Source organism: Mesorhizobium sp. CO1-1-8 (genome assembly GCF_020164875.1).
Lineage (GTDB): Bacteria > Pseudomonadota > Alphaproteobacteria > Rhizobiales > Rhizobiaceae > Mesorhizobium.
Genome location: NZ_JAIUGZ010000001.1, coordinates 56,942 through 114,612, shown reverse-complemented (window position 1 = coordinate 114,612; position 57,671 = coordinate 56,942). Strand labels below are relative to the sequence as shown.

General features: G+C 60.9%; 48 protein-coding genes, 1 tRNA gene and 2 pseudogenes (2 of these 51 running past the window's edge). 26 read left to right on the top strand and 25 right to left on the bottom strand.

Translation table 11 applies throughout. The features are described from left to right. The 13 genes and pseudogenes from LB558_RS00515 to LB558_RS00455 form a co-directional block, all read right to left on the bottom strand. Window positions 1-1,165 carry the 5' portion of a carbohydrate kinase family protein gene (locus LB558_RS00515; RefSeq protein WP_224695621.1) on the bottom strand. The gene continues 17 nt to the left of window position 1, outside the view, so only the first 1,165 of its 1,182 coding nucleotides appear in the window; it begins with the start codon at window positions 1,163-1,165; its stop codon lies off the left edge, out of view. 253 nt (window positions 1,166-1,418) lie between these two features. Then, window positions 1,419-1,589, bottom strand: a pseudogene (locus LB558_RS00510) (JAB domain-containing protein); the annotation flags it as partial. Between the two features lie 479 nt (window positions 1,590-2,068). Then, the gene (locus LB558_RS00505; RefSeq protein ID WP_224695620.1) at window positions 2,069-2,665 is read right to left on the bottom strand and encodes a DUF2087 domain-containing protein; all 597 of its coding nucleotides are present in this window, start codon (window positions 2,663-2,665) and stop codon (window positions 2,069-2,071) included. Window positions 2,666-2,747: 82 nt separating this feature from the next. Continuing rightward, window positions 2,748-3,500: a thioesterase II family protein gene (locus LB558_RS00500; RefSeq protein WP_224695619.1), complete on the bottom strand. Its 753-nt coding sequence runs from the start codon at window positions 3,498-3,500 to the stop codon at window positions 2,748-2,750. Then, window positions 3,484-3,726 (bottom strand): hypothetical protein, encoded by a 243-nt coding sequence (locus LB558_RS00495; protein ID WP_224695618.1) that lies wholly within the window; start codon window positions 3,724-3,726, stop codon window positions 3,484-3,486. Before LB558_RS00495 ends, LB558_RS00500 begins: the two co-directional genes overlap by 17 nt. A 3-nt stretch (window positions 3,727-3,729) precedes the next feature. Continuing rightward, the gene (locus tag LB558_RS00490) at window positions 3,730-3,984 is read right to left on the bottom strand and encodes a phosphopantetheine-binding protein (protein ID WP_224695617.1); all 255 of its coding nucleotides are present in this window, start codon (window positions 3,982-3,984) and stop codon (window positions 3,730-3,732) included. 216 nt (window positions 3,985-4,200) lie between these two features. Beyond that, the gene (locus LB558_RS00485) at window positions 4,201-4,602 is read right to left on the bottom strand and encodes a hypothetical protein (RefSeq protein ID WP_224695616.1); all 402 of its coding nucleotides are present in this window, start codon (window positions 4,600-4,602) and stop codon (window positions 4,201-4,203) included. A gap of 434 nt (window positions 4,603-5,036) precedes the next feature. After that, window positions 5,037-6,317: a coproporphyrinogen-III oxidase family protein gene (locus LB558_RS00480; protein ID WP_224695615.1), complete on the bottom strand. Its 1,281-nt coding sequence runs from the start codon at window positions 6,315-6,317 to the stop codon at window positions 5,037-5,039. Between the two features lie 55 nt (window positions 6,318-6,372). Next, entirely contained in the window at window positions 6,373-8,433 is a 2,061-nt protein-coding gene (locus tag LB558_RS00475; RefSeq protein WP_224695614.1) for a RiPP maturation radical SAM C-methyltransferase, read from the bottom strand. Further along, complete coding sequence (locus LB558_RS00470; protein ID WP_224695613.1) at window positions 8,434-15,558, bottom strand: non-ribosomal peptide synthetase; 7,125 nt, start codon at window positions 15,556-15,558, stop codon at window positions 8,434-8,436. It lies immediately after the preceding gene. Between the two features lie 202 nt (window positions 15,559-15,760). Then, entirely contained in the window at window positions 15,761-17,512 is a 1,752-nt protein-coding gene (locus tag LB558_RS00465; protein ID WP_224695612.1) for a radical SAM protein, read from the bottom strand. A 17-nt stretch (window positions 17,513-17,529) separates the two neighbouring features. After that, window positions 17,530-18,699 (bottom strand): annotated as a pseudogene (locus tag LB558_RS00460) (condensation domain-containing protein); the annotation flags it as partial. Between the two features lie 35 nt (window positions 18,700-18,734). After that, the gene (locus LB558_RS00455) at window positions 18,735-20,030 is read right to left on the bottom strand and encodes an aspartate aminotransferase family protein (protein ID WP_224696204.1); all 1,296 of its coding nucleotides are present in this window, start codon (window positions 20,028-20,030) and stop codon (window positions 18,735-18,737) included. Window positions 20,031-20,704: 674 nt separating this feature from the next. Here LB558_RS00455 and LB558_RS00450 point away from each other — a divergent pair. The 4 genes from LB558_RS00450 (at window position 20,705) to LB558_RS00435 (ending at window position 25,914) form a co-directional block, all read left to right on the top strand. Next, on the top strand, window positions 20,705-21,823 hold the full coding sequence (locus tag LB558_RS00450; RefSeq protein ID WP_224695611.1) for a hypothetical protein: 1,119 nt from the start codon (window positions 20,705-20,707) through the stop codon (window positions 21,821-21,823). A 46-nt stretch (window positions 21,824-21,869) separates the two neighbouring features. Continuing rightward, a complete protein-coding gene (locus tag LB558_RS00445; protein WP_224695610.1) occupies window positions 21,870-23,171 on the top strand; it encodes an acyl-CoA reductase in 1,302 nt (433 codons plus the stop codon). Window positions 23,172-23,265: 94 nt separating this feature from the next. Further along, window positions 23,266-25,086, top strand: a complete 1,821-nt coding sequence (locus tag LB558_RS00440) for a non-ribosomal peptide synthetase (protein WP_224695609.1) — start codon at window positions 23,266-23,268, stop codon at window positions 25,084-25,086. 63 nt (window positions 25,087-25,149) lie between these two features. Then, entirely contained in the window at window positions 25,150-25,914 is a 765-nt protein-coding gene (locus LB558_RS00435; RefSeq protein ID WP_224695608.1) for a class I SAM-dependent methyltransferase, read from the top strand. Between the two features lie 47 nt (window positions 25,915-25,961). On the opposite strand, the gene LB558_RS00430 is transcribed toward LB558_RS00435, so the two are convergent. Next, window positions 25,962-26,966, bottom strand: a complete 1,005-nt coding sequence (locus LB558_RS00430) for an aspartyl/asparaginyl beta-hydroxylase domain-containing protein (RefSeq protein WP_224695607.1) — start codon at window positions 26,964-26,966, stop codon at window positions 25,962-25,964. 114 nt (window positions 26,967-27,080) lie between these two features. Between LB558_RS00430 and LB558_RS00425 the strand changes: the two genes are divergently transcribed. Together LB558_RS00425 and LB558_RS00420 are read left to right on the top strand one after the other, a co-directional pair. Continuing rightward, a complete protein-coding gene (locus LB558_RS00425; protein WP_224695606.1) occupies window positions 27,081-27,986 on the top strand; it encodes a 4'-phosphopantetheinyl transferase family protein in 906 nt (301 codons plus the stop codon). A gap of 263 nt (window positions 27,987-28,249) precedes the next feature. After that, window positions 28,250-28,909, top strand: a complete 660-nt coding sequence (locus LB558_RS00420; protein ID WP_224695605.1) for a glutathione S-transferase family protein — start codon at window positions 28,250-28,252, stop codon at window positions 28,907-28,909. A gap of 78 nt (window positions 28,910-28,987) precedes the next feature. Here LB558_RS00420 and LB558_RS00415 read toward each other — a convergent pair whose 3' ends face one another. From LB558_RS00415 to map, 3 genes are all read right to left on the bottom strand, one after another. After that, window positions 28,988-30,229, bottom strand: a complete 1,242-nt coding sequence (locus LB558_RS00415; protein WP_224695604.1) for a tyrosine-type recombinase/integrase — start codon at window positions 30,227-30,229, stop codon at window positions 28,988-28,990. A gap of 131 nt (window positions 30,230-30,360) precedes the next feature. Continuing rightward, on the bottom strand, window positions 30,361-31,020 hold the full coding sequence (locus LB558_RS00410) for a JAB domain-containing protein (protein WP_224695603.1): 660 nt from the start codon (window positions 31,018-31,020) through the stop codon (window positions 30,361-30,363). Window positions 31,021-31,451: 431 nt separating this feature from the next. After that, the gene (gene map / locus LB558_RS00405) at window positions 31,452-32,279 is read right to left on the bottom strand and encodes a type I methionyl aminopeptidase (protein WP_127259746.1); all 828 of its coding nucleotides are present in this window, start codon (window positions 32,277-32,279) and stop codon (window positions 31,452-31,454) included. Between the two features lie 519 nt (window positions 32,280-32,798). Here map and LB558_RS00400 point away from each other — a divergent pair. The 6 genes from LB558_RS00400 to LB558_RS00375 all read left to right on the top strand — a co-directional run bounded on the left by LB558_RS00400 (window position 32,799) and on the right by LB558_RS00375 (window position 36,549). Further along, window positions 32,799-33,095, top strand: coding sequence for a DUF982 domain-containing protein (locus tag LB558_RS00400; protein ID WP_224695602.1), 297 nt, complete (start codon window positions 32,799-32,801; stop codon window positions 33,093-33,095). A 215-nt stretch (window positions 33,096-33,310) separates the two neighbouring features. Next, entirely contained in the window at window positions 33,311-33,574 is a 264-nt protein-coding gene (locus LB558_RS00395) for a DUF6074 family protein (protein ID WP_224695601.1), read from the top strand. Window positions 33,575-33,888: 314 nt separating this feature from the next. Next, on the top strand, window positions 33,889-35,070 hold the full coding sequence (locus LB558_RS00390) for a pilus assembly protein TadG-related protein (RefSeq protein WP_412033425.1): 1,182 nt from the start codon (window positions 33,889-33,891) through the stop codon (window positions 35,068-35,070). Between the two features lie 19 nt (window positions 35,071-35,089). Then, window positions 35,090-35,515, top strand: a complete 426-nt coding sequence (locus LB558_RS00385) for a TadE/TadG family type IV pilus assembly protein (RefSeq protein ID WP_127259645.1) — start codon at window positions 35,090-35,092, stop codon at window positions 35,513-35,515. Further along, the gene (locus LB558_RS00380) at window positions 35,505-35,912 is read left to right on the top strand and encodes a TadE/TadG family type IV pilus assembly protein (RefSeq protein WP_127270088.1); all 408 of its coding nucleotides are present in this window, start codon (window positions 35,505-35,507) and stop codon (window positions 35,910-35,912) included. The genes LB558_RS00385 and LB558_RS00380 overlap by 11 nt, the downstream gene beginning before the upstream one ends. Before the next feature lie 355 nt (window positions 35,913-36,267). Further along, window positions 36,268-36,549 carry a hypothetical protein gene (locus tag LB558_RS00375; protein WP_224695599.1) on the top strand — a complete coding sequence of 94 codons (282 nt, stop codon included), beginning with the start codon at window positions 36,268-36,270 and terminating at the stop codon, window positions 36,547-36,549. Between the two features lie 348 nt (window positions 36,550-36,897). On the opposite strand, the gene LB558_RS00370 is transcribed toward LB558_RS00375, so the two are convergent. The 3 genes from LB558_RS00370 to phaC form a co-directional block, all read right to left on the bottom strand. Further along, window positions 36,898-36,972, bottom strand: a tRNA-Glu gene (locus LB558_RS00370). 243 nt (window positions 36,973-37,215) lie between these two features. Continuing rightward, window positions 37,216-38,469, bottom strand: a complete 1,254-nt coding sequence (locus LB558_RS00365; protein ID WP_224695598.1) for a YcbK family protein — start codon at window positions 38,467-38,469, stop codon at window positions 37,216-37,218. A gap of 215 nt (window positions 38,470-38,684) precedes the next feature. Then, window positions 38,685-40,520 (bottom strand): class I poly(R)-hydroxyalkanoic acid synthase, encoded by a 1,836-nt coding sequence (gene phaC, locus LB558_RS00360; protein ID WP_224695597.1) that lies wholly within the window; start codon window positions 40,518-40,520, stop codon window positions 38,685-38,687. A gap of 97 nt (window positions 40,521-40,617) precedes the next feature. Between phaC and LB558_RS00355 the strand changes: the two genes are divergently transcribed. The 8 genes from LB558_RS00355 to recJ all read left to right on the top strand — a co-directional run bounded on the left by LB558_RS00355 (window position 40,618) and on the right by recJ (window position 47,821). Then, window positions 40,618-41,010 carry a hypothetical protein gene (locus tag LB558_RS00355; protein ID WP_224695596.1) on the top strand — a complete coding sequence of 131 codons (393 nt, stop codon included), beginning with the start codon at window positions 40,618-40,620 and terminating at the stop codon, window positions 41,008-41,010. Window positions 41,011-41,054: 44 nt separating this feature from the next. Continuing rightward, on the top strand, window positions 41,055-42,272 hold the full coding sequence (locus tag LB558_RS00350; protein ID WP_224695595.1) for an LL-diaminopimelate aminotransferase: 1,218 nt from the start codon (window positions 41,055-41,057) through the stop codon (window positions 42,270-42,272). Between the two features lie 46 nt (window positions 42,273-42,318). Then, window positions 42,319-43,632 (top strand): homoserine dehydrogenase, encoded by a 1,314-nt coding sequence (locus LB558_RS00345; protein WP_224695594.1) that lies wholly within the window; start codon window positions 42,319-42,321, stop codon window positions 43,630-43,632. A 133-nt stretch (window positions 43,633-43,765) separates the two neighbouring features. Continuing rightward, window positions 43,766-44,122, top strand: coding sequence for a hypothetical protein (locus LB558_RS00340; RefSeq protein WP_224695593.1), 357 nt, complete (start codon window positions 43,766-43,768; stop codon window positions 44,120-44,122). Window positions 44,123-44,194: 72 nt separating this feature from the next. Then, the gene (locus LB558_RS00335) at window positions 44,195-44,362 is read left to right on the top strand and encodes a Thivi_2564 family membrane protein (protein WP_081738703.1); all 168 of its coding nucleotides are present in this window, start codon (window positions 44,195-44,197) and stop codon (window positions 44,360-44,362) included. A 203-nt stretch (window positions 44,363-44,565) separates the two neighbouring features. After that, window positions 44,566-45,549: a class II fructose-bisphosphatase gene (gene glpX / locus LB558_RS00330; protein WP_224695592.1), complete on the top strand. Its 984-nt coding sequence runs from the start codon at window positions 44,566-44,568 to the stop codon at window positions 45,547-45,549. A gap of 73 nt (window positions 45,550-45,622) precedes the next feature. Further along, window positions 45,623-45,856 carry a DUF6434 domain-containing protein gene (locus LB558_RS00325; protein WP_224695591.1) on the top strand — a complete coding sequence of 78 codons (234 nt, stop codon included), beginning with the start codon at window positions 45,623-45,625 and terminating at the stop codon, window positions 45,854-45,856. 180 nt (window positions 45,857-46,036) lie between these two features. After that, the gene (recJ, locus tag LB558_RS00320) at window positions 46,037-47,821 is read left to right on the top strand and encodes a single-stranded-DNA-specific exonuclease RecJ (RefSeq protein ID WP_224695590.1); all 1,785 of its coding nucleotides are present in this window, start codon (window positions 46,037-46,039) and stop codon (window positions 47,819-47,821) included. A gap of 7 nt (window positions 47,822-47,828) precedes the next feature. Here recJ and LB558_RS00315 read toward each other — a convergent pair whose 3' ends face one another. The 3 genes from LB558_RS00315 to folE form a co-directional block, all read right to left on the bottom strand. Continuing rightward, window positions 47,829-48,800: a patatin family protein gene (locus tag LB558_RS00315; RefSeq protein WP_224696203.1), complete on the bottom strand. Its 972-nt coding sequence runs from the start codon at window positions 48,798-48,800 to the stop codon at window positions 47,829-47,831. A gap of 84 nt (window positions 48,801-48,884) precedes the next feature. After that, the gene (hisI, locus tag LB558_RS00310) at window positions 48,885-49,346 is read right to left on the bottom strand and encodes a phosphoribosyl-AMP cyclohydrolase (RefSeq protein ID WP_224696202.1); all 462 of its coding nucleotides are present in this window, start codon (window positions 49,344-49,346) and stop codon (window positions 48,885-48,887) included. A 112-nt stretch (window positions 49,347-49,458) separates the two neighbouring features. Beyond that, window positions 49,459-50,094, bottom strand: coding sequence for a GTP cyclohydrolase I FolE (gene folE / locus LB558_RS00305; RefSeq protein WP_023810482.1), 636 nt, complete (start codon window positions 50,092-50,094; stop codon window positions 49,459-49,461). A gap of 240 nt (window positions 50,095-50,334) precedes the next feature. Here folE and LB558_RS00300 point away from each other — a divergent pair, with 240 nt between their 5' ends. Continuing rightward, a complete protein-coding gene (locus tag LB558_RS00300) occupies window positions 50,335-50,781 on the top strand; it encodes an iron-sulfur cluster assembly scaffold protein (RefSeq protein WP_127259631.1) in 447 nt (148 codons plus the stop codon). Between the two features lie 509 nt (window positions 50,782-51,290). Here LB558_RS00300 and LB558_RS00295 read toward each other — a convergent pair. After that, window positions 51,291-52,208 carry a LysR substrate-binding domain-containing protein gene (locus LB558_RS00295; RefSeq protein ID WP_224695589.1) on the bottom strand — a complete coding sequence of 306 codons (918 nt, stop codon included), beginning with the start codon at window positions 52,206-52,208 and terminating at the stop codon, window positions 51,291-51,293. 91 nt (window positions 52,209-52,299) lie between these two features. Between LB558_RS00295 and LB558_RS00290 the strand changes: the two genes are divergently transcribed. The 5 genes from LB558_RS00290 to LB558_RS00270 all read left to right on the top strand — a co-directional run bounded on the left by LB558_RS00290 (window position 52,300) and on the right by LB558_RS00270 (window position 57,067). Next, window positions 52,300-52,458 carry a hypothetical protein gene (locus tag LB558_RS00290; protein WP_224695588.1) on the top strand — a complete coding sequence of 53 codons (159 nt, stop codon included), beginning with the start codon at window positions 52,300-52,302 and terminating at the stop codon, window positions 52,456-52,458. 84 nt (window positions 52,459-52,542) lie between these two features. Continuing rightward, window positions 52,543-52,917 (top strand): membrane protein insertion efficiency factor YidD, encoded by a 375-nt coding sequence (gene yidD, locus LB558_RS00285; protein WP_224695587.1) that lies wholly within the window; start codon window positions 52,543-52,545, stop codon window positions 52,915-52,917. A gap of 147 nt (window positions 52,918-53,064) precedes the next feature. Continuing rightward, window positions 53,065-53,892 (top strand): class D beta-lactamase, encoded by an 828-nt coding sequence (gene blaOXA / locus LB558_RS00280; protein ID WP_224695586.1) that lies wholly within the window; start codon window positions 53,065-53,067, stop codon window positions 53,890-53,892. 175 nt (window positions 53,893-54,067) lie between these two features. After that, window positions 54,068-56,044, top strand: a complete 1,977-nt coding sequence (thrS, locus tag LB558_RS00275; RefSeq protein WP_224695585.1) for a threonine--tRNA ligase — start codon at window positions 54,068-54,070, stop codon at window positions 56,042-56,044. Window positions 56,045-56,128: 84 nt separating this feature from the next. After that, complete coding sequence (locus tag LB558_RS00270) at window positions 56,129-57,067, top strand: lysophospholipid acyltransferase family protein (protein WP_224695584.1); 939 nt, start codon at window positions 56,129-56,131, stop codon at window positions 57,065-57,067. 15 nt (window positions 57,068-57,082) lie between these two features. Here LB558_RS00270 and LB558_RS00265 read toward each other — a convergent pair whose 3' ends face one another. Continuing rightward, window positions 57,083-57,671: the 3' portion of a hypothetical protein gene (locus LB558_RS00265; RefSeq protein ID WP_224695583.1), read on the bottom strand. Its footprint extends 374 nt past the window's final position; the window shows 589 of its 963 coding nt (coding positions 375-963); its start codon lies off the right edge, out of view — the gene reads right to left on this strand; it ends in the stop codon at window positions 57,083-57,085.

Below are 57,671 nucleotides of genomic sequence, written 5' to 3'. Positions count from 1 at the left end.
CATTGTTCGCTAAGGCGGTAGCCTTCAGCGTGGCAAAGTCTGCGATGTAACCCTGCGCGCCTTCGACCGTTGTCGTCAGGCTCGCCCCGATCGCCGCGTAGCGCGCGGCGTCATCCAGCGACGCGCCATGCAGCCAAAGGGCAAGGAAGATGCCGGCAAAGCTGTCGCCGGCGCCTGTCGCGTCGACGCGATTGACCGGCAGCGCCGGCACCTCGATCTGCGGACCGCCATTCGCCGGAAAAACGACGGCGCCGAACTCACCAAGGGTGAGCACGACCGTTCCCCGCTGTTTGATGCGTGACAGCATCAGCCGCACCTCTTCGATCGTCGTCGCCATGCGGCTGCGAAAGTCGAAGATCTCCCGTATCATCACATCGTTGATGAAGGTCAGATCGATCTGTTTGACCATCTGCGTGAAGGTTTCCGGCGTGCGTGCGCTTTTGGGAAGACCGGCCGAATGCAGACTCACCTTCCAGCCCGCCTGATGAAAGCGCGCAATGGAGGCGGTCATCGTCTCGTAGTGAAAGCCTTCGATATGAAGGCAGGCCGGACGTCGCTCGGGCTGGATATCCAGATTGGCTGTCAGGTCGACCTCACCAAGCTCGAACGGCTCGCTGATGATCGTGCGGCTGCCGTTGCGCTCGATGATGACGATCGCCTGGGAGAGACGGTTGTTGGGCGTGTTGCGGATCGGCAAGACGTGGACACCCAGTTTCGAAAGCGCGCCGAGCGCCCAATCGCTCTCTGGATCCTGGCCGACCGCTGTCGCCAACTCGACGTCCAGCGCATAGGGAGCTCCGATGCCGGCGGCGGCCACCGCGAGATTGGCCGCAGGGCCACCCAACGCCTTGTCGATGTGGCTGGCGGTGATCCGGTCATCGCGATGCGGCAGCACGTCGACGCGGCACAGGAAGTCGACACTCACCCTACCGGCGACCAGAAGTCTTGGCAGGTGATCGAGATTCTTTGGCCTGCGTGCTGCGCGGCCCGGCAGTGAGCGCGCAAAGGAGCTCGGCCGATACATCAGCGCGGAAACCGCCTTCTCGATGCGGTCGCGCGTGCCTTCCTTCAGGCCGGCCGTTCCGTTGATGAAGTTCGACACCGTGCCGATGGAGACACCGGCGGTTCGTGCGACATCCGCTATGGTCGGGCGCTTGCGTTGCAATGGAGGAGTTCCAATTGAAGCGTTTCAAAACGGTAGCAGCGAAAATGCGATGCCTCAACGGAATTGTCTTCTAAAAACAGGAGAGTATTCTTCTTAATTGGAAGATTGATCCGGAAGGAGGGCGAATCTAGAGTTTCTCTTCCAAGATTGAACAATTTTCAAATTTTTTGGCAAAAGATTGTGCAAGCGAATTTCCTGCACTTCATTCAATTGCCCGGCTTGATCGGGACGTTCGTGGCATGCCCCGGCCTGCCTAGATCAGCAGCAGACCCTTCATGCTGGCATATCCCTTCCGACCGATGATGATGTGGTCGTGCACCGCGATGCCCAGCCGCTTGCCAGCGTCGATGATCTCCTTCGTCATCTCGATGTCGGCGCGCGATGGCGTTGGGTCGCCTGACGGGTGGTTGTGCATCACGCTCAGTCACGCTGGATCACGGACACACACAGTGGAGCAAAGGAGCGTGAGCCGAATAAAACGATCTAACTGCGGCATTGCATTGGGGTAGGGGACTGGTAGTCGCATCAGAGGCGTCCAGATGCGATGACCGCTGCTCATCCCACTTCCGTTCAAATTGCATTGTCGGGCCGACGATAGATTGAAGCCGAAAAAAGCGACGCGCCGCCTCGCTGTCTTGTTGATTGTCCTCCAAGTACGAGGCCTGAAGTCGCTGCGCGGAGCCGCTTCGTCGTTCTATTTTCGGGTCCGCCAAGAATGGCCAAATGGCTATAAGAGCTGATGCCGATTGAGGCTTCAAGTCTTCCACCGGTTCCGCGGCCAACAGCTACTCACTCTCGTGGTCGCTTATCCGACCTGCGCCGCCGGTGATAACGTGAATTTGGGGCGCTTCCACAGTGCCGGTTGGCATCGTACCACTCGAACGGGCGAAATTCGGCGGCCTCTCAATGGGATGCCGATTTGATTGCGTTCATACCTTGCCGGGTCCAAGTATAGACGCCGTGATCGCGGACCATGTACAGGAAATCGATCCATGCCCGCCTGATCGAACAATAATCCTCGTAGATAGGTTTGATATGCTGGTCGAGCTCGGCTTCGCGATATTCCGATTTCCAAGGTATGCGCCTGAGCAATTCCTCCAACACGACCATCTTTTTCCGTCGGTTGCGCATCGGTAATGCTTTGAGCCGCCCGCCATCGAAAAAGGCGCTCAGCACCTGCCGGGTATCGAAATCGACTTCGGCGACACTGGCGTTTTGCGGCACCCGCGACGGCGCTGCAAGTGCGATCGTCGTCTGTTTCAGGTTTTCGAGCGTGGCCCTAAACCGGGTTTCGTGCCCCGGAACCATTTCCACCAATCTGGCTTGCTGGAGCGTTTTCAGGTGGCGCATGGTGCCGGCCATATCCAGCCGGGCGCTGGCGGCGATCTCGGCCGGCATAAGGGCGTCGTCGAGCATCGCCGTCAGCACCCGCAAGCGGTCCGGGTCGGTGAAAAGCAGGAGGAGCCTGCCGATCTCAACTGTCGTAACGTCTTCGTTCATGGACGAAATCTTCCCCCATATGCTGACCTTGGTCAACTTTCGGTTCGCAGCCGACGAGTAGCGCAGGCATCCTGCGGCAGCGTCAGGTCATCAGCCTGCGGCAGTCCTCCGAAATCAGCGCCAGCAGCCGCTCCCGTTCGGCCGCCACGAAGAAGTGGCCGCCGGGCAGGACATGTGCCGAGAAAGGACCTTCCGTTTCTTCTCCCCAAGCGTTGAGCGCGGCTTCGGCTATGCCGCTGTCCTCGGCCCCGCCGAAGGCGGTGATCGCGCAGGAGAGCTTCGGCCGCCGTCGATAAACATAGTAGTCGCAAAGTGCCAGATCGACACGAAGGATCGGCAGGATCAGCTTCCAGAGGCTCGGATTCTCCGAAAACCTCGCATCCGGGTTCATTTCCTCGACGTGAGCGATCAAATCCGGTTCGGAAAGACGCGATACCGCCGGACCATGGGGATATTTCGGCGCCTGGTGCGCGGCGGCGAATATGCCGGCCGGTACCTCTTCGCCGCGCGATTTCAGTTCATGGGCTAATTCGAACGCGATCAGCGAACCGAGGCTATGGCCGTAAAAGGCAAATGGCAGGTCGAACATTGGCCGAAGCACATCGGCAAGCACCGGCACGAGTTCCGGGATGCTCCGGAAAGCAGGCTCCGAATAGCGGGCTTCGCGACCGGGAAGCTGGACCGGGCAGACTTCGACATCCTGCGGCAGCCCCGCCGACCATCCGCGATAGGCTGACGCACTGCCGCCGGCAAAAGGAAAGCAGAACAGGCGGAGCCGGGCCGATGGCCGGGACTCATAACCGCTCAGCCAAGGTTCTTTACTCGATCGTGCCATCCGCAATTCCGCCAAATCCAGCCTCTTGGCGCCTCGACAAATCCGCTCTGAACTCTGCTCTTTGCTTGCGACGAGAATACGCTTCCGATGGAAATGCCGGCGCACGGTTGAAACGGATCGGCAGGCGGCAGCGATCGTCGGTAAAGAGGGGCCAGATGCGGCGGGCGTCGATCACGGCGCTTCGGCCCGGCTCGCCGAGCATCGCAAGACCGCTCGGCTGGCCCAAAATTCACGCTCCCCGGGCATTAGCCGCCTTCGGAGCCAGGGTTTCAAGATAGGCGAGCAAGTCGCTCATTCTTTCGAACTGGGCGGGATCGAGCTTTTCGTCGTCGAAAACGACGCCTAGCGCATTTTCGAGCTGCACGACGAGTTGGATGAATCGAAGCGAATCGAACTCGAGGTCGACGAGCCGATCGTCGAGGGAAACGCTGGACAAATACGCCGCCGTCTTCCCGACACATCGAAACAACACCGTCTCAACCACGGGTCACCTCCATCACCGTTGTCCTAGCCCAATACCTCTTCGTCGCGAAACTGCACCTCGGATCGAGAGCCGAGAGGCCCTTCGGCTCCCGTGGGACCGCGCCTTGTTGCGAAAAAGCGCGGTGACATCTACGGCGGTGACATCTAAGGTGACATCTACAAGCGTCTCCCGCCGCCGGTCGCGACAGCGGGGGACGGTTCGATTCCTTTGCCGCCGCTACTTCTTGTTCTTGCTGCCGTGCACTTCGTCCCGTCCGACGGACCCGGTGAACAGCTTGTATTTGCCGCGTTCGCCGCCGGTATGCGAGATCTTGAGATAGACCGTGTCCTCGTCTGGCGAGGTGAAGTCCGCACGAGTGCGTTCCGTCGGCGCCTTCATCGCGTAGTCACCGGCGCGCAGGCTCATCTTCTTATTTTCGCCGTCGGCCGTCTGATATTCAAGCACCATGTGCCCCTGGATCAGCTGAACGAATTCGTTGCTCGGCTCATCCGGAAATACGCCCGCCGGGGTGATCTGTCCGCGGACGGTGATGCGGTCGATTTTGACGATATTGTTTTCGAATAGCGTTTCGATAGTGGGGGGCCTGTCAATTGAGCCCTTGAGCGTTTCATAGGTCATCTCTAGAGATCCTTGTCCAAGATCCACGCGGTTTTGTAACCAACCCTCCCGCTATGGATGCGTTGAAAGTAGCAAGCATTCACTCGACCTCATATACTAACACCAGTTCCCGAGAAAATACAAGGATAGCTGAAGCATAAAATTGCGATTGAAAGAACTATTCTAATATGTTCAAGTTAAAATTCTTGTACATAGTCAATCATTTTTCGCGATCCTGTTAAAACAGAATCCAGAATGTATTTTACCCGTTTTGAACGACCCGGCGCTCCATGCCGGTCCGTTCAATATCGGTATCGGTATCGTCGGCGTACCGTTCCCGGGCTTTCGGTCCAATACGCCGTCCGCATCACCCCGATCGCTCCTGTTCTTCCCGGCAGTCGTCGATGCCCGGAAGCGGCATTCCCATCTGCATGACTATGCATTTCGGCCATTCCTCACACCTCCGCAGACACTGCCATTGCGAAATCGGCGGGCAATTCGGATATCTTATTGATGTAATCTTCGATTTCCCGCAGACGCAGCGTGCCGCGCAATGTCAGCGCAACGGTTTCCGCGTCCACGCGAATGAGACCCAGCTTCTCCAGGACCGCCAGCTTGTCGCCATAGGCTGCTTCGACCGAGATCCCGAAACGGTCGAAGAAATACGTCGTCGAAAACGCCTTGATGCGGAGCCGATAGAGGAATTCGAACTGCATTCGCTGCTGCTTGGTCATCAGGAACTGCTCGACCGCAGCCGTCGCTCCACTCTCGACCTTGTCGATATAGGACCGGATACTCCTATCGTTGAACCGGATGTGACCCTCGAGGTGGCTCATCGCGGACATGCCGAAACCGATCCAGTTGCACGCCTGCATCTGCCAGAGCCCGTAATAGTGCCTGGCGTCTGGTCGCAGCGCGTAGTGGAAGGAGGTGTACCGCTCGTAGCCGAGATCGGCCAGAACGGTACCGCCGCCGAGAAGTTGATCGTATTGGGCGGCATGCCCGGGCAATTCCACTCGTCCATTGCGAACCCGCGTCTTGAGCGTCGTCTGGTCATAGACCCACAGTGGGTAGAAGGCGAAATGCTCGGCGCCACACTGCGCGGCCGTCTCGATATCCGACTGGACTGTCTCGGCGGCGCTCGAGGGCAGTCCGAATATCAGGTCGACTCCCACCGAACCGATCCGGGAAGCGGCGGCGTTCTCAATGGCTTCCCTTGCGAGAAGGCCGTGATCGCGTCCGACGGCTTCAAGGCATTCGGGATGAAACGACTGCACGCCGATGTTTAGCTTGATGTTCGGAACGCGCTCGAGCACGGCGATCCGATCCGATGTGATGGTCGTCGGAAAACCCTCGACGATGACTTCCTCGAGCTCGGCGCAATCGAATTGTTCGAAGATGAAATCCAAAAGTTTGCCGAGATCGGCGGCGCTAAGCGCGGTCGGCGTGCCGCCGCCAAACTGGATCAGACTGACCTTCGGCGAGGTCGCGCAGATTTCTAGAAACGCGCGGATTTCCTTGCGCAGGGCTTCGAGATAGTTGGCGACGAGCTCATCGGTGACCTGCCGATCCGCAACTACGGCAAACTCGCAGAAATGGCAGCGCTTTTCGCAAAAGGGAATATGGACGTAAAGCGCGATAGGTCCGCTGCCGATGATATGGACCGGTGCGATCGGCAGACCTTTGGAGGTGACGGGATAGAAGTGAACCCCCCGGGGACCTGCGGTCTTGTTCATTGCGAAACCGTCCTTTCCGCCGCCACTGCCGGCCGGCTCGGCTCAGAATTGTGGCCTAGAAAACGAGCCTCGGGAGTTCGAGACCATCCCGATGGCGCTCAACGGCCAAAGGCAGTTCGATTTTCGCTTTTTCGGCGACTTTTTCATGCTCGCGTTCGCGGCGAGCACTCAACAATGCTGCGCCGTCGGCTTCGCATACCAGGCTCAGGATGCGACCACGTTCCTTGAAAATCAGGCGACAGTCGTCGAATATCGCGATTTCCCGACTGATCCTGTGCTCGTCCGCGCCGAGGGCATCCTGGAGGCCGGCCATGCTCATCGGGCGGTCGAGACATTCCAGTATGTCGCGCCCGAGCGGTGAGAGGCGATGCTCTACGGCCTCGCCGGTCCGTGAATCATAGACGGCGCGTCCGTCTTCGGTCGGCCTGAGTTCCGGCTGCAGCAATCCGTCGCGCACATACCAGCGCCGGCGCCACAGATCGATGACGCCCTCGATCTTGCGCTGCCACCGGGCGACGTTGAACAGATATCCGTTGGTGAAATTTTGGTCCGCCCAGAAATAGGCGAATTCCTCCAGCTCGTCTTCCGAAAATGGATACAGAATGGAATAGAAATCGAGCGGTCGCAGCTTCAGGTCATAGGCGTCGGGGTCGATCTGATAGGGGCTGTGCCGGTCAAAGCGAACCGGAAAGGTCGCGACCGGGGCGGGAAGGTGAACAAGCGACGGGATGATTCTGACGTAGTCCGCATAGACCGAATCGTCCTCCTTCGGAAATCCGGTCAGAAGGTTCCAATCCACCTCAATGCCGTAGCGGGCGATCCTCTTCAGGAAGGTGATGTTCTGGAACGCGGTGCTGCCCTTCCTCATTAGTTTGAGTACGGAAGTCGACAAGGCCTCCAGCCCGGGCTGGATCTTGGTCACGCCGGTGTCCGCCAGCTGCTTCATTTGCTCCACATCGTCGATGACGCGGGTCTCATAGAAGATGCTGGCGCCTTCCGGCGCCTTCACGAAAGGAAAGACGCGCGCGTAGTAGGAGGGGTCAAGGATATTGTCGACGGCGACGAATTCCCGGACATCCGGATATTTCTCGAAGAGTCCCTCGAATTGCGCGATCGCGTTTTCGGGCGACATTGAGCGGTACTGCATGGTCGCGCCGTTAATGCCGCAGAATGTGCAATGGGCGCGTTCGCCCCACCAGCAGCCCCGTGAGGTTTCGAAGAACAGCTCCGGCTGGATTTCGGTTCCGAAACGCCCGGCGCTTTTCAAGAAGTCGTCATAATCCAGCGGGATCCGCTCGTTGATGTCTGCCTCTTGGCCGATTTTGTCGTGGCCGTTCGGGAAGTTGTTTTTCATGCCTTCGCGAGAATGCACGCCGGGAATCTTCCAGCATTGGTCGGGCTCATTCCTCATCAGGTGACCGACGAAATCCGGAAAAGCGCGCAACGCCGGTCCTGCAAAAGTAAAGTCGATGGCGTCGACCCGCCTCGCCAGGACGCGCCCGATACCGGGCTCGCAGCTCGCGCCCCCGATGACCGTCATAACCTCCGGATTTCGCGCCTTGATTCGGCGGGCCATGGCGATCGAAGCGGCCGTCTGATCGAACATCGAGGTGAAGCCCACGAGCCGGGCATTTACGAGATCGTAGCGGTCGATCAATTCCTCCATGAAATCGCCCAGCTGCTGCCGTTTGGCGATCAGGTGGCCGAGAAGGCTGGGACCAAGGCAGCAGGGCACCGAGGTCGCCTTACCTGGATCGTTGTTGGGCGTGGATGCGCAACCGTCGAGCTTGCCGCGAAGCCCGTCCTCGCAGCGGCAAGCGAGCGCCGGCATATAGCGAGCGATGTATTGCTGGGTAGTGTCTTCGGAGCCGGGAAACGCGAGATCGCGGAACATCCAATCCGTGAGACCCGTCACGGTCGTCCGGCTGTCGTCGCTGAGATACCGGTAGAGATTCAGGCCGAAGAATTCAGCGAAATCATGCGTCAGGTAGTGGATTCGGGCTTGAACTTCACCGGTGAATTCACGCTCAAGCACCGCTTTGAGCTGGGTCAGTCCGAGGGACGGAGTATGGACGGCTCCGAACGGCATACAGATAAGGGAAACGGGAAACATCATTCAGTCCTCCAGTAACCGGCCGACCGCTTCGGCATATTCGAGGTGGAGCTTGCGAATTCCGGATAGCCTCGTTCGCATGGCATCCATTTTTTCGGTGGAATAGGTCGCGGAAACGCGAAGTTTGGTGAGGACGCCGAGCACCACCGAGAGATTGAAGATGATTTCCCTCAAAGGCCTCGCGAGCGTGTCGTCCGCAAGGATGCGGCCGAGCTGATAATCTTGCAGCTTCTTTGCGAGCAGCACCTCGCCGATGGTGAACATGAAGCGTTCGGCGTGTTCGGACCAAGATGCTTCGCTGGCGGACACGATGCGGAAATCATCGTGGAGAAGGTCAAATGCGGCGGCTTCCTCCTCGCGCCGCGACCGGGCCAGTCGCAGCGTGTCCAGGAGAACGCTGCCGGCGGAAGATGGATCCGCCGCCACGGCCCCGCGCCCTCCTTGCAGCGATACGAAGAGGGCGCTGTCGTCCGAGCCGTGCGGGTTGAAGAGGTGCTGGTAGCCGTCATATGCGGCTCGCAAATCGTCGAACGCAATCGTCGTGCGACGGTAGAGAATGTTCCGTCCCGGTTGATTGTCGACGATATCGAAGAAGTGCCGTTGCTGATCGTATCCGCAGACGAGGACGGTGTGATCGCCATGCCTCGTCTGGTAGAGGTCCTCGTGCTGTTCGACATGGTAGCAGTCGAGTTTGACGATCCCGAGTTCCCCTTGGGCCAAAGCGGTCACCAGGTCATCGCAGATGGATCTGGTATCGGCGGTTCGGCGAACCGTCATGCCCATGTCCGTCAGCACCTGATAGAATGGGTGACTTTCCATATAGTCGACGGCGACACGAAGCCCGTGCGAGCGATGCGGGCTGCGGACGCAGACTCCCGTCGCCACGGCTGTGAGCGTATTGATATCGCCGCCGAGGTGTCGGGCAGCGGTCAGAATCGCCTGGTAGGTGCAATCCCGGAAGAAGACGTCGGAAAACGGTTCCACATCGAGACTGACCGTTGCGGGCAACGGCGGAGCGGCAAACGTCGGCAGTGCGTGAAAGGCTTCCGCCAAGCCAAGCCTGAAGGTTTCGGCGAGGAAGCGAAGCCTGGCCGAAACGTTCACGCCGGTCTGGGCGACGAACTCCGTGGTTACCGACCCGCCGCCTATCCTGCTTTCGACGCCAATGCATCCCAGCGGCAATTGAAGGTAATCCGGCGTTGGCAGATCGTCGGCGCGGGCGTTCGAGCCATTCAGCAAATTGAACACGGCGCTGCCCGCCAAAGCTTCGGCAAGCGCCGCATTGCTCCGCACGGTGTCCCAGTTGAGCCTGTTTTCCTCGGCGCGGCGAATGCCCTCGGTCACGCGGGACAGATTTTCCGGGCCATCGTGGATGTCGTCGATGGTAACGACGAGCGGGGCGACGGTAAGCTTGCCGGTGGCGGTCGCACTTGAGATATCGGGTTCGTACCCGGAAAGAAGCGCGATCCGGATACCTGCCTCGCCAGCCGACATCCTCAACGCGACGCAAAGCGCGGTCACGAGGATATCGCGTACCGGGGTCTCCGCGCCGATCGACGCCAGATCGCTTAGGGAGATGTCGACGCGAACTCTCGATAGCTCTGCCGATGTCCCAGCCTTCCGGTCGGACATCGGCAGCAGCGTAGCGGTTTTGGTCGCGCGGAGGGCGTCCCAATAGGCGTTTGGTTCGCTGTCGCCGTCCAGCCGCTGGTCCCATAGGCGCGAATGGATCAGGCCCGCGAGGTCGGGCAGCGCCGGATGCTCGAAAATATCGAGCAATTCAATCGGCAAGCCCTGTTTTTCGAGCAACTTGACGACTAGGTTGGCGCCAATCGAATCCCCCCCGAGCGTAAAGAAGCTGTCCTCGGGGCCGATCTCGTCCAGGCTGATGCCGATGATGTGGGCCCATGTCTTCGCCAGCAATCTCTCGACAGAACTCTCGTGGCTCAGGTTCCGCGGCACCGTGTCCTCCGGTGCCGGCGCGGCGGCCGGGATGGCGAGCAGCCGTATCTGATCGACCTTGCCATTCGGCGTTACCGGCATCTTTTCGACCTGGACGAGCCTTGACGGGACCATGTAGTCGGGGAGGTGGTTTTCGAGATGATCGCGCATGCGTCTGGTGTCCTCCTGGATGTCGGACGTGAAGAAACCCACTAGCTGGGTCCGGGTGTCGCGCGTTTCAGCCAGCACCGCGCTTTCGCGGACCTTCGAATGGGCCGACATCGCAGCTTCGACCTCCGATGTCTCGACCCGGTAGCCGCGGATCTTGAGCTGCTTGTCGGCCCGGCCGAGATATTCGATCTCTCCGTTGGATAGCCAGCGGACCCGATCGCCGGAGCGGTAGAGGATGCGTCCCGGTCGGAACGGATCCTCGACGAATCTCTGGCGCGTGAGGTCCGGGCGGCCGAGATATCCGTTCCCCACGCCGACGCCGCCGATATAAAGTTCGCCCACCACGCCGACCGGGCAGAGGCGCATTTCCTCGTCGAGGATGTAGACATGGGTGCCGGGCACGGGGCGGCCAATGCTGCGTGTCCTCTCAAGGATTTCGCGACGCGAGAAGATATGGAAGGTCGAATAGACGGTGGTTTCGGTGATCCCGTAGCCGTTGACGATCGTCGGCATGTCGTCGCTCCAGCCGGAAAAATTCTCGGGCTTGATCGCTTCACCACCGAGGATGATGTAGCGCAGCGCCGTCGGCCGTTCGGCGCGCCGCATCGCGTCTGCGAGAAGATAGAAGGCGGACGGCGGCTGGCAAAGCAAGGTCACGCCGTTCGTTTCAATGAGATTGAGCAGACCGTTGGCGTCGGCGGCAAGTTCGCGGGGAACGATCACCAGTCTCGCGCCGGTCAGCAAGGCTCCGAACATTTCCCAGACAGACACGTCGAAACAGACGCTGTGGAACAACGTCCAGACGTCTTTATGGTCGAGGCCGAACATACTGGTTGCGCGGTGCACCAACGCGACGATGTTTCTCTGGCCGACCGTCACGCCCTTGGGATCGCCGGTTGTGCCGGAGGTGTAGAGCACATAGGCATTACTTTCCGGGCGTGGGTAACGCCGCAGATCGGTCGGGTTGAATTCGGACAGATCGTCGCCGGGATGGACGACCGTGCCACCGAAACCGAGAGCTTGGATGTCCTGGTCCGTGATCAGGATCTGGGCGCCGCTATTGGCGAGCATCTTCCCGGTGCGTATGGCGGGATAGTAGGGGTCAAGCGGCAGGTGCGCGACGCCGGCCTTCTGTACCGCCAGAATGGCGACAATCACCTTCGCCGAGCGCTCGCAGAACACGCCCACAATATCGTTTTCCACTACGCCGAGCTTGAGAAGCTTGCGCGCCAGCCGGTTGCTTCGCGCATTGAGCTCCGCATAGGTGAGGTGTTCCCGCCCATCGACGAGCGCGATATTTGAGGGGTGCGCGCGAACCTGTTGCTCGAACCGCGAGGCCAGCGATCCGTCGTCATAGGCCTCCATGCCGTTATCTATTCGACCCCATTCGAGAATTCGGGCCCGTTCTGTTTCGCTCATAGAGCGTAGCGACCGGACCGATGTCGCAGGCCGTTCGATCACGTCCGCCAGTATCGTGACGAAGCTGTCAGCCAACCGCTGGATCGTGTTCTCCTCGAAGCGTTGCGTGGGATATTCTAGAGCGAAGCTGCCGGTCCCGTCGTCGGGGTTGAGTTCGAGGATAAGGTCGAATTTCGAGGTTCGCGTATGAAGCGGGCGATAGCTTGCCTCGACGCCGTCGAGAGCGAGGGTCGTGACGGAATTGTCGACCATATGCAGCATGACCGAAAAGAGTGGGTTCTCGGCATAGGCGCGCTCGGTACCAAGCGTCCTGACCAAGCTTCTGAACTCAAGCCATCTCCTGCCAAGCCCTTCGAGGATTTCGGTTTTGACGGTGCCGAGATAATCGAGAAAGCTCGCATCCGTCCGGATGTCGAGATGAAATGGCACGGTGTTGAGAAAAAGTCCGACACACGAGTCCGTTTCCGGCCCTGTGCGCATCGAGACCGGCGCACCGATCACCATGTTCGTCTGCCGCGTGTGCTTGTGAAGGAGCAGGCCGAATGCGGCCATGAAGAACGTGAATTCCGTGATCTCCGCCGAAGCGCAAAGTTCGCGGATTGCGGAAACGAGGCCTCCCGGAATCGTTCCGCGTACGAGTTTCCCCGCGTCCGAGCGTCGCCGCGGTTCCGGATGGTCAAAGGGCAGACGAAGCGGCTCGGCTTCGTTGTCTTTCAGATTGCGGACGGCGTCGGCGAGATCCGCCTTGTAGCCCTCGGACGCCTGTTTCCGGCGCTGCGCAGAGGCAAAGTCGGCATAGCTGTAAGGCGCCAGCGGCGGGAGAGGGTCGCCGTTAAAGTCCGCCGCAAGTTCGCGAAGCACGATTCTGAGCGACGCCTCGTCGATAACGATGTGATGGAAATCAATGAGCAGCATGCGGTGCGCGGAGCCTTCGGAAAACAACACCAGGCGGAGCAGGGGCCCGCGCTGCAAGTCGAAGGGCTCGACCGCCGCGCGTGCGGCAGTTTCGAGGTCGGCGCCCGCCGCAATCTGGCGCTCGGCGATCTCGACTCGGGCTTTCTCGTCGAAACGCTGCACCCATCGGTCGCCTTCCGGATGGAAGGTTCCGCGCAGAACTGCGTGGCGATCAACGACCGTTTCCACCGCGCGCCGCAGACGGTCGAGATCGAGGTTCGCGCTGACGGTGAAGAGGACCGGCAGGTTGTAGGCGATCGGGTGCTCCGAGGCGAGGGCGAGCATGCGCTCCTGAGCCGAGGACAGCACGGTTTCGCCCTCGAGAGGGCGGTCACCTATCGGAGCGATGCGCGGCGCGGCGACGCTCTTCTGCCGCGCTATGACGTCCCGCAGCCGTCGTATGGTGCTCGCCTCGTAGATTTCGTTGAGCCTCAGCTCGATGCCCATGGTCTCCTGGATCTGTGCCATCAGCCGCACCGCGCGCAGAGAATGGCCGCCGAGCGCGAAGAAGCTGTCGTCCGGATCGACGTGTTCGATTTCCAGGATGTTTTTCCAGATGGCGGTCAAATCCCGCATAACCGCGTCGTCCGGCGCGATCCCGCCCTGGTGAGGCACAGGCAATGCGGCCAGTGCCCGTAACGCGTCGTGGTCCAGCTTGCCGCCAGCGTTGAGCGGGAGCGCCGGAACCTGGACGAAGCGTGCGGGGTTCAAATGGCGAGGCAGCTCACCGCGCAATACCGAGGCGAGGGATTCGCTCGAAACCGGCGAGGTGCTAACGACGAAGGCCTCGATCACTTCGTTGTCGGCCGGACCGTTGACAAGTACTGCGGCCTCCCGGATCCCCTCGCATTTCAGGATCGCCGCCCGAATTTCCTCGGCGTCGACCCTGATGCCGCGCACCTTGAGGTAACCTTCGCCACGGCCCTGGAACTCGACGTTTCCGTCGGGAAGCCAGCAGGCATGATCGCCCGTGCGATATAGCCGCTTGTAGTCTCGCTCAACCAAGGTGTTGCCCGAAGGTTGGACTCGCGCAGCGTAGCCCAGCGCCAGACCCGGGCCGCCGAGGTAGATTTCCCCGGTCACGCCGACCGGAACCGGCCGGAGACGGTCGTCCAGGATATGGAGCCTGACATTGGATATCGGCCTTCCGATCACCCGAACAAGTTCCTGCGTCAAGTCCGGGTGATAGGTCGACACGACCGCGTTTTCGGTCGGCCCGTACTCGTTGGCCAAGCGCACACTCGGGAGCATCGCGTTGCTGCGGGCGATCAGCCCGGCGCCGGCCGCTTCGCCGGCGAGCGTCACGGTATCGAGCGTGGCGAAGGCGAACCCGGCGGCATGGTCGAGGACGGCACCATAAATCACGGGTGCGCAGACAATGTGTGTTACGCCTTCTGTCTCGATGGACCGCACGATGCCGGCAGGGGCCCGGCGTCCCTCGTCGTCGCTGAGGATCACGGTGGCGCCGGAACAGAGCGGACCGAAGACATTCAGCACAAAGCCGTCGAACTCGTAGCCGAAGACCGGCAGCACACGCGACGATGGGGAAAGGTCATAGGTGCGCCGCTTCCAGGCGACAGCATTGACGATGCCGCGGTGGCTGATCGCCACCGGCTTCGGCGTCCCAGATGTGCCGGAGGTGAAGATGACGTAGGCGGGATCGTCGACGGACACGACGGATTGTTTCGCGGCCGCTTCCGCGGACGGTATTCGTGAAAATGAAACCTCGCGGCAGTCGGCGGGCGCGATCGCCTCTTCGCGGTCCGTAACCAGAAGGTCGGCGCCGACGGCTTCCAGCATCTGGCGGAGGCGGTTGATCGGTTCGTTAGCTCCGAGCGGGCAGAAGGCGGCGCCGGACTTCATGATCGCAAGTTGAACGACGACGGCGTTGATGCCCGCTGCCATGCGCAGCGCCACCGTCTTGCCGGACCCTATGCCCATGGCCTCAAGGCCCGCGCAGACCTGGCCGGCTTGCGCTTCAAGGTCGGCGTAGCTCAGCCGGAATTCCCCGCAGACCAGGGCGCAGGCCCCGGCCGTTTTCGAGACTTGGGCGGAGACCATGGCATCGAGCCGCGTTTCGGGCAGGTCCGCGACCGGGCCGAGGGAAAACGCTGCGATGCGCTCTTTCTCCACATCGGACAGGAAATCAATATCGTCGATCGCGATCGAATAATCAGCTATGGCCGCGACTAGGAACTGCTTGAAATAAGAAGAAAATTCGGCAACCAGGTCGGACCGGAAGTGGTCCGCGTCGAAGATGATGGACCAGGAAATCCGCTGTCCTGAGCGGTCGAACCAGAGCTCGAATGGGCTCTTGCGCCGCGTGCTATCCGCCTTGTGTATCGTGGCCAAGGCACAGAGCGGCGTATCGGCCTGGATGCTTTCGGCCAGTTTCGCGCCGAATACTTCCGTCAATGAAACGCCCTGGTTCGAATAACCGCCGACGATCATTCGCCGCGCTTTCAGAATGGCGGACCGCAAGTCGTCACTTCGCGCGACGAGACTTGTGAGAAACAGGGTGTGGCCCGGCGCATCTGCGCCGTCGGCGGCATAAGAGGGAGACAGGACGGCGAGATTCCCGTCGCCCGTTGTCCGCGCCGCAAAGGCCTTTAACGCTGCTACCATTAGGATGTAGAGCGACAAGTCAGACCCTTTGCAGACGCGTAGGATGTCAGCCGACCGGTCGACTGGAAGCGCGTCGTCGCATTTTGTCCATCGAGAGCTATCTGGCCCGCGCGCCCGCCAGCGCAGTGTGTGGAGCAATGCGTGTCGGCCCGTCGGACCGCCGCCTAGGCGTCGCCAATAAGCGAATCGGCGGGACAGGGACGCTGCTGTGGTCTCGTCGTCAACCTGCGGCGTGATCATCGAACATAAACTCCGCATCGACAAGCAAATTTGGATCGATGTGCGCCGTGCCGTCCGAAGCTTCCCGGGAGGCCAAGTCATATCTGACGCGTTGGTTGAAGGCGCCGATCACGTCCTTGATGTCGGTGAGCAGCCGGCCCTGGCTCAAGAGGCAGAACAGGCTCGGAAAATCGAAATCGGTCTGCGGCAACCACATCGATCCGCGAATGCGTTCATGCAGGCGATCGACCCAATCGGCGGCCTTTTTCGCGTTCATCGTCCGGTGTGACCACTCGAACTGGGAATTTCTGAGGGCGTATTTCGCTGCATGCTTATGGATCGGGGTCGTGGTATCATAATACCACAATTGCGCCCTGAAGAAGTCCGGCCTGGCGCGCTCGATGAAGCGTATCGTCTCGTTGACGGTGTCATCCGTTTCGCCAGGGAAGCCGATGATGAAGGAGGCATAGGTCAGGATTCCGGCGTCGTGCAAATAACCGGTCCCGGTCAGATATTGTTCCGCCGTGACCCGTTTGTTCATGTTCTGCAGAATGCGGTTGCTACCGGATTCGAGGCCGAGAAAGACGCCTTCGCAGCCGGCCTCCTTCATCAGCTCGACTATCTCGGGCGTGGCATACTGGCACCGGAAATTGCAGTTCCACTTGAATGAATAGTGCCGGTCCTTGAGCCCCTTCAGGATTGTTCGAAATCGGCTCGGCGGCACGTTGAAGGTATCATCGATGAACGTGACGCTGTTGATCCCGCCCATCGCCTGGATGGCGTCGAGTTCGCGCCAAACATCGGCCGGGTTGAGATATTTGTAGATGCCGGCGTGTTCCGGAAAGCTGCAGAACGAGCATGCGAAGGGACAGGATCGCGCGGTGCGCGCCATGACCATCCGGCGCCCGTTGCCTTTGACCGATCGCGCGAAAAGCGACCAGTCCACCAGATTTTCGTCAAGCGGATTGTCTTCCTCAACGAGCGACGTGGAAACATAGCTGTCGCCCTCCCGAAAGACGAGATTGGCAATCTCGCCGAAATCCCCACCGTCGCGAATCTTCTGGAGCACCCGGACGAGGGTCTCTTCGCCCTGGTTGCTGATCACATAAACATCGGCGCCGATCTGGGCGAGCAGATACCGGAACGAAACGGCGGACAGGATCTTGTGCTGTGTCTTGACAAAAGGGCCGCCGACGATGATGCGGATGCCCGGATCGATCGACCGCACGAATTGCACGACCTCAAGCAGGGGGAGCGGCGAGACGTAATAGGTCGTGGTGATCGCGACCGAAGACACATGGCCGCTCCGCAAGAGACGCGCGAGTTCCGCTTTTCCTTCCTGGAACATGTTCACATAGGCGTAGGTAAACCCGCGTCGTTTTAGAAAAGTCGCGAGATAGGCGATCGTCGCGCTCAGCATGTCGTCATAGCTGATGTCGGGAAGGCACTCCGGTTGCCGGCGATTGAAATAGTCGCGACAGCTGACGATCTGGTCGCCCTCCTCGTAGAAGCTCAGCCGAAGGTCCCTGTAGGCGCCCGAAGTCGACCCCATACCCGCGACCGAAGCAACATAATCGCTGAAGACCATCTGATTGCTGCCGACAATGAGACAATCAATCCGGCTCATAACGTGCGCTCCGCCGCGAAATCGAAGCCGGCGTTGAAGGGCCCGCCGTCGAGCAGAAGCGCATCGACGACATCGTCGACGGTGCCGCGAACATGCTCGGCCATGGCGCGCGCGATCGTCTCGCAAGCCCGGCGATCGCCCGCTTCGTCGAAGGTCCTACGGCCGCGATCGAAGTGAATCGTCAGCGCGATCGTCTCCTCGCCGATCTCAACGTCGAGATAGGCGTCGAAGCTTGCCGCCTGCGAATAGCGGATATTGGTGATGCTAAATGGCAAGGCGGCACTGTCGGCGGTGGCGATGTCGGGCCTGTCGATAGTGAAATTGACGACACTGTGCATGTCGCGATGGGAAAGCCCTGCGGTCGCAAGCACGTCGCCGAGCGAGAGGAAGGATCGGCCGCTCGCCTGCAGGACATGCTTTTGCAGCCGGGGAAGCAGGGCGCCAAGCGGCGCGGCCTCGTCGATGATGACCGGCACCGTGTTTGAGCAAACACCGGCCATGCTGTTGATGCCCTTGAGCGGAAGGCTGCGTCCGAATACGGCGCATCCGAGGAGGCAGGTCGTGGTCTTCTGTCGCGCGAGGGCGAAGATGCCCCACATGGCGAGCACCGCTATGTTCAGCGTTACCCGATTCGCCCGTCGTACCATTTCGAGATGCGCGCGGGCTTCCGCCGAGAGCTCGATGCGAATGGAGTTGCGCTCGCCGCGGAGGTCCGGGTTCGGATCGATCCGGACGTTGTTCTTCGGCTGGCGAGCGAGGTACTCGGACCAGAACTGGGACACGGACGCCGTGTCCTGATCGGCAATCCAGCGCACGTAACCTGAATAGGGCGCGGCTTCCGCCTCGACTTCCCCGCCTTCCTGCAGCCCGCGGTAAATAGCGCAGAAGTGTTCCTGCAACAGGTGCAGCGTCCATGAATCCGCGAGCGCATGGTGATAGGTCCAGGAAAAGACATGAAGGCGTTCGTTCAGCCGATAGAGCGCACACCGGGACACTTCCTGCGACGGATGGAAGGGGCGCCGCACATTGACCGCGTTCCTGCGCATCGCCGTTTCCCTTGCCTCACGCCTGTCGGAGAAGTCGTGGAAAGGGAGTTCCGGCGCTACCGATGCGCGGATTTCCGCCACAAGGCGCGCTCCATCGCGGACATATAGCGTGCGCAGGATCTCGTGCATCCTCACCAACCGGTGAAGCGTATCCTCAAAGCGGGCGACATCGAGATCGCCGACGATATCGCACACCATCTGGTCGACATAGATGCCTTCGATGCAATAGAAATCGTGGAAGAGAAGGCCTTCCTCGATCGGCGACACTGGCCTCCTGAAATAGCCCCGTCCGGTCGTCGTCCTCACTGCGCGCCTCCTGCGGCGACGGCGCGCGAAGGCGAGGTCATCGTCGGCTTCGGGCCGCGCATCTTCTCGACGAACGGGGCGACGATCTGGAACACGTCGTCGATCCGCTCCTCGAACAGTGCCACGTCGTCATCGTCGACGGCTATCGAACCGTAGAAGCGGTTCATGTTCGATACTAGGATCCCGGTCTCGGCCATTGCTTCGCTCGTCAACTTGACGGCGTATTGAGAGATCATGGGCAGTTTTTTCGCTTCGTCGGGGCCGGAGCGGAAATGGAAGACAGCGGCCGTATCCAAGCCCTTCATCTCGAAGTCGAGGCCGTGGCGCGCCGCAGCGCGCAAGAATGCGTCATGTATCCTTCGCATGTGCGCGGCCATCCGGTCGTAGCAACGGCCATCGTCCGCCGAGAGGATTTCGAGCGTGGCCCTGATGGCGGCCATGCCGAGGGCATAGCCGTTGAAGGTCCCGCCATGGACGATCTTGCGCGCATTGTAGAGATTCATAATCTCCCTGCGACCGGCTATGGCCGATACTGGCAGGGCGCCTCCGGCCATGGCTTTCCCCAGCGTGGTGAGATCCGGTAGGACACCGAATAGGGCCTGGGCACCTCCGAGACCGACGCGAAAACCGGTGATCACTTCGTCGAAGATGAGTACGACACCATGCGCGTTGCAGAGGCGGCGCATCCCCTCGAGGTATCCATCGTTCGGCATGACGCCGCCGCCGTTGATACAAATCGGCTCGGTCAGCACGGCAGCGATCTGGTCGCTGTAGGCGGAGAGAACCCGATCGAGCGTCGGCAGGTCGTTCCAAGGCAGGAGGAATGCTTCCTCAGTGGTGCCGCGAGCCTTTCCGTCGGTGTCGGTGAAGTCTCCATCGAATGCTTCTGGAAGAGGATAATCGAGATTGCCGACCCGTCCACCGAGCAGACTGTCGGCATTGCCATGGTAATGCGTGAAAAAGCGGATGAAACGTGACTTTCCGGTATAGGCACGGGCAAGACGCAGCGCATTCAGCACCGCTTCCGTTCCCGAAAGGGAGAAGCGCACCATCTCGGCGCTCGGGACAAAGGCGCGGATCATCTCCGCCGCCTCGACCTCGTTCACCCCGAGGTTGACCGCGGCCGCGCCGGTCAGTGCGTCCGCCAGCCGGACATTATAGCGGGGATCGTTGTGTCCGAGGATGTTCGCACCGAATTTCGAGAAGAGATCAAGATATTCGTTGCCGTCCATATCCCGGAGCCGGGCTCCGGTTCCGCCCACGAAATGGATCTGTTTGGATTCCCATGGCATTCGAAAACTGTAGTGCGTGCCGCCAGGGACCAACTGCTTCAGGCGGTCATTATAGGCCTTCGATTTGGCCGTTCCAAAGGTCATGACCACCCCGTCGACTTCGCGCCCATAGCAACCGGAACCACAATGCGTGCGATGTGAGCAGTGGCCCGCTGGGACATCATCCCGTCGGTTTCGAAACCGCGTGAGCGACAATGATCGGTGAATGAGACGGGGGATGCCGAGCCCTGCCGCCGGCAGAAATCTTCGCGGCGATCAAAAGCAGGGCAGCGTCTGCGCCCATTGCACATACGATATCCTCCGTAAGAATTTCCCTCTACGTCGGTATTCGCGATGATTTTAATAGTAGGCGCATAAAATACGCGATTAGTAAGGAGTTCTGACCTTTCAGATCGCGCGATTTCATTATTGTGCCACCACCACCAAGCAAGTCAACTCCGGTCTGTAAAACTATTTTTTTGAGGGCGACATCAGCTTGTGTGCAACTATTTCATTGATTTTATTATGTGTTTGTTGTCGACGCCAATCGACCAGGGGAAGCAGGCAATGGTCGAGCGGCGAAGGACGCCTACCAAAAAGTGTGATAGACGATTGGTGATTGCTTCCGATTGTTTGATTTGCCGCTATGCCGGTGGCGGGCTTCGGTTGAGTTCCGCCGGGACGGCGAGCGCCAGATGTTGCTATTCGACAGTACGATTGACATGAGCGTCGGCGGTTCCCTAGCCAGCCTGTTTTCGATGCCGCCCTTCGCGGCGGACAGGTCTTGGCGGCAACGGTATCTGAGAGCGATCGTCGCGGCGCTATCACAGCATCACTACGACAATTGCGCGGCTTTCAGGAATATTCTGGACGGACTGGGCCTGGATCCGGAAACGGCGGAGGAGGTCGAGGACCAGCTCTATCTGCCCGTCGGTCTGTTCAAGAGGATGATCTTGCGCAGCGTAGCGGCTTCGGAGGTCAGGCACACGCTTACCTCATCGGGAACCGGCCGGTCGGGCCGCTCGGAGATATTCGTCGACCGAGAGACCTCGCTCCTGCAGATGCGAGCTCTGTCCCGGATTCTCACGAGCGTGATCGGCGACAAGCGCATGCCGCTGCTCATCGTGGACGCACCGACCGGAGCGGCAGACCCGACCGGCTATGCCGCTCGCTCGGTGGCGATCCAGGGATTTTCACTCTTTGCCAGCGGCCGGCCCGCCTTTGCGCTGACCGCGGACATGAAATCCGATATGGACGGAATTTCAGAATTTTTGGGGCGCACGGGTGGCAAGCCTTTCCTTATCTTCGGATTCACTCATGTGATATGGCAGCATTTTCTCGAAGAACTCGCTCGGATCGGCGCGCGCCTGGATTTGTCGAACGGCATCATGATTCACGGCGGCGGGTGGAAGAGGCTGGCAGAGAAAAACGTTAACGACCGACGTTTGAAGGCGGTCGCGAAACAATGTGTCAATCTCTCGAAAATCCATAATTACTACGGAATGGTCGAACAGCCGGGTTCGATCTATCTGCAGTGTGAAAACGGCTTCTTCCACTGTAGCAATTTTTCCGAGATCATTATTCGACGGGCCGATCTCAGCATCGCGCAATATGGTGAACCCGGAATCTTACAAACGATTTCAGTCTTGCCGAAATCCTATCCGGGTCATAACCTTCTAACGGAAGATCTCGGCGTGTTGCGTGGAGAGGACGACTGTCCATGCGGCAGAAAAGGTAAATATTTCGAAGTGTTGGGACGGCTTCCGGGCTCAGAGCCGAAGGGGTGCGGCGACGTTCCCTCAAACGTGGACTGAAAATACCTGAACGGCGGTTTCCGATATGATCAGGAACGGCTAAGCGATGAAGAGGATCGAGGAACGGGCGACGTTTCTGACCGCGCGGCGCATCGCGGACACCGCGGTTTATGGCTCGCAAGATGCGTTTTCGGAGGACGTGAAATTTGTCGTCGGACAGGCCACTGACTGGGGTCCCGAAAAGGTCGTCAGGGTGCGCGATGCCTTTGACGACGCGGTCGTCGGTTTTCTTGATGCGCTTGCCCGCCGGATTTTGGCGGATACGAATGCGCGGCAATTTCCCGATATTATCGCTTTCGCCTTCTGGTGTCGCAAAGCCTCGCTCGAAAAGTTGCGCCCCGGCGTCCGCGCCGGCCGCGCAACGCTTGGCCGTGGTGTCGGATTTCACGTTTCGCCGTCCAACGTGCCGATCATGGCCGCCTACAATCTCGCGATGGGCTTGATCGCTGGGAACGATACCATCGTCCGCGTCCCTTACCGGGTCTTTCCGCAGATCGAGTATCTCTGCAGCGCGATCGGGGCAACACTATCTCAGGATGGCCACGCCGCGTTGCGAGCTACGATGGCCCTTATCCGATATGACCGGTCCCGCGCGGATATCACCCGCTATCTAAGCGCGCGTTGCGACGTCCGGGTAATCTGGGGTGGAGACGCGACCGTTGACGAGATAAGGCGGGCGCCCCTTCGGCCCCATGCCCATGAGCTGACATTTCCTGATCGTTATTCCATCGCCGTGATCGACGGCGGCGCCTGGCTTGCCGCCGAAAACAAGGCGGCTCAGGTGCATGGTTTCTACAACGACACCTATCTCAACGATCAGGCATCGTGCGCGTCGCCGCGTATGGTCGTCTGGCTCGGCCAGCACGCGCGCGAAGCTCGTAGCGACTTCTGGCCTCGGCTGGAAGCGCTGGTCGGCGAACGCTATCGCCCCTTTCCGGCGCAAACAGTCGCTAAGCTCGAATATGCCTATGGAATGTTGGCCCAGCACCCCGGATTGCAACTTGTTTCCAGCGATCCCAGGGTCATGCGGGTCTTCAGCGTGACGCCCCGGCCGGAACTTCTGGAATGGCATCCGAACGGAGGCGTTTTCGTGGAATGCGAGGCACGAGGGCTCGGCGCACTGGTGCCGGTTCTCGATCGCCGTTGCCAGACGGTGTCCTATTTCGGTCTGCCGGCGGAGGAGCTTGTTGCGCTGATCCGGACCGCCGGGACGCTTGGTGGCGATCGCATCGTGCCGATCGGCCAGACGCTCGATTTTTCCGCCATCTGGGATGGTCACGACATCTTGCGTGCCTTGTCGCGCACGATCGATGTCTTCGAGGGGCCGGTCCCGCGGAGGCCCTCGTGAGCGGCGATTCGGCTCTTGCATGCTATCGCCCGGCCGCGAACGGCAATGGTGCCGACCGGCAAAATCGTAGGTTCTTGCGCTGCGAGCCTGGATTATGATGCAACGAGAGACACTCGGTCCGGTTCTCGCGAGGGGATCGTTCGAGACGCGACGGGAGGCGATCGCCATCGATTGCGACGGGCAGCTGATCAGCTATGGCGAACTCGCCGCCGCCGCTCATGTCATCGCGACGGCAATCGACAGGCAGGGCATCGCGCCGAAGAGCCATATCGGGATACTCGCCGGGCAAACCGGTCTCATCGTGGCGGCGATGTTGGCAACCATGGCGCGCGGCTTTGTTTTCGCCGTACTCGAACCCGGTCAACCCGCGCACATCCTAAAGGGAAAAGCCGACGCGGCGGACCTTCGATGCCTGATCGTCGAACCGACTCTCCTAGCCGAGGCGCGCAATTCGCTTGCGGAATTGCCGACGATTTTCGTCGAAAGCGAGATTTTCACGAAAGAGGCCGATGGTTCCGCCAGTACGTTCGTTGGCGATCTTGCCGCGGCGACCGGGTTGCCGCTTTATCTCTATTTCACGTCAGGTACGGCCGGCCCGGCCAAGCCCATTCTCGGGCGCTCGGATTCGCTTCTCCATTTTCTGAATTGGGAGATCGGGACCTTCGGCCTGGACAAGACCGTGCGAGCCGCGCAACTCACGCCGCCGCATCACGACCCATTCCTGCGCGACGTTTTCGTTCCACTCGTCACGTCGGGAACGATATGCGTTCCGCGATCGCGCCAGATTGTGCTTTCGCCGATCGGCTTGGCCCGATGGCTCGATTCAGCCGATGTCGACTTGGTGCACTGCACGCCGACGGTGTTCAGAAATCTGTGCAACGCCCCTCTGAATGACACGCTCTTTCCGCGATTGAAGTGTGTTCTTATCGCTGGAGAGCAGCTTCGGGGCGCTCATGTTCGGCGCTGGTTTGAGGTCTTCGGTGACCGGGTCCGCCTGGTCAATCTGTACGGACCGACGGAAACGACCTTGGCAAAGCTATTCTACCGCATCTCGCGATCGGATGGAGACCGCAGCATCATCCCGATCGGCCTACCGATGGAAGGGGCCGAGGCCCGGATCATGGCAACCGAAACGGAAGAGGCTGACCCGGAAGAGCCCGGGGAACTCGTCATTGTGACAAGGTTTAGCAGCTTCGGTTATTTTCGGCGCCCCGACTTGAACCTCCCCGTCTTTGGCTCGGACCCGTCGTCGGCGCCGGACAGCCCTGTGCGCTACCGGACCGGCGACATAGTTCGACGACTGCCTGAGGGGATGATCGAGTTCATCGGCCGGCGTGATCGCCAGGACAAGATCCGGGGCAAGCGCATTGACCTCGGCGAAGTCGAAGACGCGCTGCTCGTATACGCGCCGGTCCAAAGCGTTGTGGCGACCGTCCTTACCGAGGGAGGCGGGAAGAGGCCGGATCGCTTGGCAGCCTTTTATGTCGCGGATGTAGAGCTGAATGAGCCGAGTATCAAGGAGCGCCTATCGCGTGAGTTGCCTTCGCTGATGGTGCCCGACGTGTGGATCCGCGTAAATTCCCTGCCGACTAATTCTAATGGGAAAATCGATATCGACGGGTTGGCCACGCATCTCATGACGCAGGACGGGGCCGCCGACATGGGTACCATTGAGAGCGATGAGGACATTCCAGAATTGGCGGACAAGCTGCTGGCGATTTGGAAAGAGATCTTGCGAAACGATGCAGTTGGCCTTGAGGATACCTTCATGGAAGCAGGCGGCGATTCATTGAGCATCATGTTGCTCATTGCCCGTCTTGACGAGGAATTTGGCTACGAGCTCTCGCTCTGGGAGGTATTCGACGATCTAACCATCACGAAGCTCTGTGTGCTGATGCAACCCGAAATGGTCTAGCGGAGATCGCGCGATACTCGTTTCAATTGACCGGGCAGGCGTGTTGTGGCTTAGGGGGAAAACATGGTTTCATACGAGAAGTTCATCGCCGACATCTACGATAGTTCCCCCTTTTTCGGACAGGGCAAGGCGAGGGAACTTGAAAAATTCAACGCTCCCTATTTCCGCCATTTGAGGGACCGCCCGAAGCGTGTCCTCGAATTCGGCTCGGGCACTGGCATGCTGACTGTTCCGCTTGCGCGCGCGGGCTATCGGCTGGACAGCGTCGACATCTCGTCCTTTATGCACGATGTCCTGTCGCGAAAGCTGCAAACTGAAAGCGAGGCCGTCCGGCAAAACGTCAACCAGATCGTGGCCGATGCAACGACCTTCTCAAGTTCCGAACCTTACCAGACGATAGTTATGCCGGAAGGCATCCTCATCGCGCTGCCGAGCGACATGCTGCAGATGGCGCTGCTGCGAAGCTGTCATCGGAATCTCGCGGAAGGCGGAATGATCCTCATAGATTTCTTCCAGCCTTACTATCGAGTCATATTGGGCGAGACGAAGACCGATTTTTCGCGCTTCCACACGCTCGAAGGCGATACCTACATCATGCGGGTCGACTTTTCAAACGACAGCTACACGCAGATACAGCACTGGCATGTGACCTACACGAAGATCGTCGACGGAAATGAGGTGGGAAGCACCGTGGTCGATCTCGATTTCCGCTATGTCTTCTACTCAGAGATCAAGCTTATGCTGGAGATCGTAGGGTTCCGCGTCATCGAACTGGACGTGGAATTCGCAGAGCACAGGGGCTTCTTCTTGGCAGCCCAAAAGATCTAGTCCCGACTTATCCGAAGTCCGGGAATTGCCAGACGAATCCCGCCAATTCAGGCCGCCAGCAGCGGACCGAAGTCGATCTCGCGTTCCGGAATTCTCTCACCGCGAACGACGCCGACGCGGGCCGCGACTAAGTCTTCCTGCACGCCGCGCACGATCAGAGTGACCCGGATCGGGGCGACTCCTGAACGCTCGATACGGAAAAAGCATCCGGGCGGCATTCCGACAACGGCGAATTCCTTTTCGGTGACGCGCATGAGCGTGCAATGTGGCGTGCCGTTGAAATACAGGTGCAGGTCGTTGCCGTCGCGCCTCAACACAGCGGTTGCGCCCTTGATCATGTCGACGAGCTTTCCTTTTTTGAGCAACGGCACGATCGTGCCGGGTATCCTGAAACTGCATTCGAAGGTGGCAAGGTCGTCGGATTTCCGGTATGGCGCGCGATGCTTGGATATCGGACCGAGACGGGAAAGCGTGTCGATATAGTCCGCCGGCATTATACCCAGGAGCGCGTCGTTGACCTCGACATCCAAGACCGCGTGCAAACGATCCTGTTTGCCGCGATTTATGACCTCGTGCGGCTTGGAAAAGTCGCCGTACCAGAATTCGCCCACGTTCATGTCGATGCGACGTCCTGCAATCAGGAATTCGACATCCGGATTCGTCTGCATCGGTATGTGCAGCCGGACCAATCCGAACTGGAAATTGGTGTCGAAGTCGAAATGGTTCCCTATCTTGCCACCCGCCGGGAGCCACAGGACTCTAACAACCTGGAGAACGAAGGGCAGCGACCCCAGGATTTCCTTGAGGTAGGGCGCGTGACAAGCTTCGGGCGTGAACGCATAGCTAGCGATGCTTGGAAAACCGGAGTCCGGCGTCTGCACGCCGCCCGCGGCATGGATAGCTACGCCGGCCCATTCACCCTTGTGATAGGGTCCGGGTTGCGGAAGGCGCACGAGGTTTTGGAGTTGCTCGACGTCCTTGGCGAGGCGGTTACGATCGAATTTGAACGGAAGAGCGAAAGCATCTGTGTCTTGGGCTACTGCCGCGACCATCGGCAACTCCTTTTGGTTGCATCCGCACGGCAGGCACTCTAGATTGGCTTTCCGTTTGTTGACAAGAACCAAGTAGACCGTCGCGGCCCTCCGCCCGGGACAGTTGGAGGGGGGATGGCCCGCCTCGCACCGACAATGCCAGATGCTCCGACGAAATCCTCGATCGTGCCAGTAGGCGAGGCAGAGGTGGATGTCGTCGCTGCATCGGATGCGATCAGCGACGTCGAGCTCCTTTCCCGCTACGAGGCACTACTCACCGATGACGACCGGCATCGATACAGTCAACAGCGCTTCGAGGAGGGACGTCGCCGGTTTCTGATTACGCGGGCCCTGGCTCGCTATGTGCTTTCAATCAATTGCGGTGTGGCGTCGGACGACCTGGTATTCGGCGCTGACCAATGGGGCAAACCGATGCTGCTTCATCCCTGCGAAAACCGGGTAGCATTCAACATCGCCCACACCTCCGGCCTGATAGTCGTTGCTGTGGCACGCGCAGACGCAATCGGCGTGGATATCGAGTATCCTTCGCCAATTGATGAGAATTTCGAAATCGCGCAGCGCTTCTTTTCCGCCAAAGAGGTGGAAGCGCTTCGAGCACTGCCGCCGAAGGTTCGCGATGAAAGATTTTTCGACTACTGGACGCTGAAGGAGGCCTACGTCAAAGGCAGAGGCGTGGGTTTGTCTTTGCCGTTCAACTGTTTTGCGATTGACTTTCGCGATGGGTCCCGACCCCGCCTCGCGGTTGAACCGAATGTCGACGACGGTCGCAAATGGCAGCTCGATCTCATGTCCTTGTCGAGCGGCCATCGGCTTGCCGTCGCCGTAGAGCTTCCTCCTTCAGGACGGCCTTTCGAGGTTCGGCTCTCCCGTGCGGTACCGTTTAACGTCCTGGCCTCGGAACAGTCCGGAGAAACCGGGCCAAGCCGGCCCATGGCAGCAGGAATAGAAGACCAGCCTGCGCCCAGCAAGGCTCGCTTTCCGCAGTGCCGGGATGACGTTTCGTCCGACTGCGAAGTATGAAGTGAACGATAGGATTTTTCCCTCGGTGTCGCAATTCGCAGTTGGCGTTCTTCATCACGGCGACAGAATTGCCGGCGAATACTCGATTTGGGGGCCGGATCCGAAGTTTCCCTGCGTGGTGTCGGCTGAAGGACCATCCTCTCTCGGATATCAGCCGGGCAGGGTTCGAAGCAGAAAAGCGGACGCGGCTATGCCGGGATCGAAAAGCAGTCTTGCGGTCTTCCTTGGAAAAGTGCCCGAGCCAAAGTGAGGAGCGGATCGACGTGACCTATGCCATCTATGGCGCCCGCGGATCGGGATCCGGAATTATCGAGGCAGTGTGTGCCGAATTGGGTGTCGATTACGAGGCCCGCTATCTTGATGTGCGCGCCGGCGAGAACCAGGAAGAAGCCTACCGAAAGCTCCACCCGCTGGGGAAACTACCCACGCTGGTGTTTCCCGATGGCGAGGTCGTCACGGACACCGTCGCGATCATCCTGACGCTCGATGAGCGCCATCCGCAGTCGAGCTTACTTCCGCCGGCCGCCTCTAAGGCGCGGGCTCGGGCCCTTCGCTGGCTGCTGTTCTGCGCAACCGAGCTTTACCCCCTGATTGAAATCGTCGATTTTCCGGAGCGCTTTGCCGGTTCCGACGAATGCAAGGATGTGGTGCGCACGCGGGCTGGTGCGATATGGCGCAATCGCTGGCAGCCAGTCGAGGACGCGGTGGCAGGTTCGCCCTATCTGCTGTCTGAGGGCTTCTGCGCGACCGACGTCTACATCGCTATCCTGTGCCACTGGGACATGGATCCGGATTGGCGCCAAAAAAACCTGGCGCGAGTCGAAGCTCTGTCGGAGGCGGTGCGGAACCGACCGGCACTGGTGCCTGTCTTCGAGCGGCACAAGCCGGACGAAACCATCCTGGATGCGGCGCAGCCGTCTTGAGGCAGGCGGGCGGAGATCGAGTCGCGAACGAATTCAGTCACGTCCCTTTTGTGCAACAGGCTACTGCACAATTGGTCATCAGGCAGCTTTGCGGTTCTGCCCCTTGCTGAGTAACCCGGTGACGAATTTGCCCCATTTTTTCATACCGGCGCGCTTCTCCGGCATGTAGTTCCACCTGTCGTAGTTCTTCGAGCTGACATCGTGCAGGGCATGGTTTTGGATGCGGTCCCGGATTTCCTTCGGGATGCCCGCTTTGCCCGCGAGTGTCTTCCAGGTGCGTCGCAGATCCCGATTGGTGACGACCGGGATGACGCCGCGATGACGCTGCCTCCAAATGAAGCTGTAGAGCGTGTTATGGCTGACTGGTACCGATGGGTCCTTCGCTGAGGGAAAAAACCATCCATGTTCGTTTGGCTTGATCGAGTCGATCAGCTCGGCGGCCAGCGCGGGAACCGGAATGGCGTGAGGGCGGCTATTTTTCGTCTTCGACCAGTCGATAATCGCTTCGTCGGCATCCCACTGATCGACATGCAGTCGGACAATTTCCTCGACGCGTTGTCCCGTCAGCATCAGGATGCGGGCGGCGCGAGTGTATGGCGGATGCACCGGCACATCTGGGCATTCGAGCCAGCGGTAGAGCCGCACAAACTCATCCTCATCCAGCCACCGCGTGCCGACGGTTTTCGGCTCGGTCGGAATGCCTGCCGCTGGATTGTAGGTTAACCTGAAGCGGCGAGGGGAGGTGTTTCGATAGTCGTGTTCGGACTTCATGCCCCAGCTATAGGCAGAACGGATGTAGCTGCGGACATGATCCGCCATGGCGCGAGCCCCGCGCTCGTAGATAGGGCGGATGACATTGGCGACCTCATCGGGTTCGATCTCGCGAGCCAGGCGATTGCGGCCGAGTGTGTCAGCAACCGTGTTCAGCCCTTTCTCGGCTTCCTTCCAGGAGGATTTGCCGTTATCCTTGAGGTTCTCGACATAGGCCTCAAAGAGATCGCCGACGGTTCCCGGGCGGGTGTCCATTGCGATCTTAATACTGCGTCCCTTTTGGATCAGATTGGCGAAGTCGCGCTGATAGAGTTCGCGGGCCTCGGCCAATGAGATCGACGGATAAGAGCCAATCTTCTTTTTCGTCCGTTTGCCATCGCGCCACTGCTGAGCCATCCACTCGGCCGTGACTCGAGTGGGCATGGTTTTCAGAACGAGCACCAACCGGCCCGTGCCGCGGCCCTCGCCATCGGCGAGGCTCGCCTGTTTGCCAGTCTTTTCGACCTGCTGGATGGCTCGCCGAATGGCTCCGTTAGTGAGGCTGGGCATAGCTGGGCTCTTGCTGAGTCTGGGGCCGGTACCGGCCGTTAATTGGTGACAGTAAGGCCTCCGCTCGCCGAAAACCGCCCCCAATATGCCAAATATCGCCCCCAGTACGCAAATCAAAAAAACCTAATGATTTAATGTGATTGAGCGTGACTATTCGTGCCTTCAGAGAGGTAAAATGGATGGTTGTGCACCAGGATAATGGCGGTCGCCGAGAGTTCGAGCGCGCGCTTGATCACTTCTCGCGGGTAGACAGGCGTGTGGTCGACAGTGCCCGTCTGCTGCACCTCGTCGGCGATCAGCGCGTTCTTCTTGTCGAGGAACAGGATGCGGAACTGCTCGCGCGCCTCGAAGGCCATTGCCGAGCGGCAATAGTCGAGAAGCTGCTGCCAGGACGAGAGGATCTCGCGGCCGTGGACCTCGCCGCGTGCCATGCGCTGCGCCGTTGCGGCGACGATTTTCAGGTCGAGCGCCACCGCAGGGCCGATGCCCTTGACCTCCTGCAACAGGCCAACCGGTGCGCCAAGCACTTCGGCCAGCGTGCCGAAGCGTGCCAGCAGCGCCTTGGCCGCCGGTTTGGTGTCGGCACGAGGGATCAGGCGAAAGAGCAGAAGTTCCAGAAGTTCGTAATCGGGCAGGGCATCCGGACCCGCCAGGGCAAAGCGCTCGCGCAAGCGGTCGCGATGGCCGAGGTAATGCGGCTTTTCGTCGAGCGTCGCCTTGGCTTTCGCCGCAGGCCGCATCGGCGCTTCGGAGAAGAAACTCCGCTCGTCGTCGTCACTTGTGTTCTCCATACCCCGCCCACATTGCTCCAGCGCAGACATTAGAGCTGTTTCGGCCCGGATTGAAACAGTTCTGTTCTCCGATCGCGAGACGATCCACGGCAGATCGTGGGCAGTTCCCGCTGTCAGTCTATTGCTTCCCTATACGGCAAGATGAAACCACGATTGCGCAACAAAACTTAACATCACTTAACGCATGCGGCCACTTTCACCTGACATGGTGACGCCATCGGAGGCTCATTGCCTCGCTATACTGGAGCACGCATGTTCGCCAAAATTGACTCTGGACTATTTGCCGGCCGGGCATCTCTTGCTGCCATGGCAATCCTGTTTCAATGCATTCGGAGGACAACCAGCCCAGCGGGCTGGTCGTTACCATCGACCTGCCGAATGCCGCGGATGTGCAGTCGGCGTAGACGGCCTCCTACCGGGTAAGATGCGCTCTAAGCCGGCAGGCCGGGGCGATCGAGCTTTTGGGGCGACAGCGTGAAAATCTCGCACCCTGTGTCGGTCACGCCGATCGTGTGCTCGTACTGCGCCGACAGCGAGCGGTCGCGCGTCACCGCGGTCCAGCCGTCCGACAGAACCTTCACATGCGGCCTGCCCAGATTGATCATCGGCTCGATGGTGAAGATCATGCCTGGCCGCATCTCGACGCCTTCATTTGCGCTGCCGTAGTGCAGGATGTTCGGCGCGTCATGGAACAACTGGCCGACGCCGTGGCCGCAGAAGTCGCGCACCACCGAGCAGCGCTCGCCTTCGGCAAAGGTCTGGATGGCGGCGCCGATCGCGCCGGTGCGGGCGCCCGGCCTGACTGCCGCAATTCCGCGCATCAGGCATTCATGCGTGACTTCGAGCAGCCGCTCGGCGGCGCGCTTGATCGTGCCGACCGGATACATGCGCGAAGAATCGCCGTGCCAGCCGTCGAGGATGTAGGTGACGTCGATGTTGACGATGTCGCCATCCTTGAGCGGCTTGTTGTCGGGAATGCCGTGGCAGACGACATGGTTGATCGAGGTGCAGGACGATTTCGTGTAGCCGCGATAGTTGAGCGTCGCCGGCAGCGCGCCGTGGTCCATGCCGAATTCGAAGACGAAGCGGTCTATTGCCTCGGTGGTGACGCCGGGCTGGACCATCGGCACCAGCTCGTCGAGGCAGCGCGCGGTGAGATCGCATGCCTTGCGCATGCCGGCGAAGCCGTCCTCGCCATAGAGGCGAATCTGGCCGGTATTTCTGAGCGGGGCCGTGGCAGCGTCGAGATAGGTGACCATTTTGTCCGTGTAGCGGGTAGGGCCCTGCAGGAGAGCCGACGTGAAATCTCCCCAGATTTGGCACTTGAGGGCAAAAGGTTCAAGGAAGAACTGTTTGATACGGCCGCGCGCTTCCGGATATTTGCCTCGCATGGGCGATGTCTTGGCGGTTTTTGCCCGGTTTGCTTCCCTTTCTGGTGCGTTAGGGCGGGTGATGTTTTCGAGATCGCGTCCCTTGACGGCGGTCAGGCAAACCGGATGGCCTGAAGCGCCGCTGATGGCAGCGTGCTCATGCCTGATGGGCATGGTGCCGCTGGCGATGCTGTGCTTCGGCCTGCCGGGGGTGCCAGGCTTTGGAGACGGATCCGGCGAACCAGTGAGCGTATGTCGCCCAAGACATATCTCGGGGGCGCAATCTGTTTTGGGCGACGTGGCGGTTCAGCGACCCAAGTGACGACACATTTCTGGGCCAGAAGCCGGTCAAAGCAACTTTTGACGACGAACGGCGTTGCTGCGGTGACGCCGGTTCGGGAGACAGGAATGGACAGACTGCAATTCGAGGTGCCGGTGCGCATAGCGCCCGCGCCCGGCCTGCCGGTCGAGGAGATCTACGGCGTCGAACAGGCGCTCGATTTTCTCCAGGACTGGCCTCCGCGCCGTCAGGGCCCGATCTATCAGAAAGCCTTCAATGCCTGCTTTGGCGCCACGGTGGACGTGGTCAAGACCGAGGATGCCTGCCGGGCCTTCATGGCGTTTTGCCGGGCGAGCGGACTGATGGCCAGGGACATGATGACGCCGCGCAAGCGCGGCGGTGAGGCGAGGGCGCTCCAGGCCTGAGGGCCGTTTCGCCTGCCCCGATTCTTACGTTAACGATCGCGCTTGAATGCACACGGCGATGTCGCCAGCATAGGGCTGCGCCCTTTTCGTCTCCCCGGCGACCGCAGCACGCTGCAGCCACGTCAGCGCCGTTAAGCTTCCGTTTCCACCTTCCCGGCTACGCCATTGCTTGTTGGCAATGGTTGATTCGTTGCGTCAGTCTCATGGGTTGGAAGATGTCCCCAGAAAAAGTTCGTGCATTCCCGATCGACCGTCAGGTATTCCTGGTCAGAGAGGTTGCTGCCAAGCTTGGCAACCTGCATGGCGAGACCGCCACCTCCTTCTGGAAAGCCAAGGCGTCGGAATTGCTCGATCTTGTGGTCGGATCGGGCAGGGACAGAACAGCAGCCTGCGATGAAGTGCGCAGGTTCTTCCTGGCCGTACAGAGAGAGATGTTGGCCGATACGGTCGCGGAGTCGATGCCAATTCTTTCCGCTTGAAGCAATCCTGAACCTCCAGCTTCCATACATGCTTCAATAATTCGTAAATACGGTTATTCTGGCGTGTTTTTCGGAGATACGGTCGTTGGCCGCGCGGTCTCGGCTGCAAATCCGGCAATTTTCCCGCCGGCCTACTCTGGGACATCGACGCGGCGTGCGTTGGTCAGCCAGCGAAACACTTCTTTTTTGAAGCCAATGGACCGCTGCTCAAAAATGCAACGAACTTTTTTAGCCATTCGTTCATTTATGCGTGCTTTCTAATTTAAGCCATGGCCTTGAGTAGTTTCACCCGTGTTCGGCTTGTAATGAACGCCATGCGCCGGAGCACGGGCGCAAATGTCGCAACCATTTTTGCCCTTACCTTGCCGGTCGTTGTCGGCGCTGCGGGCTTCGGCGTCGAGACCTCCTATTGGTACTACAACAGCCTGAGGTTACAGGCGACGGCCGATGCAGCCGCCTATGCCGGAGCGCTCGAACAGATTTCGGGCTCCGACAAGCCGACGATCGTCGCGGCCGCGGCCCAGTCCGCGGCGTCGAACGGGCTGGGCTCGGGCACGATCGTCGTCAATACCCCTCCGGCGTCCGGACCGAATACGGCGAAAAAAGCGGTCGAGGTGATCGTCGGCCAGAAGCTCGACCGCATGTTCACCCTGATCTTCACCCAGGAAAAGGTTCCCGAACAGGCGAGGGCGGTGGCCGTCATTACCGATGCCTCAAGTGCCTGCATACTCGCGCTCGATCCGTCCGCGTCGCAGGCGGTGCTGTTTTCCGGCAGCACCAGCGTTAAGCTCAGCGGCTGTTCGGTCATGTCCAATTCGATCGCTTCGGACGCCATCAAGGTTCAGGGCGCGGCCGGCCTGCAGGCCGATTGCCTGATATCGGCGGGCGGTGTCTCTCTCAGCAATCCCGTCACGACCGTCTGCGCGGCCCCGATCACCCAGGCACTACCTGCCGGCGATCCCTTTGTCGACCTGCCGGCCCCGGTGGCCGCGACCCCCTGCCAGAACGACAACAAGGCGACGCTCGGTCCAGGCACCTATTGCAGCGGCATGAACCTGAAGGGCAATGTCACGTTTTCGCCCGGCGTTTATATCGTCCAGGGCAATTTAAAAATAAACGCCAACGCGGCCATCACGGGCACCGGGGTGACCATCTTCATGTCGGGTAGCTCGACCGTCAGCATGAATGGCAATGCGTCCGTGAAGCTCAGCGCGGCGACCTCGGGCACTTACTCAGGCGTTCTGTTCTACGGCGACAGGGCCGGCATGAGCGCATCCAGCACATTCAACGGCACGGCGGACTCGCTTTTGACCGGGGCCATCTATTTCCCCAAGCAGCAAGTGAACTATCTTGGCAACTTCTCGGGCAATGGCGGCTGCACCAGGGTCGTCGCCAATACGATTCAATGGTCCGGTAACTCAACCATCAATCAGGATTGCTCGAGCCTCGGAGTGTCCAACATTCCAGCCGCGCGGTCCGTGGCACTGTCCGAGTAGCTCCGTGGGGCGTCGATCGATGCCGATCCTTGGCGATGATTCGGGCGTTGCGGCGGTCGAGTTCGCGATGGTGCTGCCCATTCTGTGCCTGGTGCTGCTTGGTATTCTAGACGGCTGGTCCTACGTAACGAGCTCACTGTCGATGCGCGCCGGTGTGAAGACCGCCGCGAACCTGGTCATGAGCGGATCGACCGATGATGCGGCGACCCAGGCCCTTGCCATTGCGAGCTGGGAAAATCGGCCGGAAGACGGCCAGGTCACGCTAAGCCACATCCGTATGTGCGGGACGACCGTGGTCGACGCTTCCACCATGTGCAGTGGGCCGAAGGTGCCGTCAATCTATGTCCAGATACAGGCATCGGGCACCTGGGTGCCGCCAATTGCCTTTGGCGCATTTGCCACTTCCACCGTCATCGGTCACCAGGAGATGATCCGTGTCCGCTAGGGTAAGCGCGTTCCGGCGGGATCGATCGGGCGGGGCCGGGCTGGAGTTCGCGCTGATCGCGCCCTTCCTTGTCATGCTGCTGTTCGGAATATTCGCCTTTGGCTGGTCGATGCACTCGGTCTCCAGTGTTCGCTATACGCTGGAGACGTCAGCACGCTCGCTGCAACTTAAGAACACGCTGACCCAGGCCGACATTCAATCGATCGCCACGCAGAAATTGCAGGCCTTGGGGTTCAAGGACGTGAACGTCACGATCGCCATCGACCCAGTGAGCGGCGGCTTCCGCATGGCGCATCTGACCGCCGCCTATGCTTTCGTCATCGACTTCCCCTACTTCAGTTCCTTCCCCATCAACTACGCGACAACGGTTACCGTGCCGCTGCTTGGCAGCGGCTAGGCTGTGGCCGGATAGCCTCGCACGCTGGGGCTCTGCTTACTTGTACGCCTTGAGCGTGATCAGACCACCGAGAATGGCTATCGCCATCAGGATCGGCGCCCACGATACGATGTTGTGACAGACGCCTGCGGCGACCGCGCAGGGCCTGGTCCCGCCAGCGTTTGGCCTGATCAGCCCCTGTGTTTTGTCGATCCACGTCCTTCTCCCACGATGAGAGTGCGACTCATGCCGGCTGGTGTCCAGATCCGCACCGCTTTTGGCGGTCGCGATGCAAGCTTGGCACCCGGCCTGGTTTTGATGGCACGGGGGCTAGCCAATACATTCGTTAGTGCTAATATTAAGATGACGTTACGTCATGTCCGACCATCTGTCGGGTGCAATAGAGGGGTTTCCAATGAGAGTGGCTATATTTTGCGCGGCTGTCGTTTTCGCTGCGACTGGTGTCGCTGTTGCCAAGGAAAAGAAGGCGGCGGTCAGTGACGCCGCCGCCTTGTGTTCCACCAACCCATCAGCCAAGAAGCCCGTTCCAAATCTGGACTGCGGTTTCACCGGAACCGCCAAATCGGAAGATAACGGCGCAAAGGCAGAGCCGCGCCTCGGATACGACTCCAATCCGTGGATTATAACAGGCTTTTGATTTCGCATTGGCGAATGCCGCTGAAGCGCTGAAGAGAGTCGTCTTGAGCGGCGCGCGCCCCGTTTCAAAACGGACTTACCACTGTGGGCTTCTCCCGTTATCGGAATGCCCTGAAAGCCCACTTCGACCGCGCAACGAAAAGCCCGCCACGGGGGCGACCTGCGGCGGGCTCTTGGAGCGGCTACATCCCTGAGGAATCGACCACTTGATAGTAGAATTATGACCCGTGTGGCCGCGTTAGCCTATGGTGTGATCGCGGAAGACTGCGCGTCAGTTGAAGACCGCGGCACAGAGCCAAGCGAAATTGACCAACATGGAGGGAGGTTTGCGCTAAACGCATTATTTTTCTGGTACGCCCAAGGGGAATCGAACCCCTGTTACCGCCGTGAAAGGGCGGTGTCCTAACCGCTAGACGATGGGCGCGCTCAGACGAAGCGGCTTATACTGGCGTTGTGCGCAACCGGCAACCCGTCAGGTGCCGCCTTGGACAACTTTTTTCCGGGCCTGCCAGATCAACCATTTCCCGAGGGTTGCGAGCTTGACGATGAGCGGGACGCCGCACCGCTCTGCGCCGGAATGATGAAGTTGAGAAGGCCTCCGCCAATCCGATATTCGCAATGCCCAACGGAACGATCATGGCCGCCGGCAGATCTTAGATCCGCGCTGCTAGCCGTCACCGCCGCTGCGCCGGCGGCAGCGCCAGTTCCAGTCACGCTCGGGGCCGACGTCGACGTGAACCGATTCCGTGTGGCAGTAGGTGCCGACGCCGCCGCGGCCGGGCATGCTTCTGATGTAGCTCGCCAGTTCCCATTTCGAAACGCCGGGCACCTGGATGTCGGCGGCGGCGCAATACATGTGCAGCGAATTCTTGGCGCCGTTGGCGCGGCGGTTGCGGGCCGGGTCGCGATAGCCTGACGTCACCGTCATCTTGCGGCCGTAATGGCCTTCGATCGTCTTCAGCACGCGCACCAGCGACGGCTTCAGGCAGGCGACATCGACGCTCTCGTTCTGCTTGAGCAGCCCGTTGGGCGCCAGCCGGGCCATGCCGGCGGCGGACGCAACCTGATAGGAGCCGCCGACTGGCCCCTCATCTTCGTTGAGGTCGACGTCGCTTTCGTCGTCGAGGCCGGACTTGCGCTTGATTTCGAACAGGGCTGTCTGGCGCACGCCGGGCAGGGCGTCGCTACCGGTGATGTGGCCGCCGGTATCGCCGCCGAGCGAAGCCAGTTGCACCGGCTTGGCTGTGGAATTGGCCGAGGCAAGCGTAATGATCGGCTTTGCCGCTGCTGGCGCCGCTTTTGCCTGTGCCGGAGGCTGCTCGCCCGTCCGGGCGTTGCCGATGAGGGGGGCTGGTGTCGCCGAGGCTGGCGTTGCGCCAAACATCGAGGCCAGGAAGCCTTTCTTCTTTGGTGCTTCGGCCTGCGGCGTCTCGCCGGCCGTCACATAGACCGGGTTGTTCATGGCCGGAGCGGCGGCGGGCTTCGGCGCTGCCACGTCGCCGTCGGCGGCGGCAATCTGCTGGGCGACCGCGTCGGTCTGCTGCGCGGTCTGTGCCTGCTGCGTCAGCGACTGCGGCGTGTTTCCGACGATGGTTTCGGCGGCGGCCGGCGTGGTCAGCGGAAAGGCAGCTCCCGGCTTGGATATAGGCACATAGGCGACCTTTTCAGGCAGCGCCGTGTCGCTTGCCGTCATCACCGTCGTCTGCTCCGTCGTGACATCAGACGAATCGGAGGCGACGATCGCCTTGCCGCTGGAGGCCGCGTTTACGTCCGATGCGGTGGCATTGTAACCAGGCATTCCGACCGACATGGTCGGGTCGCCAGCCGAGGTGCAGGAGGCCAGAAGCAAGGAGCAGAGCGCTGCCACAATGGCGCGGCGTTCTCCCTTTGCGAGGCTCCATCCTGCTGATTTCAAAGTCAAATTCCCCCTCGATGTCCGGTCGGTATATCCTTGGTGCCGCACGCATGGTCGGTGCCGAGGTGACCTTTGTCTCCGATCCGGAAACGAGACCTGTGTCAAATCCGCAAGCCTGGAAGTATTTTTGCGGTGATTGCCGAATTACGGCCGCTTGATGGTTGACGACACCATTTCGCCCGCTTTTGGCGGCCCGTCAACTCACCACACATTACAGTCCGTTACACACGGACCTTCACATAGGTGCCGGGAGCATCACCCAAGGTTTTCATATGCTTGCCGGGTTTGCGGGCAGGCACGCGGGTGTTGTCCTTGGCCTCTATCCAGCCTTGCCAGTGCGGCCACCAGGATCCTGGATGGTCGGTGGCATTGGCAATCCACTGGCTGAAGTCGCCCGTCGGCGTCCCCCCGGTCCAGTACTGGTATTTGTTGGATGCCGGCGGATTGACGACACCGGCGATATGGCCCGACCCGGCCATCACATACTCGACCGTGCCGCCGAAATATTTCGAGCCGAGGAACACCGAAAGCGCCGGCGCGATGTGATCTTCCTTGGAGGCGAGGTTGTAGACCGGGATGGTGATGTCGCCGAGCGAGACCGTGCGGCCCGCCAGTTCCATCGTGCCTTGCGAGAGGTTGTTCTCGAGATAGCAGTTGCGCAGGTAGAAAGAGTGATTGGCCGCGGCCATGCGGGTGGAATCGGCATTCCAGTAGAGCAGGTCGAAGGGCAGGGGATCCTTGCCGCGCATGTAGTTGTTGACGACGTAGGGCCAGATCAGGTCGCCTGAGCGCAGCATGTTGAAGGCGGTCGCCATCTTGGTGCCGTCCAGATAGCCCTTTTCGCTCATCGACTTTTCCACTGCCGCGACCTGTTCTTCGTCGACGAACACCTTCAGGTCGCCGGCATAGGTGAAGTCGACCTGCGTGGTGAAGAACGTCGCCGACTTGATGCGGTCGTCGCCCTCTTGCGCCATCAGCGCCAGTGCCGCCGCCAAAAGCGTGCCGCCGACGCAATAGCCGATCGCGTTGACGTCGCGTTCGCCGGTGGCCTTTTCGACCGTGTCGAGGCCGTATTGCAGACCCTCGCGGATATAGGCTTCCCAGCTCTTGGTGCCGTGGCGCTCGTCCGGATTGATCCAGGAGATGACGAACACGGTGTGGCCCTGTTCAACCGCCCAGCGAATGAATGATTTCTGCGGGTTCAGATCGAGGATGTAGAATTTGTTGATCCATGGCGGGCAGATCAGCAGGGGCCGCTTGAGCACCGTCTCGGTCGCCGGGTCGTACTGGATAATTTCGGCGACGTCGCTGCGGCCGACCACCTTGCCGGGAGTGGTGGCGATGTTCCTGCCGATCTCGAAGGGCGAGTAGTCGGCCTGCCGCAGCTTCAGGTCGCCCTTTCCGGCGGCGATGTCCTCGGCCAGCATCTTCATGCCGCGCACCAGGTTTTCGCCGTTCGAGGCGACGGTTTCCCGGAACAGTTCCGGATTGGTCAGGATGAAATTCGACGGCGAGATGGCGTTGGACACCTGCTTGACGTAAAAGCCGGCCTTGTGGCGGGTGTGCTCGTCAAGACCTTCGGCGTGCTCGACCAGATCGGCCGCCCAGCGCGAGGTGACGAGATAGGCCTGCTTGAGGAAATCGAAGAAGGCGTTGCGGCCCCATTCCGGGTCGAGGAAGCGCTTGTCGCCGCGCTCCGGCTTGACCGCGTCTTCGGTGTCTTGCGCGGCGTTGCTGGTGCGCTGAATGGCGTTGGCCCAGACCGTCATATAGCCGGAGAACAATCGCGTCTGCGCTTCCAGCGCGCGCTGCGGATCGGCAAGCCAGTATTCGCTGAGCTTGGAAAAGGTCTTCACCATATCGACGACGGGCTCGGCCACATGGTCGCGCACGTCGCCTTTTTCGCGCGGCTCGGCCCAGGCGGAAGCGGCCTTGCCGGCCTGCTCGATCATGCGCGCCATGTTCAGGGCGAAGCGTTCCGGGTCCTTCACCAGATATTGCTCGACGGTCGAAGGCTCGTCATCTTCCGCTTTGCCCGAATCGGGTGTTTTGGACATGGTTGGCGGGGTTCCTCCCGAGGCCTTTTCTTGACATATTAACATGGGACATCCGACCGGGCCAATCTCGCTCTACCTCGGCTGCCAAGGAAACAATATGACGATTAATATTGGCGAGACTGTTTTTTTCGGTGCCGGACGTTTTTGCCGCATCGGCGCGGCGATCGTTCTCATCGGGATTGCCGGGTGCTCGAGCGCCAACACGAATGGCCCGACGCCTGTCGCTGCGGGTACGGGGCCGAAGGATACCGGCACCTTTCCGAACCTGAACATCAAGCCGCAAGTGGCGGCGCCTCAGTTCACCGAAGCCGAGAAGAATGCCAAGCTCGCGCAATTGAAGGCGGATGAGAATGCGCAGGCGGCAAAGGGCGGCGGCCCCAAGGTCGCCAACCAGGCGGCGCTGACGGATCTGGCCAAGAAGCATGGCGACGAAACGCTGAAGCAGATCGAAGGCAAATGCGACCCCGCCCTCGACCCTACCTGCAAATAAGTATATAGCGCGCGCCCAACACCCCTTCGCTGTCTGGAACTGCAATGGAAGAATTTCACAAGGTTCGCCGGCTTCCGCCTTACGTGTTCGAGCAGGTCAACCGGCTCAAGGCCAGCGCCCGATCGCGTGGCGCCGACATCATCGACCTCGGCATGGGCAATCCGGACCTGCCGACGCCCAAGGCTATCGTCGACAAATTGTGCGAGGTCGTGCGCGACCCGCGCACGCATCGCTATTCCTCGTCGCGCGGCATTCCGGGCCTGCGCCGCGCCCAAGCCGCCTACTATGGCAGGCGCTTCGGCGTGAAGCTCAACCCCGACACGCAAGTGGTGGCCACGCTTGGCTCGAAGGAAGGCTTCGCCAACATGGCGCAGGCGATCACGGCCCCCGGCGACGTGATCCTGTGCCCGAACCCGACCTATCCGATCCATGCCTTCGGCTTCATCATGTCGGGTGGCGTCATCCGCTCGCTGCAGGTGGAGCCGGACGACGGTTTCATCCCGGCGCTCGAGCGCGGTGTCAAGCATTCGATCCCGAAGCCGCTGGCGCTGATCCTCAACTATCCGTCGAACCCGACGGCGCTGGTCGCCTCGCTCGATTTCTACAAGGATGTGGTCGCCTTCGCCAAGAAGAACGACATCATCATCCTGTCCGACCTTGCCTATTCGGAGATCTATTTCGACGGCAATCCGCCGCCTTCGGTGCTGCAGGTGCCTGGCGCGATCGACGTTTGCGTCGAATTCACCTCCATGTCGAAGACCTTCTCCATGCCCGGTTGGCGCATGGGCTTTGCCGTCGGCAACGAGCGGCTGATCTCGGCGCTGACGCGAGTGAAGTCCTACCTCGACTACGGCGCCTTCACGCCGATCCAGGTGGCGGCGGCACACGCGCTCAATGGCGACGGCGCCGACATCGCCGAGGTGCGCGACATCTACCATAAGCGCCGCGACGTGATGGTCGACGCTTTCGGCCGCGCCGGCTGGACCATTCCGGCACCGGCGGCATCGATGTTCGCCTGGGCGCCAATTCCGGAGCCGTTCCGGCATCTCGGCTCGCTCGAATTCTCCAAGCTGCTCATCGAACATGCCGACGTGGCGGTGGCACCCGGTGTCGGCTTCGGCGAACATGGCGACGATCACGTGCGCATTGCGCTGGTCGAGAACGAGCACCGGATCCGCCAGGCGGCGCGCAACATCAAGCGCTTCCTGTCGACCAGCGCCAAGCAGCCCAACAATGTCGTGCCGCTCTCCGCTCACCGGTAAACTTGCCGCACGCAAATCGATCTGACTTTGAGGGACGTCGCCGGACATGGCTGAAGCATTGCGTGTTGGAATTGCCGGCCTCGGCACCGTTGGCGCGTCGGTGGCGCGCGTGCTGCGCGACAAGGCGGTGGAACTGACCCGCCAGTGCGGCCGTGACGTCATTGTCACCGCCGTCTCGGCGCGCGACCAGAAGCGTGATCGCGGCGTCGAACTCAACTCGGCAAAGTGGTTCGACGATCCGGTCAAGATGGCGCAGACCGCCGAAATCGACGTGTTCGTCGAACTGATCGGTGGCGACGAGGGTCCGGCGCGCTCATCGGTGAAGGCGGCACTCGAAGCCGGCCGTCACGTCGTCACCGCCAACAAGGCGCTGCTGGCCAAGCATGGCGTGGCGTTGGCCGAGATCGCCGAGAAGAAGGGCGTGTTGCTCAACTACGAGGCGGCTGTGGCCGGCGGCATCCCGGTCATCAAGACGATGCGCGAGGCGATGGCGGGCAATTCGGTGACCCGCGTGTTCGGCATTCTCAACGGCACCTGCAACTACATCCTGACCCGCATGGAGGCCGAGGGCATCTCGTTCGACGAGTGCCTGAAGGACGCGCAGCGGCTGGGCTATGCGGAAGCCGATCCGACCTTCGACATCGAGGGTCACGACACGGCGCACAAGCTGTCGATCCTGACCAGCCTTGCCTTCGGCACCAGGATCGCCGCCAACGACATCTACATGGAAGGCATTTCCAACATCAGCCAGGCCGACATCCGCGCCGCCGCCGATCTCGGCTACCGGATCAAGCTGCTGGGCGTCGCCCAGCGCACCGAAAGTGGCATCGAACAGCGCGTCCACCCGACCATGGTGCCGACCGCGTCGGTCATCGCGCAGGTTCATGGCGTCACCAATGCGGTGGCGATCGAAACCGACATTCTGGGCGAGCTGTTGCTGTCAGGCCCTGGTGCTGGCGGCAACGCCACCGCATCGGCCGTCATCGGCGACATCGCCGACATCGCCAAGAGCCGGCCAGGCTTCCAGCATGGTCCGGTCTTCGGCCGGCCGGCGAAGGAGCTGAAACCCTACAAGAAGGCGCAGATGCGCAGCCATGCCGGCGGCTATTTCATCCGGCTGACCGTGCATGACCGCATCGGCGTGTTTGCCGCTATTGCCAAGCGCATGGCCGACAACGACATCTCGCTGGAATCGATCGTCCAGCACGCCGTCAACGGCGAGGCGGCGGCACAGAAGACGGTGATCCTCGTCACCCACGAGACGACGGAGGCCGCCGTGCGCAAGGCCGTCGACGGCATCACCAAGGACGGACATCTGACCGACAAGCCGCAGGTCATCCGCATCGAGCGGGCAGGGTAGCTTTGTCCGACAGTCGCGCGGGACAAGAATTCCGCAGGCATTGAGCTCCGGTCTGGAGGCAGGCAGCCGCCGCAGACCGGAACGAATTCGCGTCGACGCCGTTCTCTTGGTCAGCAACCAGAGGAACCGCTTCATGGCCGATACCAACAAATCCGACACCCCCGATATCGACAACATCCAGAAGACGCTGGAAAAGCAGATTGCCGAACTGCGCAGGGAGATCACCAAGATCAACAAGAGCATTTCGGCGCGGGGCGCGGAGATGCTTGATGACGCCAGCGAACAGGCGTCCGAGTTGTACGACACTGCGGCGAACCGCGCGTCGCGTACGGCGCAACAGCTGCGCAGCCAGGCCCAAGCTGTTTCGGAAGTCGCGCGCGAAAATCCCGGTACGACGACAGCTTTGGTCGGTGTGATCGGCCTGCTCGGCTTTCTGGCCGGCTTCGCCATTGGTCAGTCGACGAACGACACCTCCCGCCGCTGGTATTGACCGTAGAGCGATGGGGCCGGGCTTCCGGCCCATTCTCTTGTTTTTAGCACGTCACTTTTAAGGAGGGGCACCATGGCTTCATCAGCATTGATCAGCATCCTGATCACATTCCTCGTCATCATCCTCGTTCTCTACCTGGTGCAGCGCCTGCCGCTCGACGGTCGGATGAGACAGATCGTGCAAGTCATCGTCATCATCATCGGCATCATTTCGCTGCTCAAATATCTCGCGGTTTTCTAGGCCGCGAACAGCGCCGATGGTCAATTTCCCCTGCCGGCCCGGTTCTTTCGACCGGGCCGCCGTTGTTTCAAAATGCGGTTTAATCGATTGATGTTGCTGACTATTCGATAAAGTTTTCGGAGGGTCTTGCCGTTGTCATGCTCGTTTGACAAAACAGGCCCGCCTCCGGCGGGAGGCCGCATTGCCAACGAGGAAATCACCAGATGAATGTGGCCCAGAACATCGTCGCCGGCCTTGACCGGATACTCACCATGGAACTGGTGCGCGTCACTGAACGGGCCGCCGTCGCGGCCGCCAGGCTGCGCGGGCGCGGCGACGAAAAGGCGGCCGACCAGGTAGCCGTGGATGCCATGCGCCAGGAACTCAACCGGCTTTCCATCAAGGGCACGGTGGTGATTGGCGAAGGCGAACGGGACGAGGCGCCGATGCTCTATATCGGCGAGGAAGTCGGCACAGGCAAAGGCCCGGCCGTCGATATCGCGCTCGATCCGCTCGAAGGCACGACGATTTGCGCCAAGAACCTGCCCAATGCACTCGCGGTCATCGCGATCGCCGAAAAGGGCAGCCTGTTGTTCGCGCCCGACGTCTACATGGACAAGATCGCCATCGGTCCGGGCTATGCGGACGGCGTTATCGACATCGACACCTCGGCGGCTGAGAACATCGCCAGCCTCGCCCGGGCCAAGGGCGTCGCTGTATCGGAAATCACCACCTGCATTCTCGACCGGCCGCGTCATGCCAAGCTGATCGATGCCGTGCGCGCCACGGGGGCCGCGATCCGGCTGATCGGCGACGGCGATGTCGCCGGCGTCATCCACACCACGGACCCGGAAGAAACCGGCATCGATATCTACCTTGGCACTGGCGGAGCACCCGAGGGCGTGCTGGCCGCTGCCGCGCTGCGCTGCACCGGCGGCCAGATGCAGGGCAGGCTGATCCTCGACACGCCGGAAAAGCTTGCTCGCGCGGCAAAGATGGGTATCTCCAATCCGAAACGGGTCTATCGGACGGAGGACATGGCGCGCGGCGATGTGCTGTTTGCGGCCACCGGTGTCACCGACGGCAACATGCTGGCTGGCGTCAAGTTCGGCGACAATCACATCACCACCCACACGATCGTGCTGCGCTCGTCGTCGCGGACGGTGCGCGAGATCAAGGCCCGCCATCAGGATCTGGATAAGTTCTGACGCTCGCTTGCGAAGCCACCTTGCAATTGTTAGCCATTCGGGCGCATCCGATGCTGGCTGCAAGGATTTGACGATGAAACCGTTCGACTGGCATGCGGATCCGATCTCGCGTACCATCGCCATCACAAAGTCCTATCGCAACACCCAGAATGTGCGTCGCTTTCTCATCGGGGAATGCGGCAACGCATTCAGGTTCAACCGGCCTTTCATGGCCTGGCTCAAGGACGGTGTGGAAAACACGATGGGCGATGCGGCCGACGAATGGCTTCGGCGCCAGGCTGAAAAGCGGAAAGCGCAGTTTTCTTGACCTGTTCCGGGACGGCGCACACCCGTGAACCGCTTGGCTTTGCCTGCCTTTGGCCTACAGAGCGTCGCGTGAACGTGACGCGCTTTAAATTGTTCCCAATGCAGGTCGTCGCCCCAAAACCGCTGCGCACTTTTGGGCGACATGCATTATCGTGCGGCCAACGATGAGTTGGCAAAGCGTATGACCGGCGAGAAACGCCTCTTCCTCGATGTCAGGCAGTCGGTGTCAGGGGTTTCCTGGGAACATCGGCTGACAGAACGCCAGGACATGATTGCGCTCGCCATCGCGCAAGGCCATGGCGTGCCCGACATCGTCGCGCGGGTGCTTGCCGGCCGTGGCGTCACCGCCGAACAGACCGAGCGGTTTCTCGACCCGACGATCCGCGATCTTCTGCCGGATCCGGCATCGCTGACCGACATGGACAGGGCGGCGGCCCGTATCGCCGCCGCGGTGATGGCCAGGGAAAAGGTGGCGATCTTCGGCGACTATGATGTCGACGGCGCCGCCTCGTCGGCCTTGCTGAAGCGGTTCCTCACGCATTTCTCGGTGCCGTCGGAAATCTACATCCCGGATCGTATTTTCGAGGGCTATGGCCCCAATCCGGATGCCATGCGCGAACTTGTTTCGCGTGGCGCGACACTGATCGTCACTGTCGATTGCGGCACCAACAGCGCCGTTTCCATCGATGCCGCCAACGAGGCCGGGGCCGATGTCGTCGTGCTCGACCACCATCAGGTCGGCGGTGCCTTGCCGGCGGCAATTGCCGTCGTCAATCCCAATCGCGACGACGACCTTTCCGGGCAGGGCCATCTCTGTGCCGCCGGCGTGGTCTTCCTCGCCCTTGTGCAGACGGCCAGGATCCTGCGTAGCCGCATGGCCGATGGCACACCGCCGGACCTGCTCTCGCTGCTTGATATCGTCGCTTTGGCCACCGTTTGTGACGTGGTGCCGCTGACCGGCGTCAACCGTGCCTTCGTGGTCAAGGGACTGCAGATGGCGCGCCAGCAGAAGAATGAAGGGCTGGCGGCACTGGCACGGGTGTCGCGCATCGGCGAGCCGATCAGCACTTTCCATCTGGCCTATCTGATCGGCCCGCGCATCAATGCCGGCGGACGCATCGGCGATGCCGCACTTGGCAGCCGGTTGCTTGCGACCGACGACCCGGTAGAGGCGCGCACCATTGCCGAGACGCTCGACCGGCTCAACCAGGAACGGCAGCTGATGGAGCAGGAGATGCTCGCGGCAGCGCGCGCCGAGGCCGACGCCGAGCTTGCCGGCGGCAATGGTCCCGCCATCGTCGTCACCGCCTCCAACAGCTGGCATCCGGGCATTGTCGGCCTGCTCGCTTCGCGATTGAAGGATCATGCCCGGCGGCCCGCCTTCGCCATCGCCTTCAACACTGTGGGCATCGGCACCGGTTCGGGCCGCTCGGTCTCGGGTTTCGACCTCGGCCGGCTGGTGCGCGAGGCGGCCGTGGCCGGTCTGATCGTCAAGGGGGGCGGCCATGGCATGGCGGCGGGTATCACCGTGGAGCGGGCGAGGCTTGGCGAACTCAGGGCGTTTTTCGAAGAGCGGGCGGCAGCCGACGTGTTTCGCCTGCAGGGCGAGGAAAGCCTGGCCATAGACGGCGCACTTGCCGCTGAAGGCGCGACGCTCGGCCTGCTCGACGCGCTGGAAAAGGCCGGACCCTTCGGTGCCGGGCACGCGGCCCCGATTTTCGCGTTGCCGCGCCACCGATTGGCCGATGCGCGGCCGGTCGGCACCAACCATATCCGCGTCGAGCTGCAATCGGAAAGTGGTGGCCGCATCCAGGCGATTGCCTTTCGCGCCGTCGATACCGCGCTTGGCGAATTCCTGTTCAAGAACCGGGGCAAGACAATCCACGTCGCCGGTTCGCTGTCAGGCAATTACTGGAACGGCAACCGCGCCGTGCAGTTTCGCATCACCGATGCGGCTCGTGGGTAGGTTTTGATCAGGCGAGAACGGACTGCAGCCGGGTCAGTTCGCCGATCTGTGCCATCGTCGCCTGATAGCCGAGGTTGATCGCCTCGTCGGCGCGGTGGAATTCGGTCAGGCCGATATGGCTGAGCTTCGGCTGCAGCGACATGTCGGGCGGGTCGCCGGCAAGCCTGGCACGCGAAATGCGGTCCTGAATGATGTTGAAGGCCTCGACCATGACGCCGGTGATGCCGAGCCGCGTCTGATGCGACTGGCGCTCGGCGTCGATCTGCCCAGGCCGCGGCGCGTCCTTTTCGACGACCAGTTCGCCGGCGCTGTGCTTGATGACGGCGGCACGGCCGAACAGGTCGTAGTGAAGGTTGACCGCCACGACGAGCGGCTGCTCGTAGGCGCGGCAGACCGAAACCGGTACGGGGTTGACCAGCGCGCCGTCGACCAGCACGCGGCCATTGCAATTCACCGGCTCGAACACGCCGGGAAGCGCATAAGAGGCACGCATGGCGGTGATCAATGAGCCGCTCGACAGCCAGATTTCGTGGCCGGTGCGGATTTCGGAGGTGACCGCGACGAACGGCTTGGCAAGGTCCTCGAAACGAATGCCGGCCATGTGCTCGCGCAGCCGGGCGTCGAGCTTCATGCCGCCGAACAGGCCGCTGCCGCGCAAATTGAGATCGAGCAGGCCGAAGATGCGGCGCTTTGTCAGGCTGCGGGCGAATTCTTCGAGCTCGTCCATTTTGCCGGCGAGATAGCAGCCGCCGACCAGCGCGCCGATCGAGGTGCCGGCGATCATCGATACTTCGATGCCGGCTTCGTCGAGCGCGCGCAGCACACCGATATGCGCCCAACCACGGGCGCAACCGCCACCCAAGGCGAGCGAAATGCCTGTTTTCTTCTGGGAGTTCGTTTCGGACGCGCCGCCTGACGAGGACAGGCCATTGGCCTCCCTGACATCTGGTCTGTTACGCAATGACGCCCACTCGAGCATCATGATCTCCCTTGTCCCACGGCTACTATACGAGCGGGCCGTATCGAAATGATGAATCTGTGTGCTTGGTGTCAGGCAGAAGGTTCAAGCTGATGGTTTCCGATACGTGTTTTCCGCATCGAACAGCGGCTTTCTGCCGTCGAAGGCAAGCGTCCCCTTGCCATCGATCAGCCCCACCGTCCGATAAAAGCATGAACGCCGGCCAGTGTGACAGGTTGCGTCGTGGCCCAACACTTTGACGCGCAACCATATGGCATCCTGGTCACAATCCGTGAGCATCTCGACGACATGCTGAAAATTGCCCGATATTTCCCCCTTTTTCCAAAGCGCGCTGCGCGAGCGCGACCAGTAGTGGGCGATGCCGGTCTCCAGCGTCAGCGCCAGTGCTTGCGCATTCATATGCGCAACCATCAACAGCATGCCGTCTCCGGCATCGGTGACGACGACCGTGACAAGCCCGGCTGCATCGAAGCGCGGCGAGAACACCGCGCCTTCCTCAAGCGCTTTCTTGTCTGACGGAGCTTTTGGAAATTCCAGTGCGGACATCGCCGGCCCATTTTCCTCTTTGACATGACCTCGGGACAACGGTTTCCGTTTATCCAAGAAAACCGGTCTCCATTTTTTCGGGATCATGGGTCTGATGGCCGGGCAGGGCCGATCAGACCCCGCCGCCGCGCACCATGGTGACGAAACGGACCTGCTCTTCGGGCGTGTCCTTGAAAACGCCGGTGAAGGTCGAGGTCAGCGTGGTTGAACCCTGCTTGCGGATGCCGCGCATGGCCATGCACATGTGCTCGGCCTCGATCATGACAGCGACGCCGCGCGGATTGAGCACGTCCTGGATGACGCCGGCGATCTGCGCAGTCAGCGCCTCCTGGGTCTGCAGGCGGTGGGCGAAGATATCGACGACGCGGGCGATCTTGGACAGGCCGACGACCTTGCCGTCTGGAAGATACCCGACATGCGCCTTGCCGATGATCGGCACCATATGGTGCTCGCAATGCGAATGAAACGTTATGTCCTTGACGATGACCAGGTCATCGTAGCCGGCGACCTCCTCGAATGTGCGGCCGAGTTCGTCCGCCGGGCACATGTCGTAGCCACCGAACATTTCGCGATAGGCCTTTGCCACCCGCTTCGGCGTGTCGACCAGCCCTTCGCGGTCCGGATTGTCGCCGGTCCAGCGCAAAAGCGTGCGCACGGCGGCTTCGACTTCGGCTTCGCTTGGCCGGTCGGTGACCGGCTTTTCCATATAGGCTGACTGTGGCATGAGTTTCTTGATGACGGCATCCATAAAGGCGTCTCCCGTAGTCCCTCTCGGCGGAGGAACGAGTTGAACGGACCACGACCTTTCGGTGTCGGAAACTCGCCCCGTTTCCAGCCCCGTAAGCGGCGTGAACTTCCCGGCAAGGACATTGGCTTTCGTCGTTCTTGTCGATACCGGACTGCCAGCATTATATAAGGTCATAGCGAGCGAAAGGAAGATACGACAGCGGCAATCGCTGTTCGCTTGGCGGCGACGGATTGGAAAATAATGATAAACGAGGTCTACAACACGAAAATTCTCGGTTTTGCCGGGAACATTGGCCGCATCGGCCGTCTCGATCATCCTGACGCGACCGCCAAGGCGCACTCCAAGCTGTGCGGCTCGACCGTCACCGTCGACCTCAAGATGCAGGACGGCGTGGTCACAGACTTTGCCCATGACGTGAAGGCCTGCGCGCTCGGCCAGGCGTCGTCATCGATCATGGCGCAGCATGTCGTCGGCGCGAGTGCTGAGGAATTGCGAGCGGTACGCGACACCATGCTGAAGATGCTCAAGGAAAATGGCGCCCCGCCGGACGGCCGCTTTGCGGATCTCAGATATTTGGAGCCGGTGCGCGATTACAAGGCGCGGCACGCTTCGACCATGCTGACTTTCGATGCCGTGGTCGACGCGATCGGCCAAATCGAGAAGAAGCGCGCCGAAGAAGCGGCCTGACATTGGGATTTGGCCTTTCCACGGTGCGCAGGCCGGGCGAAGGCCCACGAGCTTGCTCCAGCCGCGGCCCTGTGTTCGCATGCAGCCTTGTGGTTTCGCTGTTGTCGGGCGGCGGCTCGAGCCTAGCTGACGCTGACATGGCAACCCAGGGAGATGTCGGCGACTATCTCCGGAAGGCCATCCAGGTCTGTGGAACGTGCCTGCAAATACCAGAAGCGTTGCGCGCGTTCGGATCGGCCTGAACAAGGACGGGTCGCTCGCCGGCCCGCCAAAATCGTCAGTCCCGTAACGCCGCCGCCGGACAAGGTTGCCGAGACCGCCGTTCGGGCAATCATGCGCTGCGCGCCATTTCCCAGGCTGACATCACATGCTGCCCACTAGAATATGTGGCACGAGATCATTCTCACGTTCGATCCGGGAGAAGACTCCTCGGGCGAGCTTCCGGCGGCGGATGTGCTCGACAAACTCTTTGAAAAACAGCGGGAAGTAGCGGGGTCCGACGCAAGGGTTCAAACCCGCGCTTCCAGCACCCGCCTGCTTTCGGCAAATTGGCTTCTGAGCCAGTCGGCGAACGCGGCGGCAGGTTCCGAGAGGTCGCGCAGGTTTCTGGCCACCAGCCAATAGGCGCCGGATGCGACGTCGATATCGAACGGCTTGACCAGCGCGCCGGATGCGATTTCCCCGCCGATCTGCAAGAGATCGCCCAATGCCACGCCATGTCCGAGCAAGGCGGCCTGCTTTGAAAGCGACGCATCCGCCAGCATCGGCCCGCGCGCGGGTATGGCATCGGCGGGCACGCCGGCCGCTTCGAACCAGCGCGCCCAGCCCTGGCGGTTCTCCTCGTGCAAGAGCGTGTAGCGGCCAAGATCGATCGGCTTCCTGAGGGCGGGGCCAGAAGCAAGCAGGGCCGGCGACAAAACCGGCGAATCGACTGTCGAGGCAAGCCGCTCAGCCTGGCTGCGCGGCCACGAGGTGGCATGCGCGCTGAAGCGCAGGGCAAGCTCCGGCTGATCGCTGCGGAACTCGATCAGCCTTGGATCGACCTCGAGGGAGACGTCGATATCGGGCCGCAATTGGCGAAACCGGTTGAGCCGGGGCACCAGCCACACGGATGCAAGCGACGGCTCGACACTGACGCGCACCACGGACTGCGCCGGCGTCGCCACCAGATCGCCAAGCAAGGTGTCGATGGCGTCGAAACTTCTGACAAGCTGATCCAGCAGACGTCGGCCGGTGTCGGTCAGTTCGACTCGGCGATGGTGACGTTCGAACAAGGGTTGATGCAGGAAGATTTCGAGCTCTCGGATTTGCCGGCTGATCGCCGCCTGCGAGACGAAAAGCTCCTCGGCGGCCCGGCTGAAGCTCAGATGCCGGCCCGCCGCCTCAAAACTCCTCAATGCCGTCAGCGGCAGGCGTCCGCGCTTCATTCGCATAACCCAGGATTATCCGAAGTGGAAATTATACTCGTTTGAAGGCGAAGGCCAGCGGCGGTCTAATCCATGTCAAAGGAGACCGATCATGATCCAGTTGCTGAGCATCTTTGGCGATGTCGTGCGGATCGCGACGTTTCAATGGCGTGACGAAAAGCAGTATGCAAAGCGCCGCGAAGAGCCGGCCAGTCGTGACCACTGGGCGCCGTCGGCAGACAGGCAGCCGTTTCGCCGTTCCCGTCCGTGATGGCGGGACGCGCAAGGAGCGGGGATTGCGTTCTCCAGCAGAAGTCCACATCTATCGTGTGGGAAACGCGATACGGAGACTGTGGTGCGCGACCAGCATGGGCATGCGCATATCGTCGGGTCGCAAAAACGCGGCCGCAACTGGCCCGGTCCATGGCGCAAGACGCCAGGCCGTCTTCTCGGTACGTCGCTCGTGCGCCTTTACCAGCTGACGCTATCGGGCTTTGTCGGCAATTCCTGCCGGCATCTGCCGACTTGTTCGGAATATGCGCATGAGGCGATCGCCCGCCATGGCCTGTGGGCCGGCGGCTGGATGGGATTTTTCCGCGTGCTGCGCTGCGGGCCATTCGGTACGCATGGCATCGACCGCGTGCCGGAAGCCTTGGCGGAGCGCTATATCTGGTTCATGCCCTGGCGGTACTGGCGGATCGGCGGCAAGCCCGGCGAAGCGCAGGGGTGACCGAGCCGGTCATGCTCCGGCGGCACCCCGCGTTTACGATCCGGTAGGGTTAACACAAGCCTGCACAAAGACTGCGCATTTGAGACAAAATCGAGACAAGAGACCCCGCTAAGCCGCTCGCGAACCCCCTTCTGGAGCGAGCAGAACATGCGCAATTTCGACCGTCTTCCCTTCATCTTTGCCGGGATCCTTTTCCTGCTCGCCTGGCTGCTGGGATTTCCGCTGCGCGCGCAATCGGCGCCGCTTGGGGACGTGCAGTGCACTGTGATCTCCGATGCGGCGAGCGGCAAGACGCTCTACCAGGACGGAGTGTGCGACCAGCGGTTCAGCCCGGCATCGACGTTCAAGGTGCCGCTGTCGCTGATCGGCTATGACAGCGGGATCCTGAGCGACGAGCACACGCCGAACTGGGACTACAAACCTGAGTTCAAGGCGGTGAAGCGGGATCAGAAGACCGTCGATCCGGTGATCTGGGAGCGAGATTCGATTCTGTGGTTTTCCCGGGAAATCACTCGCCGGCTTGGGTCGCAAAGCTTTGCCGGCTATGTCTCGAAATTCGACTACGGCAACGCCGATGTTTCCGGCAATCCCGGCAAGAATGATGGTTTGACCCAGGCCTGGGTGAATTCCTCGCTCAAGATCACGCCGGTCGAGCAGGTCGATTTCCTGCGCAAGCTGCTGGCCCGCAAGCTGCCGGTCTCGGCCAGGGCTTACGACATGACATCAGCCATCATCCCGACCTTCCAAGCCGGAGGCTGGACGGTGCAAGGCAAGACCGGAAGTACCAGCCTGCGCAACGATGCCGACAAGGTTCAGGACAAGCGCTCGCTCGGGTGGTTCGTCGGCTGGGCGAACAAGGATGGCCGCCAGATCGTCTTTGCGCGGATTGTCGTCGACACCAACCGCACCGACATGCCCAAAGGCCTCAAGACCCGGGCGGCGTTCCTGAAGGATCTGCCGCTCCTCATCAAATGAACGCTGACATTTGAGCCGGGCTTTACGGCGGCGGAATCTGTCCATAAAAGACAGCCGCTGCCGGACGCATCCGGCTTTTCCCTATGCATGTCGTAACCCCAAAACCGCCATACACTTTTGGCGACATGCATTTTAACCACCCGCGCTCGTTTGCGGGACTGGATAGGAGATATACATGCTGAATTCCGTTTCCCTGACATTTCCCGATGGCTCTGTCCGCGAATACGACGCGGCGATGACCGGTGCTGGCCTCGCCGAATCGATCTCGAAATCGCTGGCCAAGAAGGCGGTCGCCTATGCGATCGACGGCACCGTTCGCGATCTCAGCGATCCGCTCGGCAAGTCCGGCAAGGTCGAGATCGTCACCCGCGACGACCCGCGCGCGCTGGAACTCATCCGCCACGACGCGGCGCATGTGCTGGCGGAAGCCGTGCAGGAATTGTGGCCGGGGACGCAGGTGACCATCGGGCCGGTGATCGAGAACGGGTTCTATTACGATTTCGCCCGCAACGAGCCGTTCACGCCCGACGATTTTCCGGTGATCGAGAAGAAGATGCGCGAGATCATTGCGCGCAACAAGCCGTTCACCAAGCAAGTCTGGTCGCGCGACAAGGCGAAAAAAGTGTTTGCCGACAAGGGCGAACGCTACAAGCTGGAGCTGATCGACGCCATTCCCGAGGATCAGGATCTCAAGATCTATGCGCAGGGCGACTGGTTCGACCTATGCCGCGGCCCGCACATGGCCTCGACCGGGCAGATCGGCAACGCCTTCAAGCTGATGAAGGTGGCCGGTGCCTATTGGCGCGGCGATTCGAACAACCCGATGCTGACCCGCATCTACGGCACGGCCTGGGCCGACCAGGCGCAGCTCGAAGCCTACCAGACGATGCTGGAGGAGGCCGAGAAGCGCGACCACAGGAAGATCGGCCGCGAGATGGACCTGTTCCATTTCCAGGAAGAGGGACCGGGCGTCGTCTTTTGGCACGCCAAGGGCTGGAAGATGTTCCAGAACCTGGTCAACTACATGCGCCGCCGCCTCGACGAGCAGGGCTATCAGGAGGTCAACGCACCGCAGGTGCTCGACAAGAGCCTGTGGGAGACGTCAGGCCACTGGGGTTGGTATCGCGACGCCATGTTCAAGGTGACGGTCGCCGGCGACGACACCGATGACGACCGGGTCTTCGCGTTGAAGCCGATGAATTGTCCGGGCCATGTGCAGATTTTCAAGCATGGGTTGAAGTCTTATCGCGATCTTCCCGTAAAACTTGCGGAATTCGGCAATGTCCACCGGTACGAGCCATCCGGCGCGCTGCACGGGCTGATGCGCGTGCGCGGCTTCACGCAGGACGATGCGCACATCTTCTGCACCGAGGAGCAACTGGCGGCGGAGTGCCTGCGCATCAACGATTTGATCCTGTCGACCTATGCCGATTTCGGTTTTGAAGAAGTCAGCGTCAAGTTGTCGACACGGCCGGACAAGCGCGTCGGCACCGACGAGGCGTGGGATCACGCCGAGGCGATCATGGGCAACGTCCTGGAGACGATCAGGACGCGGTCCGGCAATCGGATCAAGACCTCGATCAATCCGGGTGAGGGCGCCTTCTACGGGCCGAAGTTCGAATATGTGCTGAAGGATGCCATCGGCCGCGAATGGCAGTGCGGCACGACGCAGGTCGACTTCAACCTGCCGGAACGGTTCGGCGCCTTCTACATCGGCTCCGATTCCGAGAAGAAGCAGCCTGTGATGGTGCACCGCGCCATCTGCGGCTCGATGGAGCGCTTCCTCGGCATCCTGATCGAGCACTATTCCGGCCACTTCCCGCTGTGGTTCGCGCCGCTGCAGGTGGTGGTGGCGACGATCACATCGGATGCCGACGACTATGCGACCGAGGTGGTGGCAAAGCTGAAGGCCACGGGGCTTCTGGCGGAAGCGGATTTGCGCAACGAGAAGATCAACTACAAGGTCCGCGAGCACAGCCTAGCCAAGGTTCCGGTCATCCTCGTCTGCGGCAAGCGCGAGGCGGAAGAGCAGACCGTCAACATGCGCCGGCTGGGCTCGCGCGATCAGGAATCGCTTGGCCTTGACCAGGCGATCGCGCAATTGACCGAAGAAGCGATCACGCCCGACCGCCGGCGCAAACGCGCGGCCTGATCGGCATCGTTTCGACCAAATGGCGGTGGAGCGATCCACCGCCATTTTCATATCCCTGTCACGCCGACCTTGTAACCAGCCCTCATGCTCAAGCTGAAATTGCGCGAACGACCCTTTCCCGAGCTTTCCTATGCCAATCCGCGCCAGCCGGCGCTGACTCGCTGGTTCATTCATTCGGTGGAAGGCCTCTCGGGCCGCGACCGCTACACAGCACTTTATGATTTCTGGCGCCGCCAGGTCGTGCCGACGGGCGAGCGCGTGTTCAGCCGCATGCTCGACCTGATCGACGTCCGGGTGCGGGCCGCTGATCAGTGGCCGCCTGCACAGTTGCCGGACACGCCGCTGGTGATCGTCGCCAACCATCCGTTCGGTATCGGCGACGGTATCGCCGTGCTGTCGCTTGCCGAGCAGCTCGGCCGTCCGTTCCGGGTCATGATCCACAAGGATCTGCTCAAGATCCGCGAGATGGAGCCTTATTCGCTGCCGATCGACTTTTCCGAGACCAAGGACGCGGTGAAGAACAACATGGCCGTGCGCCATGAGGCGGTGCGGCTGTTGAAAGAGGGCGTCACCATCGTGGTGTTTCCGGCCGGCGGTGTCGCCACCGCGCCAAAAGGTTTTGGCCGGGCGCGCGATCTGCCGTGGAAAATGTTTCCCGCCCGTCTCGTCCAGGAAGCCAGGGCGTCGGTCATTCCGATGCATTTTTCCGGGCAGAACGGCAGGCTGTTCCATCTGGTCAGCGGGCCGATGAACATGGCCGAGCGCGACGGCCGGGTGGCGAAATTCGTCGGCAAGGCATCGCTGACGCTGCGCACTTCGCTGCTCATCCATGAATTCGCGCGGCTATCGGGCAAGGCGATCGACGTCCGCGTCGGCGAGGTGCTGGGCTGGAGCGAACTGGAGCCGTTGCGCGACCGCAAGGCGTTGCTCGACCGGCTTTATCGTGGCGTGTTCGACCTGGCGCCAGTCGTGGCGCGTCGCCGCATTCGGTTCCTGCCGTCGCGAACCAAGCTGGCGGCTTGATCCAGGAAACGAAGGTCAATCCGCGCCCTCTTCGGGATCCATCGCAGCCGCCTCGGTGGCCAGAACCTCGATCTCCTGATTCTGCCCGGCCACGACCGTAAAATCTTTCTGGTAGATGCGGTCGCGGTTCTTGGCGATGATGGTGTAGTCGCCCTCGGCCAGCACCATCGAGGCGAAGGCGCCGACGGTTTCCTTGATCGGATCGCCGGATTCGTTGAGCAGCGACCAGGACGTATCGGCGATCGCCTCGCCACCGGTTTCGCGCACCAGCTTCATCGTGATCTCGGCGGCGTGATGCTCGACGGTGGCTTCGGTCAGCTTGCCGGCCTCGACGCGGATGTCGGAGCGGATGACCGCATTGACCGCGCCATAGGTCGAGACGACATGGTAGATGCCGGCGTTGAGCCGCACGACGCTGTTGGGCTCGACATCGGGAATGATCAGCGCGCGGTCGCCATTGGCCTCGGCGGTGCCCTCGTAGATCGAAAAGCGCAGCTTCTTCGGTGGAATGCGAACGCCGCCGGACAGCACGGCGTCGAGTTTGAGGCCGCCGGCGTCGAGCACGAGACTTTCGCGCTTTGCGTCCTTGCCGACAGTGATGCGC

Bases quoted from the DNA above. Each gene is read 5' to 3' on its own strand.
- LB558_RS00340 (WP_224695593.1), top strand. From the start codon at position 43,766: ATGGCCGATACCAACAAATCCGACACCCCCGATATCGACAACATCCAG.
- LB558_RS00475 (WP_224695614.1), bottom strand. From the start codon at position 8,433: ATGATGTTTCCCGTTTCCCTTATCTGTATGCCGTTCGGAGCCGTCCAT.
- LB558_RS00445 (WP_224695610.1), top strand. From the start codon at position 21,870: ATGAAGAGGATCGAGGAACGGGCGACGTTTCTGACCGCGCGGCGCATC.
- LB558_RS00425 (WP_224695606.1), top strand. From the start codon at position 27,081: ATGGCCCGCCTCGCACCGACAATGCCAGATGCTCCGACGAAATCCTCG.
- LB558_RS00410 (WP_224695603.1), bottom strand. From the start codon at position 31,020: ATGGAGAACACAAGTGACGACGACGAGCGGAGTTTCTTCTCCGAAGCG.
- LB558_RS00390 (WP_412033425.1), top strand. From the start codon at position 33,889: ATGCGCCGGAGCACGGGCGCAAATGTCGCAACCATTTTTGCCCTTACC.
- LB558_RS00480 (WP_224695615.1), bottom strand. From the start codon at position 6,317: ATGAACAAGACCGCAGGTCCCCGGGGGGTTCACTTCTATCCCGTCACC.
- folE (WP_023810482.1), bottom strand. From the start codon at position 50,094: ATGGATGCCGTCATCAAGAAACTCATGCCACAGTCAGCCTATATGGAA.
- LB558_RS00450 (WP_224695611.1), top strand. From the start codon at position 20,705: ATGTTGCTATTCGACAGTACGATTGACATGAGCGTCGGCGGTTCCCTA.
- LB558_RS00335 (WP_081738703.1), top strand. From the start codon at position 44,195: ATGGCTTCATCAGCATTGATCAGCATCCTGATCACATTCCTCGTCATC.
- LB558_RS00430 (WP_224695607.1), bottom strand. From the start codon at position 26,966: ATGGTCGCGGCAGTAGCCCAAGACACAGATGCTTTCGCTCTTCCGTTC.
- LB558_RS00315 (WP_224696203.1), bottom strand. From the start codon at position 48,800: ATGCTCGAGTGGGCGTCATTGCGTAACAGACCAGATGTCAGGGAGGCC.
- glpX (WP_224695592.1), top strand. From the start codon at position 44,566: ATGAATGTGGCCCAGAACATCGTCGCCGGCCTTGACCGGATACTCACC.
- LB558_RS00295 (WP_224695589.1), bottom strand. From the start codon at position 52,208: ATGAAGCGCGGACGCCTGCCGCTGACGGCATTGAGGAGTTTTGAGGCG.
- LB558_RS00345 (WP_224695594.1), top strand. From the start codon at position 42,319: ATGGCTGAAGCATTGCGTGTTGGAATTGCCGGCCTCGGCACCGTTGGC.
- LB558_RS00270 (WP_224695584.1), top strand. From the start codon at position 56,129: ATGCTCAAGCTGAAATTGCGCGAACGACCCTTTCCCGAGCTTTCCTAT.
- LB558_RS00385 (WP_127259645.1), top strand. From the start codon at position 35,090: ATGCCGATCCTTGGCGATGATTCGGGCGTTGCGGCGGTCGAGTTCGCG.
- map (WP_127259746.1), bottom strand. From the start codon at position 32,279: ATGGTCACCTATCTCGACGCTGCCACGGCCCCGCTCAGAAATACCGGC.
- LB558_RS00300 (WP_127259631.1), top strand. From the start codon at position 50,335: ATGATAAACGAGGTCTACAACACGAAAATTCTCGGTTTTGCCGGGAAC.
- LB558_RS00505 (WP_224695620.1), bottom strand. From the start codon at position 2,665: ATGAACGAAGACGTTACGACAGTTGAGATCGGCAGGCTCCTCCTGCTT.
- hisI (WP_224696202.1), bottom strand. From the start codon at position 49,346: ATGTCCGCACTGGAATTTCCAAAAGCTCCGTCAGACAAGAAAGCGCTT.
- recJ (WP_224695590.1), top strand. From the start codon at position 46,037: ATGACCGGCGAGAAACGCCTCTTCCTCGATGTCAGGCAGTCGGTGTCA.
- LB558_RS00500 (WP_224695619.1), bottom strand. From the start codon at position 3,500: ATGGCACGATCGAGTAAAGAACCTTGGCTGAGCGGTTATGAGTCCCGG.
- LB558_RS00355 (WP_224695596.1), top strand. From the start codon at position 40,618: ATGACGATTAATATTGGCGAGACTGTTTTTTTCGGTGCCGGACGTTTT.
- LB558_RS00440 (WP_224695609.1), top strand. From the start codon at position 23,266: ATGATGCAACGAGAGACACTCGGTCCGGTTCTCGCGAGGGGATCGTTC.
- LB558_RS00435 (WP_224695608.1), top strand. From the start codon at position 25,150: ATGGTTTCATACGAGAAGTTCATCGCCGACATCTACGATAGTTCCCCC.
- LB558_RS00395 (WP_224695601.1), top strand. From the start codon at position 33,311: ATGTCCCCAGAAAAAGTTCGTGCATTCCCGATCGACCGTCAGGTATTC.
- LB558_RS00400 (WP_224695602.1), top strand. From the start codon at position 32,799: ATGGACAGACTGCAATTCGAGGTGCCGGTGCGCATAGCGCCCGCGCCC.
- LB558_RS00455 (WP_224696204.1), bottom strand. From the start codon at position 20,030: ATGCCATGGGAATCCAAACAGATCCATTTCGTGGGCGGAACCGGAGCC.
- blaOXA (WP_224695586.1), top strand. From the start codon at position 53,065: ATGCGCAATTTCGACCGTCTTCCCTTCATCTTTGCCGGGATCCTTTTC.
- LB558_RS00415 (WP_224695604.1), bottom strand. From the start codon at position 30,229: ATGCCCAGCCTCACTAACGGAGCCATTCGGCGAGCCATCCAGCAGGTC.
- LB558_RS00485 (WP_224695616.1), bottom strand. From the start codon at position 4,602: ATGACCTATGAAACGCTCAAGGGCTCAATTGACAGGCCCCCCACTATC.
- LB558_RS00290 (WP_224695588.1), top strand. From the start codon at position 52,300: ATGATCCAGTTGCTGAGCATCTTTGGCGATGTCGTGCGGATCGCGACG.
- LB558_RS00375 (WP_224695599.1), top strand. From the start codon at position 36,268: ATGTCCGACCATCTGTCGGGTGCAATAGAGGGGTTTCCAATGAGAGTG.
- thrS (WP_224695585.1), top strand. From the start codon at position 54,068: ATGCTGAATTCCGTTTCCCTGACATTTCCCGATGGCTCTGTCCGCGAA.
- phaC (WP_224695597.1), bottom strand. From the start codon at position 40,520: ATGTCCAAAACACCCGATTCGGGCAAAGCGGAAGATGACGAGCCTTCG.
- LB558_RS00350 (WP_224695595.1), top strand. From the start codon at position 41,055: ATGGAAGAATTTCACAAGGTTCGCCGGCTTCCGCCTTACGTGTTCGAG.
- LB558_RS00325 (WP_224695591.1), top strand. From the start codon at position 45,623: ATGAAACCGTTCGACTGGCATGCGGATCCGATCTCGCGTACCATCGCC.